Below are 57,257 nucleotides of genomic sequence, written 5' to 3' on the forward strand. Positions count from 1 at the left end.
CCTGGGGGCCGCCACCGCCACGCGGCGAGGTCGGGCGGGGTGCGCCGCCGCCGCGCGGTCCGCCCGCTCCGCCGGGGCGGGGGCCGGTGCCGCTGCCGCTCACATAACCGGCCCTCCCGGGAGCAGCGCCGCCCTTGACGCCGACCGCCTTGGTGCCCATGGCGCCCAGGGCCGCAACGCCCACCAGGGTGCCGCCGGCCGCGGTGAAACCGGAACCGCCGCTGCCGACGATCGCGACGGCCGGAGTGACCAGTCGCATGAGCGCGGGCAGCACGAACGCCACGCTGCACAGCAGCACGATGGCGACCAGCATGCGCTGGGCCTGCTCACCATCGGGCAGGCCGCCGGTCGGAGTGAGCGAGTCGACGTGACCCGCCGTGGTGAACGCGATCATGTAGACGATCGCCGCCACCGGTTTCCACAGCATGAACGCGATGATCCAGCCGATGAGCTTCTGATAGGACTGCTTACCGATATTCATGCCGGAGGCCGCCGCCGCCAGCGGCAGCACGCCTGCCGCGATCACCAGCAGCCCTTGCCGCACGATGGCGAGCACGATCTGCGCGAGCGCGCCGAGCAGGCCGACGATCGCGATGATCAGCACCAGCCCCGGCGAAAATGCCTGCAACTTACTGGTTTTCACCATCAGCTCGGCGAGATCCTTGGCGTTGCCGTTGGTCGAGTCGTCGATGATCCATTCGGCGAAGCGGTCGGACGCCTGTGTGCCCGCGACGATCACCGCGCCGAGCATCCAGGAGCTGAACACGACGCGAGTGAACATCCGGAACGATTCGGCCGCTTCGTTCATCGCGGCCCCGCGTCTGGCTTCGGCCAATCGCGCGCCGGACAGGATGACCGACGCGATCAACAGCAGGATCTGCGCTTGGTAGGTGTAGTCGTTGATCTTGGTGAACAGCGAGCCGGAATCGCTGGCCGCCTCGTTGGGCACTTTCATCCAGAAGGTCAGAGCCAGGATGATGGCCTCGCCGAGACCGTTCATCAGCGAATCGACCACCTTGCCGAAGGTCGAATCCCAGGCCTTGTCCTTCACCGCCGTCGCCGCCTGGCCGGGATGCGAGGCGGCATTACCCGCCTTGCAGGCGGCGGACGCGGCGTCGCCGAGGCTGAAGCCGGGGAGTCCGACGCCGTCGAGAGTGTCGTGGATTTCGTTGCACGTATTGTCGAAGCCGTACGTCTGGCCGTAGGCCACGGTCGGAGTCGCGATCATCACTGTGAAGATGACCGCGAGGATTGTGACTAGCCGCCTCACCATTGTGTCCACCCATCGATCGAACCGATCGTCTCGAGCGGCTGCGCGTCGCCCGCGGACGACTTCAGTCTCCAGCCACCGTCACGCCATACCACGTTGAGTCTCATGGCGACCCAACTTCGCCCGCCGTGCAGAAAATCACGGGTCTTGCGAGCGACACGAACAACAGCGAAATCGTCACCATAGCTTTCGATTCGAAAAGCGTCGGACGCGTACAGCAGTGGCTTGGCACTCTCCGGCAAGACGTCGGGCACTTTGCCCTCGGCGATCTTGCGCCCCCTGTCGGCAAGTTCCTCGGGGGTGAGGATCACCAATCGCTGCCACAGCGTGTGGTCGGTGGGTCGTGCCACGGTCCGCCAGTAGATCTGTTCGGCGGCCAACGCGGCACCCTGCGGGGTCTTGGCGAATCCCGACGGTACGCCGTTGTCGATGTGTGCCGGTCCATCGGTCGTCGAGAAGGGAATGATGGGTCCGCCGTACACCTGCTGCCAACCACCAGGCTGGTTCGTCCCGCCCGGCGCGCCGGTCCGCCACTCCGGATCGGCCGGCGTCCGTTGCGTACCCGACTGTGGAAGAGCCTGTCCGGCAGGATCTTTCGAGATATCGAAACGATGACCGAAGGAGTCCTTATCGGAACCGATGAATGACGACTCGGCAGCAGGCCTGCCAGACGGACTCTCCGAGGTCGTCGTCTGCACGACCCGGTCTTGCGGCGTGTCGTCCTGAACAACGACCACAGTGACAACTGCGGCTACCGCCACCGCTAGTACCGCGCCTGCGCCGAGTACAGCCAGCGGCATGCGCTCAGGAGACCTTCTACGGCTCACCACTTCGTCCACCCCTGCAAGGACTCGATGTACTCGGTCTGGGCATTGTTGGTGGTTGCGGGCTTCAGCCGCCAGTCACTCGCGTCCCACACCATGACCAGCCGCGTCGCCGCCCACAGCTGTTTGCCGTCCACCACCGGGCCCCTGGTAGCCAGCCGGACGATGGCCAGATCGTCGGCGTAGTCGTCCACCTTGAACGCGTCCGAGGCGACGAAGTAGCGGGTCACCTTCTCCGGCTGCTGCTCGGGCAGGCGGTCGTCGGCCAGCGCCTTGTCGTAGGCGGCGATCTGCTGGGCGGAGACACGGACCTGGCGCACATACAGGTCACGGTCGGCGGGACGGGCATTGAGCCGGTAGGTGATCTGCGCCGCGGCCAGCACCGCGCCCTGCGGGGTGTGCGAGTAGCCGACGGCCAGGTCGTCCTCGATCCGCGTCGGCCCGTCCGAGGTGGAGAACGGGACGGAGGCGCCGAAGACCCGTTGCCAGCCGTGCGGCTCGGTGGTGCCCTCCGGCGCCGCGGTCAGCCAGTCCGGGTCGGTGGGCTTGCGCTGCCGGGAGGGGTCTTGCGGAAGCGGTTGTCCGGCAGCGTTGTTCGGTATGTCCACGCGCCTGCCGAGGATGTCCACCTCGGGGCTCGCGAAGCCGGTGCCGCCCGAGCCCTCGGTGACGGCGGGGGCGCCGCCTACCGGCTCCTCGTCGCGGCTGACGAAGACGAAGATGCCGACGACCACGATGAGTGCCAGCACGGCCGCGGAGGCGATGATCCCGAAAGAGACACGGTCGCGCGCGTACGACTCCCTGTCGCTCACGTCGGTGCCTCCAGTTTCACGATGTCGGTAGGTAATGCGTCGATCGAATCGAGCGGTCTCGCGGTCGAGTCCGGATCCGGCAGCCGTAATCTCCAGTCGTCGCCGAACCACTCGACCGCCGTGTGGTGCACCGCCTTCGACCGGTCGGAGTATTCGGTGTACACGTCGACGGTCGAACGCCATTCGGTGTAACCGGTGATCTTGTAGCCGAGCAAACGTGGCGCGAACTCCGGGGCCGCCGGGCCGGTGACCGACAACTGCACCCGGTTGATCGCCCACTCGTCCTTGGCTGCCCCCGGAACCACTTCTCCGGCAGCTATTTTCGCCCACTGCGTATCGGCCGCCACCGCGAGGCGCACCGAGTGGGTCAGCGCGGCGACGGCCGCACCGCGCGGCGAGCGCTCGAAACCGGTCGCCACGCCGTCGGCCGTGGACCGGGGTCCCTGGTCGGTCTGCGGCAGCGGCACACCTTGGAACGGCTGCCACCGCACGTTGGTGGGCGCGGCCGAGAGGTCCGGCTCCACCGAGTCCGCACCACCGCCGCAGCCGACCGCCGCGAACAGCAGCGCGGCGCCGACGACTCCGGCCGCGGGGCGGCGGATGTCGCGCCGCCACACCGTGGAGTCCGCCGGTCGCAGTACTGTCGAAGTCATTCCCGAGTCGTCCCCGTCCCGCTCCGCCGGCTCACGCGGGCAGGAACGCCAGGGCGATCCCCGACGCCGTGCTCGCCACCACGGCACCCAGCAGGCTCATCAGCACGCCGTGCGAGGCATCGTTCATGGCCAGGTCGCTGCGGAAGACCAGCCACAGCTTCCCCGCGGACACGATCATCCAGGCCAGGCACACCAGCAGGACGAACCACAGCAGCCAGTTCAGCAGTTGCATCAGCGGCGCCAGGACATCGGCGGGCATCTGCTTGTAGGCCAGCAGCTCCGCCGCGGACATGCGTACGGTACCCATCGTCGGCCTCAGGTACCGATGACGGCGTTCATGATGGTGCCCGCGCTGGTGGCGACCACGCCGCCGATCATCGCGCCCGCCACCATCTTCGGCGACTCCAGGCCACCGCCGGTCCACTTCTCCCAGGCGAATTTGCCACCCGCGTAGACGATGCCGCAGATGCCGGACAGCAGGACGAACCAGGTGAGATAGCGCACCAGCTGCAGGATCTTCTCCGAGCCCGGCGGCGCCTCGGGCGTCGGATTACCGACTTGCGCGAGGACGGTGCCGTACGTGTCCTGCACGGCGAGGAGGAGCGTGCTCATCGGGTGCCTTTCTCGAATAGTGGGTGGTTGTCGCCGATTCGATGCGAACGTTCACTCATCGGGCGGCTTTCGGAGATCCGGTGACCGGCGGTCGTAGCCGGCCTCCTCCAGTGCCGTCCGAGCGGCCGCCACGATGTCGGCGCCGAGCTCTCGGACATCGAGCGGGACTTCCTCCAGCAGATCGAGCTTGCGTTTCCTGGATGGCATCGGATCACCGGGCGACCACACCGGCAGCTGCTCGGGTTCGACCAGCGTCCATTCCTCGTACCACGGCACCTGCCACACCTGTCCGGCCAACGAGGCGACCACGTCGCGGTAGCGCCGGATCTCCGGAGCCATCCGGCCGGGCCGGGCGGCGACGGTGATCAGGCCGAGCACGTCGGAGGGACCGGCGAAACCCGAAAGATGTTGGCGCAGTAGGTCGTGCGCGCGGGACAGACCGGCGATGGTCTCTCGTGCGACGAGGACGACGAACGGACTTTCGCGGTCGAAGACGCCGGGCCAGCGGCGGCCCGAATCCGCCGCGGGCGCAAGCACATGCGCGAGGGTACTGGCTCCGGCTCCACCGTGCACACCCAGCAGCCAGACCAGCGGCGCCCGGCCGACACCCGGCACGGGACGGTCCCAGACGGCGGCGCGGCGGGACTCCGGCGGAGCGATCACACCGGCGGGCGCTGGGTCGGGCTGACGCGGAAAAATCATGGCGGCGGTCATGATGCCACCCCGGCGAGCAGCCGCCCATACGCCCGGCGCGTCTCGGCGGCCAACGAGGCGTGCCGCACGAGTTCACCACGGGCCAGATGCGGATCGTAGGGAATCTCCCTGATATCCCGAACCCAGCCGGACAGGTGTTCACGCAAATGATCGGCTACCCGGGAATCGTCGCCGGGGTACTGATGTGAGACGACGATCGTGGTGTCGCCGACGACGCCGCCGCCGTGCCCTTCCCCGGTCTCGCCGAACTGGTCGTCGAGCCATTCCAGGGCGACTCGCAGCCGGTTGGCCGCGTCGTTGCGGGCCGGAATGGCAAGCACCAGAGCCACATCCGCGTCATCGAGCAGGGGAAGCAGTTGCCGGGCGGCAATCGGATGTCCCCCGTCGTAGACGCCGGTGTATCCGGCCTCGCGCACCGCGCGGGCGACCGTGAGATAGGTCGCACGCCTGCGCAGTGGCGCGGCGTCGCGCCAGAGCAGCCCGATGCCCGAAGTCGCCCGTGACAGGCACTCCTTCAGGGGCGCGGGCTCGTCGTCACCGCGTCCGTACAGCCAGGACTGCAAACTGATCGGGTGCAGGTGCTCGTCCGCGCCGCGCAGCGCGAGATCGCTGCCCGACGAGGTGGCGTCCACCGCGACCGTCGGCGTGCCGCCCGAACCGAGCTCACCCGCCAAACCCAACGCCGTCGTGGTGGTACCCGCACCACCGCAGCCGCCGACCACCAGGATCGGCCGCTGCACCGGATGATCCGCTTCCGAGCCGTCGCCCTTGCCGCGCCGCAACCGCACCACCGGAGCCTTGGAACGCACCGGCCGGCTCGACGCCGCGCCCTCCCCGGGCGCCTCGTCGAGCCAGCGGCTCCAGTCCTCTCCCATCGCCTCTGCTCTCCTCTATCCGGCCGCGATACCCGTGATCAGGGTGCGACCGTCGATCACCGCGGTGGTGACCGTCTGCCTGCTGTACGTGGCGGGCGCGCCGCCGGGCCGGTATTCGGTGACCTCCACCGAATACCGGTTTTCTCCGACCGTCACGATCCGCACGCAATGCGTCGTGCCCACCGGGACGGAATCGATCCCCCGCTGGATGATCGGCGCCGGCTGGACGTTGGCGTCCGGCGCGACGGCCGCGCGAGCTCGTTCGCCGGAGCGTTCCACGTAATACGCGTACTGGAACGACAGCACCGCGTCCGGCCCGGAGCCCGTGCCGCCCGCCTCCGCGCTGCGCACGATCGCGTCGGTGCGCTCCGTCGGGCAGGCGCCGACCGCGCGAGGGTTACCGACCGCCTGGGCGCCCCCGACGGTGAGCTGCACCGACGCGGAAACATGCGAGTCCCTCGGCTGCGCGGCGCGGTCGGCGGCAGAGCGCAGCAGGAGCAGCACACCCACGGCCACGACGGCGATGACGAGCACCGCCACGATCACCAGGATCAGCAGCCGGGCCCGGCGTACGGCCGGGTGGGCGCGGGCGGCCTGCCGTAGCGCGCGCGACTCCGCGGGACGCGGGCGCTCGACCGGGTCGTGCTCGTCGTCGGCCCACGGGAACGGCACGGGGTCGGTGTGCCGCGGCGCGACATAGTCGTCGTCGGGGCCGGGGGCATGGCCGCTCACCACCCAATCCGACCAGCCGCCGGTGAACTCGCTGCGCTGGGCGGGCAGATCCGACGGAACCTCCTCGGGCCTGCGCTGCCACGGCTCGTCGTCGCCGCGGAGGTGGTCAGGGAGGTGGTCGGGGTAGCGCGAAGGCCTGTCGTCGTCCGCGGGGATGATGGTGTTCGCCTCATCCGGCTCGCTCTTCTCCGGCGCACCGGTATCCGGCTCCAGAGCGCCGTACCAGCGGGAAAGCTGTTTGTACGACTTCAACATTCCCCCATTCCCGCAGAGCAGGGCACGCAGTATCGCATCGTCGGACCCTCTCGGCGATCAGTTCGTGGAGAACGGGTAGGTGTTGGGTGTGCCGGTTCGGTCGGTGGGCGGAATCGATGTCACGCCGCTGGATGAGGCGCCATCGGCTCCTGTCCCGAACGGAAATTGTCCCGTACCGGACGAACTCGGCGTGGGAGACGCGCCGGAGCCGTCCCCGAAGAATCCGGTCGGCTGTTTCTCCAGCACGGGCCGGGGCTCGGCCTTGCCGCCGAAGGCATCGGCGATGTCGCGAGCGATCGCCGCGAACCAACCGGCGACGAATTGGGTGGGAGCCTCACCGTTCGCCGCGACGACGGCGCTGTTGTAGCCGGTGTGGCGCTGCACGGTGTCCCAGTAGCGCACCCACGTGGTCGTGTTCAGCAACTCGCTGTTGTCGGTGATGTTCTGCACCACCGCGTCGAAGGCCTGGGTGATCAGCCGGACGCCGGTGGTGGGCGGAATCAGCTGGGGGACGGCGCCGAGCAAGCGGGCGCCGAGTGACAACAAGGCGGCGGGCGGATTCGCCAGGCCGGCGGTGGCCAGCTCGGAGATGTTCGCCGGATTGATCACCGTCCGGACCACCGCGATCACGGAGTTCAAGCCGATCATGCCGACCTTCAGCAGCGCCTGCAGCGCGCCGGGCAGATTCAGCGGCGTGCGCGGATCCGAGGCGTCGGCGAGACGCTGCGAGATCGACTTCTCGGGCGAGATCGACAGGGTGGCCAGCGAATTGCCCGCGATGTCCGCGTTCACCACTTGGGTCGCGGTCTTGATCGAGGTGAACGCCAGCGCTTGCGCGATCGACACCAGCGAGGCGATCGGGTCGCCGCCGCTGAGTTTGGACTGGCCTGCCACATTGGCGACCGCCTTCAGGATGGGCGCGCCGTCCGGGGCGTCGCAGGCGAGATCACCCGCCGCGCAGAAACTCGCCACCCGGCCGGTGAGTGCGCCGAAGTTCGCGGCCTTGTCCCGCTCCGGTCCGATGCCGCCGCCGGTCGCAGGCGCCTGTGGCAGCGCGGCGATGGATGCCAGCCGGTCACCCGTGGTGCCCGGCGCCGGGTCCGGCGTCGCCTTGCCGGGCGCGCCGGGAAACAGCGGCGCACCGGGATTGCGGGTCGGGTCGGCGAACAACGCTACGGCAGCGACCTTCTCGGCGGGCAGCACACCGCGGCCCTGGCCGACCTCCTGCGCGAACATCGAGGCGACGTGCGCGCCCTGCGAATATCCGACCACCGCGAAGCGGCTGCCGGGGCAGGCATCGGCGACGGTTTCGGCCATGCCGCGCAGACGGGCGAGGCCGCCGGCCACCGATTCCGAGTAAGGCGCCGCACCACCGGCTGTCGCGCCGCCGAAACCGGATTCGTAGGGCACGTAAGCGCGATCGACCAGGCCGGTATCGGGAGCTTTCGCCATCATCGGCCGGAAGACCGTGGAGAGCATGCCGGTGTCGGTGGTGGGCGCCGCGTCCGGGGAGGACTCACCGGTGCCCTGAATTCCCAAGGCGTACAACGCGGGACAGGTCGTGAGCCGAATCTTCGTGGAGGGACCGGGATCCGACGGCTCCGCTGTGGCGACACCGGCGGTCGCCACAGCCACGGCGAGTGCTACCAGCATCCCCGAGAGTCTTGCCGTGTATCCAGTCATAGCGATCCGCAATCAAGTCGTCTGCCGCAGCTACCTCAACGCCATGAAACGCCATAGACGGTAACAGATTCCGGCTATTACTGCCGCATCCACGGAAAACTTCCACGACACACCGACATGAACGCGACACACCGCGGCGCGTTCAGGAAATCTGTCCGACAACTTTCCGGCAGACCCGCCTGGGTTGACAAGCCCCGGAAACGGAAGCTCGGGCGAATCGAAACGCCTTGCGGGATCAGGAGATCAACGGCTTACAGACCCAGGCGTGGGCGCGCTCACGCCGCGGAGGTGACGCGGTAGACGTCGTAGACGCCCTCCACGTTGCGCACCACGTTGAGCAAGTGCCCCAGATGTTTCGGATCGCCCATCTCGAAGGTGAACTTGCTGATCGCCACCCGGTCGCCGTGCGTGGCCACGGAGGCGGACAGGATGTTGACCTTCTCGTCGGCCAGCACCTTGGTCACGTCGGACAGCAGCCGCGTGCGATCGAGCGCTTCGATCTGGATCGCGACCAGGAACACCGAGGACGGCGACGGCGCCCAGGACACGTCGATGATCCGCTCGGCCTGCTCACGCAACGAACCGGCGTTCGTGCAGTCGGTACGGTGCACGCTCACCGCGCCGCCACGGGTCACGAAGCCCATGATCTCGTCACCGGGCACCGGGGTGCAGCACTTGGCCAGCTTGGCGACCGTGCCCGGGGCGCCGGGGATCAGCACGCCCGCGTCGCCGGTGACCCGCTGCCTGCTCGGCGTGGTCGACGGGGTGGAGCGCTCGGCCAGCTCGTTCTCCACGTCGCCGATGCCGCCGAGCTGCGCCATCAGCCGCTGCACCACGTGGTGCGCGGAGACCTGGTGCTCGCCGACCGCGGTGTAGAGCGTGGAGATGTCGGTGTAGTGCAGTTCGTGAGCGACGGCCGTCATCGCGTCGACGCTCATCAACCGCTGCAGCGGCAGCCCGACGCGGCGGACCTCCTTGGAGATCTGCTCCTTGCCGCTCTCCAGCGCCTCCTCGCGCCGCTCCTTGGCGAACCATTGGCGGATCTTCGCCTTGGCGCGCGGCGACACCACGAAGTTCTGCCAGTCGCGGCTGGGCCCGGCGTTCTGCGCCTTGGAGGTGAATACCTCGACGACCTCGCCGTTCTCCAGCTGGCGCTCCAGCGCGACCAGGCGCCCGTTCACCCGGGCGCCGATGCAGCGGTGGCCCACCTCGGTGTGCACGGCGTAGGCGAAGTCGACCGGCGTCGACTTCTGCGGCAGCGTGATCACATCGCCCTTCGGCGTGAACACGAAGATCTCCGGCGATTTCAGGTCGAAGCGCAGCGACTCCAGGAATTCGGCCGGGTCGGCCGCTTCCCGTTGCCAGTCCAGCAGCTGGCGCATCCACGCCATGTCGTCGACCTCGGCGGTGTCGTTGGAGTGTTTGCCGCGGGTCTCCTTGTAGCGCCAGTGCGCGGCGATGCCGAACTCCGCGGTGCGGTGCATGTCCTGGGTGCGGATCTGCACCTCCAAGGGCTTGCCGTCCGGGCCGACAACGGTGGTGTGCAGCGACTGGTAGACGCCATAGCGCGGCTGGGCGATGTAGTCCTTGAACCGGCCCGCCATGGGCTGCCACAGCGAGTGCACCACGCCGACGGCCGCGTAGCAGTCGCGCACCTCGTCGCACAGGATGCGGATGCCGACCAGGTCGTGGATGTCGTCGAAGTCCTTCCCCTTGACGATCATCTTCTGGTAGATCGACCAGTAGTGCTTCGGGCGGCCCTCGACGATCGCGTTGATCCTGGAGGCGGCCAGCGTGTTGACGATCTCGGCCCGCACCTTCGCCAGGTAGGTGTCGCGCGAGGGGGCGCGGTCGGCGACGAGCCGGACGATTTCGTCGTATTTCTTCGGGTGCAGGATCGCGAAGGCCAGGTCCTCCAGCTCCCACTTCACCGTCGCCATACCGAGGCGGTGGGCGAGCGGAGCGATGACCTCCAGCGTCTCCTTGGCCTTCTTCGCCTGCTTCTCCGGCGGCAGGAACCGCATGGTCCGCATGTTGTGCAGCCGGTCGGCCACTTTGATGACCAGCACGCGCGGGTCGCGGGCCATCGCGATGATCATCTTGCGGATGGTCTCCGCCTCGGCGGCGGCGCCCAGATTGACCTTGTCCAGCTTGGTGACGCCATCGACGAGGTGTGCGACCTCGGAGCCGAAGTCCTGAGTGAGCTGTTCGAGGCTGTAGCCGGTGTCCTCCACCGTGTCGTGCAGCAGCGCCGCCACCAGCGTGGTGGTGTCCATGCCGAGTTCGGCGAGGATGTTGGCCACGGCGAGCGGGTGGGTGATGTAAGGGTCACCCGATTTGCGGAACTGATGCTTGTGCCGCTCGTCGGCCACGTCGAACGCGCGCTGCAGCAGCGTCAGGTTCGCTTTCGGGTACAGCTCGCGGTGGACGGTGGCCAACGGCTCGAGCACCGGCTTGACCGCCGCGATGCCGCGCTGCCCGGTCATGCGCCTGGCCAGGCGCGCACGCACCCGGCGCGAGGCCGAGGACGGCACGGCGGAGGAGGCGCCGGGCTGACGTGGAGGCGTCGCGTTCGCCGGCGTCGGCGGCTTCGCGGCCTGCGCGGCGTCGGTGGCGCCCGCACCGTTCGGCCGCGGGCCCGACGTCGATTGCTCGACCTTCGCCTCGCCCAGATGCTGAGTCATGCCACCACCTCTCCGCGCCTCGATCGGACCACCCTATCCGACCGGTGCAACCTCCCGGACCACCAACTTTAGTCCGGGCGGAGCACCCACGTCCGCTCCGCTGACGAAGGTTGCGCCCGGGGGTGTCGGGACGAGGAAGGGAGGCGGTCTCCAGGGCACCGGGCGCCGGCCACGAATCGGACGACCGCAGTCCATTCACCCCGGTAGCCAACCCGTGACCGACCGCCGTTCGATACGCCATAAAGAACGCGATAACCAGGGCATTCGCTGCAATCGAAGCGCGGTTGCGACGACTCGGGAAGCAGAGCCGGCCCCGACCGGTGATCGAGGGGGAATCGCGAATTCTGCGAGCGAGTCCGCGTCAGCGAATCGCGGCGGGCCGGGATCCGGACAACGGAGTACGGGCGGATCCTGGCTCCGGACGCAGGGAGTGACCGTCGATTTCGGCGGCGGGAGCGACATCGAGGATGTCGAGCACCGTCGGGGTGATGTCGACCAGGGTCGCTCGAGTGCTGGTGGCGCCGGCCCGGAAGTCCGGGCCGCGAGCGATGACGAAGTTGGTCGTCTCGTCCGGCGACTGACCGCCGTGGCCGCCCTTGGGCGTGTGGCCGTGGTCGGCGGTGACGAGCACGGTCCACCGTTCGGCGGGATGGGCGGCGGTGCGGGCGTCCACGGCGGCGATGATGCGACCGACCAGGGCGTCGATACGCGTGACGGCGTCCAGATAGGCCCGTGCAGCGCCGCCGGCGTCGTGACCGGCGTGATCCACCTGGTCCAGATGGGTGAACAGCAGGTCGGGCGCGAATTTGACGATCGCGGCGGCCACGGCTTCGGCGGTGGCGGCGTCGGTGCGGGACTCGTCCGGATCGTCCGGCACGGGCGCGGTGGAGACGACGACGTCAGCGCGCGGGCTGCCGCTGCCGGTCATGGTGGCGATCTGGTCCCAGGTGGCGATGGATTGCGTCTTCAGCGCCGGCCGCGCCCGTTCGAGCCGGGTGAAGACCGACGGGTAGCGCGTGAACGGTTCGGCGGTGAACTGGTTGTTCGTGATGCCGCGCTTGCGATCCCATACGCCGGTCAGCACACTGGCCCACGACGGGCCCGAGATGGTGATGTGCGGGGCGATCGACGAACGGCTCAGCAAACCTTCGCCGCTCAGCCGCAGCAGATTCGGCGCCTTCGCCTGCTCGATCTTCTCGTACATCAGACCGTCCAAGCCGATCACGACCACCTTGGCCGCAGGCGTCTCGCCCAGCGCGACGCCTGCCGCCGCGGACAGCGGCAGGAACACGGCCGCCGCGGCGGCAACGACTTTCGACAGCAGTCGCGCTCGGCTCATACCGCGACCATGCGGGACCGTCCGGCACGCGCGATAGCCCGCCGCGGCACTGTTCATGGACGTTTCACCGGGGGCCACACTGCTTGTCGCCCCACTGAACAGGCCTTGAACACGGAATAGCGGGAAGCTATATCCCAACTTCACGAAGAGTCGCGGCCAGGTGAACGCGGAGTTTCCGGCCCGCGCTCCCGCAGACCGCGATCCGCGGCTTGACACGCCTTCGACGATATGGCCGACTGGCCCTCGTGACCGCAGCGCGCACCGCCGGGTGCATTCGCGTCGCGGCCGTCGCCGACCTGCACATGCGCGCGGCGGTGGCCGGACGCTTCCGTCCCGACTTCCGTCACCTGTCCGCGGACGCCGACATCCTGCTGCTGGCAGGCGATCTCACCGATGGCGGCACCCGAGCGGAAACGGATCTGCTGTGCGCCGAACTCGACGGCCTTCGCGTCCCTGTGGTCGCCGTGCTCGGCAACCACGATCACGATCACCGATCGGGCTACCTGATCGCGGCACGGCTCACCGCACTGGGCATCCACGTGCTGGACGGCACCGCGATCACGCTCGAGGTCAGGGACACCCGTCTGGGGATCGCCGGGGTCATGGGTGGCAGCGGCGGCTTTCCCGGCCATCCCGGCACCCCGGACGAGGGGTCCGCCGAACACCGCGTCCGCATGCGACGCGGTCCGCTCGACGCCCTCCGCCTGCGCCAGGCACTCGACCTCCTCGACTGCGAAACCCGCATCGCTCTCATGCATTTCGCTCCGGTCGTCGACACATTGGCCGGTGAGCCGCCCAAGATCTATCCCGGACTCGGCTGCCATGATCTGGCCGAATCGGTGGACGCGGGCGGGGCGACGCTCGCCGTGCACGGACATGCCCATGGCGGAACGGAATTCGGGCGCACCCGAGGCGGTGTGCCGGTGCGCAATGTGTCCTACCCCGTGCTGGGCCGCAGTTACGCCGTCTACGAGATCGTCCCGGGCTCAGAGCGCCCGGAGGACCGCGGTCGCGTACCGTCCCGGCCATGACCGTCGCCCGTTCGCTGCTGCTGTTCGCCCTCGCGGCGCTCGCCGAGATCGGCGGCGCCTGGCTGGTGTGGCAGGGCTGGCGCGAACAGCGGGGCGTCGTCTGGATCGCCGCGGGCGTCCTGGCCCTCGGCGCCTACGGTTTCGTCGCCACCTTCCAGCCCGACCCGAACTTCGGCCGCATCCTCGCCGCCTACGGCGGTGTCTTCGTCGCCGGGTCGCTGGCCTGGGGCGTGCTGGTGGACAAGTTCCGCCCCGATCGCTGGGACTACCTCGGCGCGGCGATCTGCCTCGCCGGCGTCGCGGTCATCATGTACGCGCCGCGTCGCTGACCCCGGGGCACTGCCCTTACAACCGTTTCGGCAGGAACCCTCGCCATGCCGATTCGAGGCCGAAACGCCGCGGGCGACGCGGCGGGCGCTTTCACTCCGGCGCGCCGAAAGCCCACACCGCCGCCGGCCGGCCGGTCGCTTTGACGCGACGTCGTTCGGTGGTGCGCGCCAGGCCAGGGATGGCCGCCAGCGTGCGGTTCAGGTTCGCGGCGTCGGGCCGGGCTCCGGACAGCGTGGTGGCGGCCGCCACGGCCCTGGTCGCGGGAAATTCCGCGCCGAGCAGGGCTCGGGTGAACGTCAGGTCCTTCCACAGCAACCGCGTCAAGACATCGCGGGCCTCCACGACGATGCGATTGTGGTCGAACGCCAGCTGCGGCACCTCGTCGAACCCGGTCCAGCGCGCCGGTCCTTCGTGCGGCCCCACCACCGCCCACATCGCGATCGACAACGTCGGACCGCGCGGGTCACGGTTCGGTTCGTCGAAAGTCACCAACTGCCCCACCGCGCCGATGGCTGCCTCCGGGACGCCCAGTTTGGTGTGCACCGCTCGCCGCGCCGCGATCGCGAGCCGCTCCCCCCGGCCGAGCAGCACACCGGGCAAGGCGGGTTGTCCCGCGAACGGCTCCATCGCGCGGGGTGCGATCCCGAACCGGACGCCGCCGTCCTCGTCCCAGAACCGCAACGCCACGACATCCACCGACACAACGGACTGTTCCACGGCCATTCATCCTGCCCGACCGGCCGCGCGTCCGTCCGGCGGTGTGCCCTGGAAGATGCGGCGGGCAATCACGCCGCGGCGGCATACGCCGTGCGTGCGCGATGGCGGCGGCCGGGGCCGTGGGCGGTCAGGACGACCGGCACGCCGAGTGTCCGGGCCAGCCACGGCACGGGATCGTCCGGCATTTCGCTGAGAACGGGCTCGGCGCGCATCAGCAGCCGGGTCAGCGCGCGCTGGTGATCCAGGTCCTGCCCGCGCCCTGCGGGCACCGCGTCGCGAGAGACTCCGTCCACGATGTATTTCGTTGCGGCGTATCGCCTTCCGGGTAGGTCGAGGTGATTGACCGCGAGGCCGTCGATGCCGCCCGAGACCTCGATGGCGTAACGCAGCAACACGGTGTCCAAGTGGCCGAGGCGGAAATCGCCTTGATATCGACCTGCCTCATTGTGCGGCTCGGGAAAGTCCAAGCAGGGGTCCTCGGTGGGAAGCGGGCCCGCGCCGTGGCGGGTCTGATAGGTGCGGGTGACGCCGAGTACGTAACCCGACTCGCCGATCTCGGCGAGCATCGCACGCGCATTGCGCGGCTCGACGGTCGACCAGGTGGTGTGCGGATGGAACCCGCGCCACTCGTCCAGCAGAACGCCCTGCGCCCCTTCGAACACCAGCGTGCCCCGCCGCGCGAACCGAGCCAGTTCCTCGTCGCCGACGATCGCTACCGCCGCGGCGAACTCCCGGTACATCTCCACCAGGTCGTCTATCGGTTCGTACCGGTGTCCACTCGGCGCGATGAGCGGCCCGTAGTGTTCCGCCAGCGCGCGCAGCTTGCGCCGCAGCACCAGGGGACGCAGGCAATCCGCCACAGTAGGAGCCGGGTGAACGAGCGCGTATCCCGCGGTCTCGCCGATCCCCCGGCCGCACGAACCGTGCCGCGCGGAACCCCGCGCATCCTCGCGAGCACGGTTGGCGGCGACGTGGATCGGCGTGGTGAGCAATGCCCGCCCGTCGATCCGGATCGACGACAGCGGGTCGCGCACGCCCAGTGCGGCCAGCGCGCGCGCCTCGGCAGCCAGCGCGATCGGCTCGACCAGCATGTGCCGCGACAGCAGCGTCGGCACGCCCGCGAAAGTCCCGGACCCGAACTGCGCGAAGGTGTGGTGGCGTCCCTCGGCGATCACGTTGTGCGCAGCCTGCGCTCCCCCGTTGAACCGGACCACGGCGGCGACATCGAGTTCCTGCTCGGGGGCGCACAGCCAGTCGACCGTCGCGCCCTTACCCGCGTCCCCGAATCCGAGATCCACGACGATGATGTGCGCCCCGAACATCATGTGTCCTTCCGGTCAGCCGCGGCACGCGGCAAGGCCCGCGCACTGTCGGTCCCGAGCGCCTTACCGACCGACGCGGCCTCGGCCACCGATCCGACGTCCCGCAAGTCCGCCAGCCCGGCGGCCAGGTCGACGCGTTCTTCCGCCAATCCGATGGTCAGCGCGATGAGTTCGCACACCGCGGCAGGGTCGTCCAGGCGCAGGAAGTTCTGGCCGAGCAACCCGCGCCAGTGCTCGGCGATCTCCGGGTCGTGGAAGTAGCTCGACTGGTTGGGCAGGATGTAGTGCACGTGCCACCGTTCGGCGAGCTCACGGTAGATCGATTCCACCGAGATGTCCTGTCGCGCATTGTCACCGATGATCGCGCGGATGTGCCGAGAGGCCAGCCGCGGCTTGTTCAGTTCGTCACCGATCAGGAACAGGTAGCCCTTCTTGCGTCGCTTCTCCCACGCGTCGGTCGCGGTGTGCGTCGCCAGGAAATAGGCGGCCAGTTCATAGCTCTCGGACTTCTGCCCACCGCCTCCGCCTTCCAGGAAGACGGCACGCAATTGCTCGTCCATCCGATTGTCGGATTCGAATTGGCCGATCTGTAGTGGCACGCGGTCGGTGTCCGCGTCGCCGATCGCGCCGAACAGGATCTGCGGATCCTCCGCATAGCCCTTGCGCCGGAGCAGACCGTGGAGTGTGCCCAGCTTCTCCTGCATGATGCGCGGGACCCGGCCCATTGATCCGGTCACGTCGAATAGCACCGCGATGGGCAGCGAGTGGCCGTGCTCGGCCGAATCCCGGCACTCGCGCACCGCCACCCCGAGCGGATCAAGCATCGGATGCACCCGCCAGTTCGCGTGCGGCTCGGCCCGCATCTCGGCGGTGTAGCCGAAGTCATCGAGACCCCGAGCGGCGCGGAAAGTTTTGGCCGCGTGATAGGCGGAGTCGTCCCAGTGTCCGTATCCCATAAGATCACACCCTCTCTGTGTTTTAGTCTATATGACTAAAACTTGGCCGGTCAAGGATCGCCCCATCGGCGTACGACGGGGCGATCCGGCCCGGAACGGGCTGCCCGCACTCGAGCCCGAGGACATCACCTCCGACCCGGAGAGACTCGAATCAGTCCGTGGCGTCCCCGGCTTCGAGCCGTCCGCCGATCAGCATCGTTCCCGGCCCTTGCCGTCCGCCGGGGCCGGAAAGCCACCGAACATTTCCCGCGGTGAGCGCTCGTCACACTCCCTGCCGAATTGATCTCGCCGCTGTCCGGGCGGCTGGTCTTCCGCGGCCGAGACGACCTGCGCGTACTGCGCACGGCGGCCTACGGCAGCCTTGCCGGCCTGGCTGGACGGAGGAGATCGGCGACGGCGCACGGCGCGTCCTACTGGCCGGCGCCACGATCGGACCGTTCCGGCTGACCGATGCGCTGGTGATCGGGCTCGACGAGCAGGGCCGCATCCGCACGTTGCAGCCACACCTGCGTCCGTGGCTGACGCTCACCTATCTCGCGGTACGACTGGCACCCCGCCTGCTCGCACACCCGTCCGTCCTGCTACGAGCGGCCCGAGCCGCGTGAATTCCGGTCAGCGCCGCGACCTGGCCGGCGTCCGCCGGACGTGGCACGACTGGGACGAGACAGCCGAGATCGTCCAGGACGGACACCGCTCGGTCGCCGAGGCCACTCTCGGCGATGGACCAGCGGAGCAACAGTCACCTATGTCTCCGCCAAGCCCTCCTCCGTGAGTTCGAGGCGCCGGGTCACCCCGATGTCGTCGAGGAAGCGCGAGTCGTGACTCACCACGATCAGCGCGCCCTCGAAGCCGGCCAGCGCCTGGGTCAGGTGTTCGAGACTGGGCAGGTCGAGGTTGTTGGTCGGCTCGTCCAGCAGCAGCAACCGCGGCGCCGGATCCGCCAGCAGCAGCATCGCCAGCGCCGCACGCAACCGTTCACCGCCCGACAGCGCCGCGGCGGCGACGTCGGCGTCCGCGCCGCGGAACAGGAAGCGAGCCAACTGGGCCCGGATCCGCTCCGCGGAGGCGTGCGGCGCCGTCGAGGCGACGTTCTCGAACACCGATCGCCGCTCGTCGAACACGTCCAGCCGCTGCGGCAGCATCCGCCACGGCACCTTCGGTCCCTCTTGCGCGATGCGCCGCAGCAACGTCGTCTTGCCGACGCCGTTACGGCCGGTCAGCGCGATCCGCTCGGGACCGGACACCCGCAACGTCACCGTCGGCCCGCACGCCAGCTCGACCTGGTCCAACTCGATGACGTCCTGGCCGGGATACAACCGGGTGCCGGGCAGCTCCACCCGGATCTCCCGGTCGTCGCGTAACAGCTCCTTGGCCTGCTCGAGCTGATCCTTGGCGGTGTCGAGCTTCTCGATGTGGTTGTTGCGCAACTTGCCCGCCGACACCTGCGCCTGCCGTTTGCGTTCGCCCATCACGATTTTCGGCTCGCGCTTCTGGTCCCACATCTTCTGCCCGTACCGCTGTCTGCGGTCCAGTTTGACGCGCGCCTCGACGAGTTCGCGTGCCTGCCTGCGGACATCGCTGCGCGCGTCCCGGATCGCGGCACGCGCCGCGTCCTGCTCGTCGGCGATGATCCGCTCGTACTCGCTGAAATTCCCACCGAACAACCGGAGTTCGCCGTGCCGCAGCTCGGCGATGGACGCCATCCGCTCCAGCAGCTCCCGATCGTGACTGACCGTGAGCACCGTGCCGGAGAATTGGCCGATCACCTCGTAGAGCCGTGCGCGCGCCACCCGGTCCAGGTTGTTCGTCGGTTCGTCCAGCAGCAGCACGTCCGGCTCGGCGAGCAACTCGGCGACCAGCCCGAGCAGCACCGTCTCGCCACCGGAGAGGGTGTCGAGCGTGCGGTCGAGCTGGTGCACCGAATCGGCGACGTAGTGCAGTCCGAGCCGGGCCAGCAACGCCACCGCGCGCTCCTCGACGTCCCAGTGATGCCCGACCAGGTCGAAGTCGGCTTCACCGCCTTCGCCTGATTCGATGCGATGCAATGCTTTTCGGACTTCCGCGATGCCGAGCACCGCATCGACCCGCTGCCCGGCGCTCAGACCGAGATCCTGGCGCAGATACCCGAGATGACCGGTGACCGTGACGGAGCCGCGAGCGGGCTTCAACTCCCCCGCGATCAACCGCAGCAGCGTGGACTTGCCCGCCCCGTTTCCGCCGACGAGGCCGATGTGCCCCGGACCGAGTACGGCGTCGAGCCCCTCGAACACGGGGGTGCCGTCCGGCCAGCCGAAAGTGAGATCGGAAAAAGACAGATTGGTCATACCAGCTCCCAGAGGTTGCGACGAACACGGCGCGCGATGGCGGGCCGCACGAGTGGCTACCTCAAATGAGCAACGGCAGACTCCGATCAACGGGGATAAGACCTGTACAGGTTAAACACAATCGCGGCACATTCGCCAGTGCGATTCGGATCACACATCCGTGTCAGGACGACGCTCCGATGGCGGCGGCCACGGTCGCGGGCAGCGGATAGGGTCGCTCCTCGGGAATGGCCCGAGCCGCCGCCTCCAGCTTCCCCGCGGCCACCATGGTCCGCAGCTGCCGAACGTCCCCGGTGACATCGCGGATTCCGGTGATCCAGCGGTCGAGGTAATGGTCCACCGCGATATCGCCCAAGCCCACTTGCAGGGAGCGGTAGGACAGCGGCCGAAGCGCGAGATCACGCTCCGGGTCCCACTGGAGGCGTACCGGACTCGCCCGCAACCGCTCGGCCCAGACTTCGCGGTCGGGGAACAGTGTCCGCTCGTAGTGGCTGAGGCAGGCATGCGCCAGTGCCCACTCGAATCCGGAACGGGTGATCGTGATCGCCAGGACACGTTCCTGGCCGGGCTTGCTCGCCCACCCGCAGCGATAGATCATCCACAGGAACGAGGGCTTGATCCAGGTCATCCGCTCCCGCCGGAACGGGGCGACGAAAGTTCCTGCGGCAACGGCCGGTTCGGCGATCTCCGCGGAGTATGCCAGGTAGACGACGATCGTGTGCTCGTCATAGACCGCTCGGATCCGCCGCGGCGGCTCATCAGGTCGCATGCCGCGATCCTGGCAGCCGCCGCGGTCCCCCCGCAACAGGTTTCGGCGGGGCTCCTCCCGCACGCCGAGCGGGTCCCTGTGGACTCAGAGCTGAACGATCGACGTCAGGGGGTAGTCGCCCTGACGTGCGCGTCCGCCGAGGAACCCGAGTTCCAGCACCACCGCGGCGGCGGCCACCTCGGCGCCCGCCTGCTTGAACAGTTCGGCGGCAGCGGCGAGGGTGCCGCCGGTGGCGAGGACGTCGTCCAGCAACAGGACGCGACGGCCCGACAGGTCGATGCCGTCCGCGGGAATCTCCAACGCGGCGGTGCCGTATTCGAGGCTGTACTCCCGGCTGATCACCGGCGGCGGCAGCTTGCCCGCCTTGCGAATGGCGAGCACGCCGGTACCGAGCGACGCGGCGACACCGGCTCCGAGCAGGAAGCCGCGGGCATCGACGCCGGCTACCAGGTCGGCGTCGGGGGCGCAGGCGGCCAGGCAGTCGACCACCGCGCGGAAACCCTCGGCGTCGGCGAACACCGGGGTGAGATCCGCGAAACGGACACCGGGTGTGGGGAAGTCGTCGTGCCAACGGGTCAAACGGTCGACCACCTCAGCGGCTTTGGTGGTCCGTTCGGCGGCTACGCCCTCGGATTCGATTGCCGCGTGCTTGCTCATCGACACCTCTCCATGATCACATCACCCAACACCGTCGATCACCGCTCGAGCACCCACCGGTCCATGTTCCAGCCGGATCCGGCTTGGGTGGGGGCGGCGATCCCATTGCGCAACCCCTTGCCGAAGGCGATCGTGCGCGGAGTCGCGAACAAGGGGATGCTCGGTAGCTCCGCCCACAGCAGGTTCTCCGCCTCGGTGAGCAGATTCAGCTGTACGGCCGAATTGTCGTCGGCCCCGAGCTGATCGGTGATCGCATCGTAACGGCCGTTGCCGAATCGTCCGAAATTGAGCCCGCTACCGGTGCGCAACGCGCTGGTCGCGGCCACTCCCGCCAGCGAACCCGCCGGACCGGGCGCCGCCGCGGTGCTGCCGAGGACGGCGTCGACCTTGCCCTCGGTGAGCCGGGCGGGGGTGAAGTCGGGTGCACCGGCGTCCACCACGGTGATGCCCGCCGGTTTGCAGGCCTCCGCGATGAGGGCGACGGTCTGCGCACGCCGATCGTCCGGAGCCACGTAGCCGATCCGCACGGTGGGGTTCGGCGCACCGGAGGCCGCGACCGCCCTGGTCGCGTTCGTCACGTCGCCACCGGAGTAGTTCTTCGACGCGCCGATCACGGCCGGATAGAACAGGGAATCCTGCTGCACGACATGGGCGTTCAGCGGGCCGGAGCCGAGCCCGGTCTTCGGCGCGTCCGGCGCCTTGCCGAGCTTGTCGAACAGCGTCTGGCGCGGCAGGCACAACGCGAAGGCCCGGCGCGCCTCGACCGAGGCGAACACGCCCCCGGTCGCGAGCACCAGCTGCTCGACGCCCCGGCCGGGCAGGGTCTGCACCGAGAAGCCGTTCAGATTCAGGTCTTTCACCGACTGCGCGCCGATGTCGAGCACACCGACGGCATTGTCGCCGACCTTCTTCTTCAGATCGAAGGTTTTGGGCCATACCACGATCCGGCCGGTCGCCGGTTTGTTGCCCCACCACCGTTCGTTGGCCACCAGCACCAAGCCGTCCTCGCTGCCGAAGGACTCGATGCGGTAGGGCCCCGACGAAGGGAAGCGCGACAAGTCCAGCCGGCCGTCGGGCGGAATGGTCCAGCCGGTGTTCCAGAACTCCGCGATCCTGCCGAGGGCGTTCGGGTCGCCGGTCTGCAACGCCGACACGACATTGGGCACGTTCGCCACCCGGGCCGCGATGTGCGCCGGCATCAGCTCACCCGCAGTGAACAGGGTGCGCCACGGCAGATAACGCCGCCCGGGCCGGAAGACCACCGTGGCATCCCGTGAGCCGGGCTGGCAGTCGACCCGCTCGATGGCGTCGTAGCCGCTGGTGCTCGCGGCGTCGAAGAGGGGAACCGGACCCCGGTCCCCCGGCTTGGTGTACCGCCCGCTGCGAGCGGCCCAGGCCAGCACCAAGTCGTCGCAGGAGGTCGGCACACCGTCGGAGTACACGCCGTCGGGGTTGAGGCGGTATTGGATGGTCTGCGACTCGCCGGGCACCTCCTTGGCGGTGCCGAAGTCGGTGTCGGCGACCTGCTGGCCGTCGGGACCGGTGTAGAAGAAGCCGGTCAGCACCCGGGAGAACACCGCGGGGGACCCGGAACTCGCCCCCAGCGTGCTGCCGCCGTTATAGGTGGCGATGGTGGCATCTGTCGCGTAGCCGATGGAGGGCACCTGATTCTTGCTGGAGCAGCCGACCATCAGCCCGGCGGCCAGCGTGCCCGCAGCAAGCGCTCCGATCAGTCGTACCGCACTGCGTGGCTGTCGCATGAAACCCCTTGCCTGGTGTCAGTTCCGCCTCTTGTGCCGTTTACCGCTCGGGCGCGCGCCGGGCCGCGGCGTCTGCCCGGCCGCACGCTGCCTGCGCGGCGTCTCGTCGAAATCCCGGCCCGCCGCCACGCCCGCCCGGCGCTCGGCCGCGGCGCCCGCTCGGGCGCTCGCCGCACCGGCCCGCTTGGCCAGGACCTTCTTGGTGTGCGCCGCCACGGGCCCCCAGCGTTCCTTGATCGAGACCAGCAGCGGGGTCGCGAAGAAGATCGAGGAGTACGTGCCGACCAGCAGACCGACCAGCTGCACCAGCGCCAGGTCCTTGAGCGTGCCCACGCCCAGCATCCAGACCGCGATCACCATCAAACCGACGATCGGCAGGATGCCGATCAGGGCGGTGTTGATGGAGCGCATCAGCGTCTGGTTCACCGCGAGGTTGGCCTGCTCGCCGTAGGTGCGGCGGGTCAGGTGCAGGATACCGTGCGTGTTCTCTTCGACCTTGTCGAACACGACGACGGAGTCGTAGAGGGAGAAGCCGAGAATGGTCAGGATGCCGATCACCGTGGCCGGGGTGACCTCTAAACCGACGAGCGAGTACACGCCTGCGGTGACGGTGACGTCGAAGGCCAGCGCCGCCAGCGCCGCGATGGCCATGTGCGTCTCGAAGCGGACCGCGATGTAGACCGCGACGAGGACGAGGAACACCGCGAGCGCGATGAGCGCCTTGCGGGTGATCTGGCTGCCCCAGGTCTCGCTGACGTCGGACGTGCTGATCGCGGCCCGGCTCGGGTTGCCGGTCTTGTCCTTCGGCTGGAATTGCGTGAACAGCGCATTGTTCAGCGCCTCCACCTGCTTCTGGTCCAGCGCCTCGGAACGGATCAGCATGGTGGCCGACCCGCCGGTGCCGACCGTCTGCACCGAGACCGGGTCGGTGCCGATGGCGCCGCGGTAGACGTCCTCCACCGCGCTGGTGGTCGCGTCCCCCGCCGGGAACTGGATGCGCGAACCGCCCTCGAAGTCGATGCCGAAATTGAACCCGCGGAAGATGATGCTGCCCAGTGAGACGAGCACGATCACGGCGGTGATCAGGTACCACATCCGGCGCTTGCCGATGACGTCGATGGCGCCGGTGCCGGTGTAGAGGCGGTTGAAGAAGCCGTGCTCGGGCGCCCGCGGCGCACCGACCGCCGGGAACACGTCGGTGATCTCGGCCGCGCTCGTCTTGTCGAGCGAGGGGGTGGTGTGGCTGTTGGTCATCGCGTCCTCACGCCTTCCCGAGGGCGGCCTCGGCCGCCTTCCGCTCACGGGCGATCTGCTGGATCGCGCCGAGGCCGTTCACCGACGGCTTGGACCAGAACGCCGTGCGCGAAGCGAGCAGCACCAGCGGTGAGGTGACCAGGAACACCACGACGACGTCGAGAATCGTGGTGAGACCGAGGGTGAACGCGAAGCCCTTCACCTGGCCGACGGCCAGGATGTAGAGCACGGCCGCGGCGATGAAGCTGACCGCGTTGCCGGACAGGATGGTCCGGCGGGCGCGCTGCCAGCCCCGCGGAGCCGCGGAACGGAAGCTGCGCCCCTCACGCATCTCGTCCTTGATGCGTTCGAAGAACACCACGAACGAGTCGGCGGTCATACCGATACCGATGATCAGGCCCGCGATACCGGCGAGGTCCAGTGTGAAGCCGATCCAGCGTCCGAGCAGCACCATGATGCCGTAGACCGCGAAGCCGGAGGCCACCAGCGACAGACCGGTGACGAAGCCGAGCATCCGGTAGTAGGTGAGGCAGTACAGCAACACCACGACCAGGCCGACCGCACCGGCGAGCAGACCCGCCTTCAGCGAGGACAGGCCGAGCGTCGCCGAGACCGTCTCGGCCTCGGAGGTCTGGAACGACAGCGGCAGCGAGCCGTACTTCAGCGTGTTCGCCAATTCCTTCGCCGACGTGGCGGTGAAGTTGCCCGAGATCTGGGTGCGGCCGCCCTGCTGCGGGCCCTGCTGCACGACCGGCGCGCTGACCACCTTGGAGTCGAGCACGAAGGCGACCCGCTTGTAGACGTACTCGCCGGTGAGCGCGGCCCACGCGTCACTGCCGCCGGACTTGAAGTCCAGGTAGACCTCGTGCCTGGCCTGTTGCTGGTTCAGTCCCGAGGTGGCGTCCTTGATCTCCTGGCCATCGATGCGGCTCTTGTCCAGCAGGAAGACCTCGGTACCGTCGGTCGAGCAGGTCACCAGCGGAAGAGCCGGGTCGTCGTTGCCCGCGAGCGGATCGGCCTTGCCGCAGTCCAGGGCGGCCAGGGCGGCCTGTTGCACGGACGCGTCGGTGCTCTGGCGCACCGCCTTGGCCGCCTGGATCTCCTTGGTGGCCTCTTCGGTGGGCGTCAGGGAGGGATCTGCGGGCGGCTGCGTCGGCTGCTGGGCCGGGAACACGCGCTGCTGCGGAGCGGGCGCGCTCTGCTCCGTTTCCGGCGTGGCGGGCTGCGTCGTCTCCGGCGTCGTGGGCTGCGCCGCGGGGGCGGGCTGCGTGGCCGGCGCGGTCTGCGGGGTCGCGCCGCGTCCCGCGGCGGGCACGGCCTGCAACACGGGACGGATGTAGAGCTTGGCGGTGGTCGCCAGCGCGCGCGCCTGCTGCCCGTCGTCGCCGGGCACGGTGATCACGATGTTGTCGCCGTCGATGACGACCTCGGATCCGCCGACACCGAGCCCGTTGACCCGGTTCTCGATGATGTCCTGAGCCTTCTTGAGGCTGTCCTGGCTGGGCTTGCTGCCGTCCGGCGTGCGCGCCGACAGCGTGACACGGGTGCCGCCCTGCAGGTCGATACCGAGCTTGGGTGTCGGGGACTTGTCACCGGTGAAGAACACCAGCGCATAGATCACGGCCAGCAGCGCGGCATAGACACCGAGCAGCCGCAGCGGGTGCGCCGATCCCTGGGAAGGTGGCACAGTACGTCATCTCCTAGGCGGGAAGTCGAGGATGGAACATGCGGACGTGCACCAGCTACGCCGGGTGCGCGGACGGACGGCCGCGGCGACATCCGGCGAGCCGGGGCACTACCGGAACGATCAGTCCTTGGTCAGGCGGGTCTCGGTCTGCTCGGCGGATTCCTCGACGGCGTCGGTGGTGTCCGAGCCGGTGGCCTCCGAGCCGGTCTCCTCGGTGTTCACCTGGTCGTCGGTGCGCACCTCACGGATGGCCTGGCGCAGCCACGTGGTGACCACGTCCTCGGCGATCTCGAGGTCGACCGTGGTGTCGTCGAGTTCGACCACGGTGCCGTACAGACCCGACGTGGTGACGACCTGATCGCCGATCTTCAGGCTGTCCTGCATGTGGGCGACCTTCTCGGCTTCCCGCTTCTGACGGCGGACACCGAGGAACATCGGCACGAGCAGGGCTACCAGTAGCAGCGGAAACAGCAGTTCCATCGTCGAAGTCAGTCCCTAGTGTCGTGGGTGGGATGGACAAGTACCCACACAGTCTGCCAGTTCGCTGCCCGAGTGCCACACCCGCACGCCCGCTGGGCAGCTACAACTTCCCCATCGCACACCGGCTCGCCCGCCGCGACACGCTTCGGCGGGCGAGGTGCGGCGGCACTGTCAGGCGGTCTTGCCGTAGACGTAGTCCTCCAGCGGGAAGCCGACCGCTTCGCGATGGGCGTTCAGCGTGCTGGTCGGCCGGAGCAGGGCTGCCTCGCCGTGCTGGTTGAAGTAGTAGCTGCGCGCGGTGGCGCAGTCGCCGCCGTAGAAGACCGAGGAGCCCAGCTTGTCGGTCACCCGGTCCAGGAACTCCGCGTTGGCCCGCTCGGTGACCTCGAAGGTGGTCTCCCCCCGGCGACGCAACTCGCCGAACAATCTGCCCATATGCTTCATCTGGGCTTCGATGGTGGTGAAGTAGGACAGACCGCTGTAGGAGTACGGGCTGTTGAGGCTGAGGAAGTTGGGGAACTTCGGCACCGTGATCCCCTCGTAGGCTTGGAACCGGTTGTCCCGCCAGAACTTTCCGAGGTTCACCCCATCGCGGCCGATGATCTCGATGGCCGGGAAGTTCACGTCCCACAGATTGAAGCCGGTGGCCAGGATCAGCGTGTCGATCTCGGTCTTGCGCCCGTCCGCGGTGACGATGCCGTCCGGTTCGACGTGGTCGATCGAGTTCGTCTCCAGACGCACGTGCGGCTGGTTGAACGTGGTGAAGTAGTGGTTGGAGAAGGTCGGCCGCTTGCACCCGAAGTCGTAGTGCGGGGTCAGCTGCCTGCGTGTTTCCTTGTCGCGCACGGACGCCCGCAGATGCGCTTTGGCGAGCGCTCCGGCCCCCTTGTTCAGCAGCCGGGCCTGTTTGAAGTGCAGCACCCCGACCACCATCAGCGCCTCCAGCAGGCTGGTGTTGACCAGCCGCGCGGCCTTCTGCGTGGCGGGAACCCGTTCGAACAGCTTGCGCACCGGAGTGGGAATCGCGGTGTCGATTTTCGGGACCACCCAGATCGGGGTGCGCTGGAATACCGTGAGCGCCTGTGCTTTCTTGGCGACTTCGGGCACCAGCTGAACGGCAGTGGCGCCGGTGCCGATGATCGCGGCCCTGCGGCCGGTGAGGTCGAAGTCGTCCTCCCACGCGGTGGTGTGGATGATCTTGCCCGCGAACGAATCGATACCGGGGAACGGTGGCGTGTAGGGCTGGGACAGGAATCCGGTCGCGGTCAGCAGGTACCGGCCGGTGACGGTGTCGCCGCCCGCGATCGAGACCACCCAGTGCTGCCGCTCGTCGTCCCAGCGCGCGCCGTCGACGACGGTGCCGAAGCGCATGCGGCGGCGCAGGCCGTACTTGTCCGCGACGTGCCCGGCGTACTTCTTCAGCTCCTCGCCCGGCGCGAACAGCCGCGACCAGTGCGGATTCGGTTCGAAGGAATACGAGTAGGTGACCGAGGCGATGTCGACCGCCAGACCCGGATAGTGGTTCACGTGCCACGTACCGCCGAGATCGTCCTCGCGTTCGAGGATGACGTAATTGCTCAGGCCGAGCCGATCGAGCTGAATGCCCGCTCCCATGCCCCCGAACCCCGCACCGACTACGACCGCGTCGTATTGAGGCGCCACACCGAACCTCCTGCTAGCTGAACCGCATATCACGGAATGACACATCATTCCGTTTGTGATGACTGTATCATCGGGAAGGTGACGAAGCCATCCACGCGTGCCGAGCGACGGAAAGCCGAACTGCGCCAGGAGATCATCGACACCGCGTTCGCCTGTTTCGCAGAGAAGGGCTATCACGCCACCGGCATCGCCGACATCGCGGGACAGCTGGGCATCGGTCACGGCACCTTCTACCGCTACTTCAGCAACAAGCGCGACATCATCGACCACGTCATCGACGACCTGGCCGCGCGCATCATCGCCGCCCTCGGCACCGAGAACGCCCCGGACGCCGCCGCCGACCTCGACGAATACCGCGCCCAGATCGATCGCATCGGCGTGGCGCTCACCGAGATCCTGCTGGCCGACCGGCGGGTGGCGCAGCTGCTGCTGTTCCATGCCACCGGCATCGACGACGAGCTCACCCAGCGGCTGTACGGACTGCTCGACACCGCCGACGCGCTGACCGCGGGCTACCTCGACCACGGCGTCGAACAGGGCTACCTGCGCGCCGACCTGGACACCTCGAATACCGCGCGGGCGGTGACCGGCATGCTGATCGGCGGCATCGTCTACTCGCTGCGCGAACCGGACGAGGCCGCCATCACCGCACTCAACCAGGCGATCCGCCGCCTCCTCGTAGACGGCGTCCGTAAGGACTGAGCAACTCGGCAACCCCCCTGACGCCGCCACCGGCGCTAGGGTGAGGCGCACTGATCCGACGCTTTCGCCAGGGGGACGGCCCTTGTTCGCAAAAGGCCAGGGAAACGCGAAGTTTCCCTTCCGAGCGGTCCGGCGCTCCGAGCCTGACAGAATGTCGCCCGTGACTCCCGAGGACGTGCGCCGCACCCGTTTCGCGACTCCCACGCTCGGGTATCGCGGCTACCACGCCGACGAGGTGGACGCCTTCCTGGAACTCGTCGCCGCGGCCTTGGCCGGACGGGGCGTGCTCGCCGCCGACGATCTACGGCACGTCAGCTTCGGCGCGCCCCGGCTCGGCCAGCGCGGTTACCGCGCCGATCAGGTCGACGAATATCTCGACCAGCTGCGTGTCGAACTGGAGTTCCGTCAGCGCGGCGTCCGGCCGGTGCCGGCCGCGCACGGCAACGGCCATGCCATGCTCACCCCCGACGACGTGCAACGCATGCGATTCAGCCCGGCCGCGGTGGGCAGGCGCGGATACAACGAGGAAGAGGTCGGCGCGTTCCTCGATCTGGTCGCCGCGACCCTCGTGCACGGCGGACCCGGCAGTCTCACCCTCGCCGATGTCGAGGCCGTCCGATTCACCGAGGCGCGCGTCGGCTCTCGCGGGTATCAACGGGACGAGGTCGACGCCTTCCTCGACTTGGTCGCCGCCGCACTGCGCCGCCGCCACTGACCCGACCGCCCGGGCCCCGCTCACTCGAAGAGGTCGAGCGTGGGGTGCGGCTCGCGCCCGCGCACCTCGATGGAGCCGAACACCAGGTCCGGCGGCGGGACGAGACCGAGATGCTCCCAAGCGGCGGCGGTGGCGACCCGGCCGCGCGGTGTACGCGCGACCATGCCCGCGCGAACCAGGAACGGTTCACACACCTCTTCCACGGTCGCAGCTTCCTCGCCGACCGCTACGGCCAGGGTGGACACGCCCACCGGGCCGCCGCCGAAACTGCGGATCAGCGCGCCGAGGACGGCACGGTCGAGGCGATCGAGACCGAGTCCGTCGACGTCGTAGACCTCAAGCGCGGCCTGGGCGATAGGGCGGGTGATCCGGCCGTCGGCACGGACCTCCGCGTAGTCGCGGACGCGGCGCAGCAAGCGGTTGGCGATGCGGGGCGTGCCGCGCGAGCGGCCCGCGATCTCGGCCGCAGCCTCCTCCTCGATGACGACACCGAGGATCTGCGCCGACCTCTGCAGGATGCGCAGCAGCTCGCCGGGCTCGTAGAAGTCCATGTGCCCGGTGAAACCGAACCGGTCGCGCAGCGGACCGGTCAGCGCTCCGGACCTCGTGGTGGCGCCGACCAGGGTGAACGGCGCGATGTCCAGGGGAATGGAGGTCGCACCCGGCCCCTTGCCGACCACCACGTCGACCCGGAAGTCCTCCATCGCCAGGTAGAGCATCTCCTCGGCGGGACGCGCCATCCGGTGGATCTCGTCGATGAACAACACGTCGCCCTCGACCAGGTTGCTGAGCATGGCGGCGAGGTCGCCCGCCCGCTCCAGAGCGGGACCCGAGGTGATCCGCAGCGCGGTGCCGAGCTCCACGGCGATGATCATCGCCATGCTGGTCTTGCCCAGACCCGGCGGACCGGACAGCAATACGTGGTCCGGTGTGCCGCCACGCTGTTTGGCTCCGCGCAACACCAGCGCGAGCTGTTCGCGCACTCGGGGCTGACCGATGAAATCGTCCAGCGATTTGGGGCGCAGGCTCGCCTCGATCTCCCCGTCGGACTTCAGATAGCTTGCGCTGAGCTGGGATTCGGTGGCGTCGTCTTCGTGGTCCATGACGCGTTACCGATTCTTGCCGAGCAATCCGAGCGCGGCCCGCAGAGCGGCCGAGGTGTCGGCGGCGGGCTGGTCGGCCAGCACGGCGTCGACCGCCTGCTCGGCCTGTTTCGCGGCGAAACCGAGTCCGACGAGCGCCTCGGCGACCTGATCTCGCACGGGCGTGACCACCGCGGCGGTCGGCGATCCGGGCGGACCGGAGGGGACCGGAACAAGATTCACCTTGTCCCGCAGTTCCACCACCATGCGTTCGGCGCCGCGCTTGCCGATGCCGGGGACCCGGGTCAGCGCCGCCACATTGCTTTCGGCCAGCGCTTTGCGCAACGCCTCGGGCTCGAGCACGGCCAGCACCGCCATGGCGAGGCGGGGCCCGACGCCGGAGACCGTTTGCAGCAGGCCGAACAGGTCGCGAGCCTCGGTGTCGGCGAAACCGTAGAGGGTCATCGAGTCCTCGCGGACGATCATCGCGGTGTAGAGCCGGGTTTCCTCGCCGCGGACGAGCCCGGCCAGGGTGGAGGGGGTGGCGTTGAGCCGGTAGCCGACGCCGGCCGCCTCGATCACCGCGTGGTCGAGGGCGATTTCCAGCACTTCACCGCGTACCGACGCGATCACCCGTGCACCGCCTTCCGTTGTTCGGCCAGCCGTTCGATGTACCGGCGCTGCGCCGCGGCCGCCTTGGCCTCCGCCGCCGCCATCCGCTCCAGCAGCGGCGCCCGCCAACAATGGCAGATCGCCAGCGCCAGCGCATCCGCCGCGTCCGCCGGTTTCGGTGCGGTCGGCAGCCCGAGTATCCGGGTGACCATGGCGGTGACCTGCTTCTTGTCCGCGGCGCCGTTGCCGGTGACCGCGGCCTTCACCTCACTGGGTGTGTGGAACGCGACCGGGATCCCGCGGCGCGCGGCGGCCAGCGCGATCACCCCGCCCGCCTGCGCGGTGCCCATGGCGGTACGGACATTGTGCTGGGCGAAAACGCGTTCGATGGCGACGGCCCCCGGCTTGTGGGTGTCCATCCAGCGTTCGGCGGCGTCGGCGACCGCCAACAGGCGGTGGGCCAGCTCCATATCGGCGGGAGTGCGGACCACCTCGACACCCACGGCGTTCACCTTGCGCCCCGACCCGCCGTCGACGATGCTGAGGCCGCATCGGGTGAGTCCGGGGTCGACGCCCATCACCCGCACGACGACCCCTCTCAGACGCGAACAACTGTTCGAGAGTGTAGCGGAGGCTTGGTCTTTCACCGCCCAGCGACACGGCCCGGCTATCCGCCGCCCGTCGCTCCCTGCGCCGCGCCCGGCAGGCCCAGCAACTCGGGGTGACTCGCGCGCACCGCCCATTGCCGCGCTGGATCGGTGACCAAGCGCCGCGCCGCGAGATCGAGCAAGCCGCTGACATTGGTCACCGTCGCGGCCACCACACCGTCGGCGCGGGTCAAGACGTGCTCGACCCGATAGGTCTTGCCCGTCCCCCACTCCCACGCGCACGACACCTCCACGGTGTCGCCACCGCGGAGTTCGCGCTGGAAGCGCAGCACGGTTTCCAGGTTGACCGGCCCCAGGCCGGACGCGATCAACTCGTCGACCGAGACGCCCGCCGCCTGGACGCAGGCGAAACGCGCGTGATCGGCGAACTGGTGATAGGCCGCGCCGGTGACATGCAATTGCGGATCCAGGTCGGACACCCTGACCTCGATGCGGGTACTGAACGACACGCGCCGCACTATGCCAGTGGGCACCGACAAACCCGGCGCACCGAGATGAACCGCGAGCTCATACCGTCGAGATCCCGCGCTACCTGCGGCACAACGGCCGACAGCCCGATCCGCTCCTCGGCGGCGGTCCGCCACTCGGCACCGGCGACAAGAACCGGCAGCGTATCCGAGGACGGGCTCAGAGCCCGAAGACCCGCCTCGCGAACACACCGTGCGCACGTTCGTCGAAGAGGACGAACCGCGCTTGCGTCACCGCCGTCGGCGTCGCGCGCACCGTGTCCACCGCGATCCGGGCGCCGTCTTCCATCGGCCAGCCGAAGACGCCGGTGGAGATCGCCGGGAACGCGACCGTCCGCGCTCCCATTTCGTCCGCGACGCGCAGCGATTCTCGATAACACGAGGCCAGCAGAGCCGAACGGTCCTCCGTGGCCGACCACACGGGACCGACCGTGTGGATCACCCAGCGCGCGGGCAGGCGACCGGCCGTGGTGGCGACCGCGGCCCCGGTCGGCAGCCCCGAGCCGTAGCGGGACGCACGCAGCCTTCGGCACTCCGCCAGGATCTCCGGGCCACCGCGCCGGTGGATCGCGCCGTCGACTCCTCCGCCGCCGAGCAGCGACGAATTCGCCGCGTTCACCACCGCGTCGACCTCCTGCTCGGTGATGTCGCCGCGTACCAGCACCAGTTCGACCATGCTCGCATTCTGCCTCGCGCACCGCAGGCGGAGGACGACTCCGAAGGCCGGGCACACAGGACCGCTGGAGCCGGTTACCAGCTTGCCTCGAGGAATGGCTTCGACAATGCCGGACGTGCCAGTACTCGCCGCTCCCCCGACTCCGGCGCCACCGCAGCTCGCTCCGGCGCCGAACCCGCAGCACGCGTTCCATCACGGGATCTCGCTGCTGCACGGCTGGTTGCCGTTGACCGTCGAACTGCTCGCCGCGGCGTTACTGCTGATCGCGATCGCTCGGCGCACCAAGCGGTGGTGGTCGATCCAGGTGCCCGCCTGCACAGCGGTCGGCGTAGCGGCCGCTCTGGCCGCGGCGTGGTACGTCGCCGACGAGGGCTTGGCCTCCGACCCCGCGCCCACCCGGTTGTGGCTGTGGGTCGGCGGCACGGCCGCGGCGGCCGCCATCGCGATCGCCGGCTGGCCGGGGGCGCACTGGTGGCGGCGCGCTGTCGCGGTCCTCGCCATCCCGTCGACGCTGGTCAGCGCCGGAATTGTGATGAACCAGTGGGTCGGCTATTACCCCACCGTGCAGGCCGCGTGGGGCGCGGTCACCGCGGGCGCGCTGCCGCATCAGATCGACCTCTCGGCGCTACCGGCCCTGCGGAACACCCCCGTCGCCGACGGAGCCCTGGTACCGGTGCGCATTCCGGACGCGGGCAGCGGATTTCCGCACCGCACCGAGTACGTGTACCTGCCGCCCGCGTGGTTCACCGGGCCGACCCCGCCCGCCCTGCCGGTGGTGATGATGATCGGCGGCGAGTTCAACACTCCGGCGGACTGGCTCCGCAGCGGCCAGATCATGCCGACAGTGGACGGATTCACCAAGGCGAACGGCGGCCTCGCCCCGATCCTCGTCTTCGTCGACTCCAGCGGCAGCTTCAACAACGACACCGAATGCGTCGACGGACCGCGCGGCGACGCCGCGGCGCACCTGACCGAGGACGTGCCCACCTACCTCGAAGCGCGGTTCGGCGCGTCCGCGGATCCGGCGCGCTGGGCGGTGGTGGGCTGGTCCATGGGCGGCACCTGCGCGGTGGATCTGGCGGTCATGCACCCCGAGTTGCTGCGCACCTTCGTCGACATCGCCGGCGATCTCGGCCCCTCGTCCGGCACCAAGGAGCAGAGCATCGCTCGTCTGTTCGGCGGCGACGCCGACGCGTGGGCCGCGTTCGACCCGCTGACCGTCATGGCCCGGCACGGTCCCTACAACGGCGTCGCGGGCTTGTTCGACGACCTGCTCCCCGCACAGCGTTCCGGCGGCGGGAACCGGCGCACCCCGGCGACCGACGACGACCACGCGGGCCTCGGCGGTCGGGACGAGGTGCCCGACACCGGTGAGACCGGCGCCGCCGGCACGCTCTGTGCCGCGGGACGCGCGGTCGGCATCGAGTGCACCGTCTACACCACCGAGGGCGGACACACATGGCAGTTCGCCGCGGCCGCGTTCGCTTCGTCGTTGCCGTGGGTGGTCGGGCGCGTGGGTCTGCCCGTTCCGGCCGGGAACTGAGCTCTCGGCGTCGGGCTCAACCGGCCGCCACGGCGGCGCGCGCACGGAAAGTGCGCCGATAGGCCTGCGGTGACACGCCGATCGCCTCGGCCAGGTGCTGGCGCAGCGAGGTGCCCGTGGCGAAGCCGACCTCGCCCGCGATCCGATCGATGGTCAGGTCGGTCGTCTCCAGCAGGTGCCTGGCACGGAAGACGCGCTGCTGGATCAACCACCGCCCCGGGCTCATCCCGACTTCGTCGCGGAAGCGCCGGGCGAAGGTGCGCTTGCTCATCCGGGCCCGGACGGCCAGTTCGTCGACGGCGAGCGGCAGGTGCAGGTTCTCCAACGCCCACTGTCTGGCCGCTGCGGTCCCGGCCGAGGTGGCGGGCGGCACCGGCTGCTCGATGTACTGCGCCTGGCCCCCGTCGCGCCACGGCGGGACGACGCAGCGGCGCGCGACCGCGTTCGCCACCGCACTGCCGTGATCGCGCCGCACCAGATGCAGGCACACGTCGAGCCCCGCCGCCGCGCCCGCCGAGGTGAGAACGTTTCCGTCGTCCACGTAGAGCACGTCGGGATCGAGGCGCACGCGCGGGAAGGTGCGCCGGAACACTCCGGCCTGATTCCAGTGCGTGGTGGCCGGGCGACCGTCGAGCAGTCCCGCGGCCGCGGCCACGAACGCGCCGGTGCAGATCGCGACGATTCTGGCTCCCGGCCGGATCTGCGCGAACGCGTCGAGCACCGGTTGCGGCAACGTGCCGGTGAGAGCCGTCGTGATATCGCAGGCGGGCAGCACGACCGTGTCGGCGTTCCGCAGGGCCGTGCTGTCGTGTGCCACGGCGATGTCGAAATCCGCGGCGCTGCGCACCGGACGACCGTCGATCGAGCAGGTGACCACGTCGTATCTGCCCGCGGCGCTACCGAACACCCGATTCGGGATACCGAGTTCGAAGGGGTAGACCCCATCCAATGCCAGCACCACCACGCGGTGCGTAGCCGCCGAGTCCACCATGGCACGATCATATCGAAGAATGGCAATCGTGCCATTTTCCTCGCCCGCAACTCCCGGCAGGCTGACAGCCGTGAACGACATCGACAGCCCCGCGACCATGCGCGCGATCAGCCAGCAGACCCTCGGCGGTCCCGAGGTACTCACCGAAGTGCGGCTTCCGCAACCGGTTCCGGGTCCCGGTCAGATCCTGATCCGGGTGCACGCCGCCGGACTCAACCCGACCGATTGGCGCCACCGCGCAACCGCGGGACTGTTCCTGCCCGAGCCGCCGTTCGTCCTCGGCTGGGACGTCTCCGGTGAAGTCGCGGCCACCGGCATCGGCGTCACCCTGTTCCGCCCCGGCGACGAGGTGTTCGGCATGCTCCCGTATCCGCACGGTCACGGCTCCTGCGCCGAATACGTCGCGGGCCCGGCCCGCGCCTTCGCCCGCAAACCGGCCGCGCTCGACCACACCCAGGCGGCGGCGATCCCGCTCGCCGCGCTCACCGCCTGGCAGGCGCTCGTCGACACCGCCCACCTGGAAGCCGGGCAACGCGTGCTGATCCACGCGGCCGCGGGCGGCGTCGGCCACTTCGCGGTACAGATCGCGAAGGCGCGCGGGGCCCACGTCATCGGCACGGCCAGTGCGCCCAACCACGCGTTCTTGCGCGGGATCGGCGCCGACGAGGTGATCGACTACCGCACGACCGACGTCGCAGAGGCGGTCCGCGATGTCGACGTGGTGCTGGACTCGATCGACGACGACAACAGCATCCGGTCCCTGCGCACGCTGCGCCCCGGCGGGCTCCTGGTCACGCTACGGGCGTTCGGCGCGGCCGACCTCGCGAGCGAGGCGGAGGCCCTGGGCGTCCGCGCGATCCGGCTGCTGGTGGAACACGATCACGCCGGCATGCTCGCCCTCGCCGGTCTGGTCGAATCCGGCGCGCTGCGCCCGGCGGTCGCCGGAACGTTCCCGCTGTCGAAGGCAGGCGAAGCGCACGCAGCGGGCGATACGGGGCGAACCGTCGGCAAATTGGTACTCACTGTGCCCTGAAATGTGCCACGATCAGGCCGTTCACGCTTCTACCATCCGAGGATGAGCATTGGTGCAAAAGCTGTCCTCGAAGGCGGGCCGCAAGATCTGCCCGCGCGCATCGTCCCGATCACCCCGCCCGGAGTGGAATTGAAGGTGCCGTATCACGGCGGATACGAGCACTTCAAGGTCACCCAGCGGGAACAGGACACCCCGGAGGGGCGGCTGCGCGTGTACGAATGGTGCGATCGCACGAAGATCGCGGAGTGAGCCGGCCTGGCGCACTCGGGGGCGGCGACCCGCCCCCGGTCGCGCGATTCTGACCGAGTTCGACTCACATCTCGGACAAAAGCGTAACCAACTGGTTACGCTTTTGTCCTGGACGAAGTAGCCGGCGCGATCGCCGGGCACTTCGCGATCAGCCGCCCCGCCGTGAGCCGGCATCTGCGGGTACTGCGCGAAAGCGGGCTGGTCCGCGACGAACTCGTCGGCCGGGAACGCTTCTACGTGCTCGACGTCGGCCAGCTCGCGGCGCTCACCGAGTGGCTCGCGCGATTCCAGCCACCGGCCACCTGGGCCCACCACCTCGACGCACTCGAGACCGAGGTCTACCGAACCAGACGAGAGCGCCGTTCCGGCAGCCCGGACACGATCCAGAGCACTGCCTGAGCGGTACAACCCGGAGGCGGTTGCCCACCGTCATGGGAGTACTACTTGGACATGCTCGGGGCGGCCCGTGCACAGACCGACCGCCCCGATTTCGCCCACTACTATCCCGCCATGCAGGAGTACTACGCGCGCCTGGTCGACTAGTCGTCGAGCTGAGCGAGCACCTCGTCCGGGATGTCGACGTTGGTGTAGACGTTCTGCACGTCGTCACTGTCCTCGAGCGCGTCCACGAGTTTGATCACCTTGCGGGCGCCGTCGGCGTCCACCGCGACCGACACCGAGGGCTGGAAACCCGACTCGGCGGAGTCGTAGTCGATCCCGGCGCTCTGCAACGCGGTGCGCACCGCGATCAGATCCCCCGGCTCGCTGATGATTTCGAACGACTCACCGAGATCGTTCACCTCCTCGGCGCCCGCGTCGAGCACCGCCAGCAACACATCGTCTTCGGACAGGCCGTTCTTCTCCAGGGTGACGACGCCCTTGCGATGGAACAGGTAGGCCACCGAGCCCGGGTCGGCCATGTTGCCGCCGTTGCGCGTCATCGCGACCCGCACCTCGCCCGCGGCCCGGTTGCGGTTGTCGGTGAGGCATTCGATCAGCACGGCGACACCGTTGGGTCCGTAGCCCTCGTACATGATCGTCTGCCAGTCGGCGCCGCCGGCTTCCTCGCCGCCGCCGCGCTTGCGAGCCCGCTCGATGTTGTCGTTGGGGACCGACGACTTCTTCGCCTTCTGGATGGCGTCGTACAGCGTCGGGTTGCCATCCGGGTCACCGCCACCGGTCCGGGCCGCCACCTCGATGTTCTTGATCAACTTCGCGAACAGCTTGCCGCGCTTGGCGTCGATCGCAGCCTTCTTGTGCTTGGTGGTGGCCCATTTGGAGTGGCCGCTCATTCCCTACTTCCTTCAGGTCGGAGGCACGTCTGGTGGTGTGTACGGTACCGGCACGGCCGGGCGGACAACTTCCCCAGCCTACTCGGGCGGCCGCTACGGCCGTGCGCAGCGGCCCGATCTACGCGCCTGCGAGCCCCGCTGGACTTCGCCGGCCGCACCCTCACGCCGAGCGGACCATCTCCACGAACATCCGGTGCACCCGCAGATCGCCGGTCACTTCGGGGTGGAAAGACGTGGCCAGCACGTTGCCCTGCCGCACCGCGACGATCCGGCCCGCCGCGGGGCCGTGCGGCACCGTGGCCAGAACGTCGACGCCCTCGCCCGCCCGCTCGACCCACGGCGCCCGGATGAACACCGCCCGGACCGGGCCGTCGGTCAGTCCGGCGAACGACAGGTCGGTTTCGAACGAGTCGACCTGGCGGCCGAACGCGTTGCGCCGCACCGTCATATCGATACCGGACAGATTTTTGGCATCCGGGCGGGTGTCGAGCACCTCGGAGGCCAGCAGGATCATGCCCGCGCAGGAACCGAACGCGGGCATGCCCTCGCGCAGCCGCGCGCGCAGCGGCTCCAGCAATTCGAAGGCCTCCAGCAACTTGCTGATCGCGGTCGACTCGCCGCCGGGCAGCACGAGCGCGTCCACGGCCGCGAGTTCCGGCTCGCGCCGGACCAGCACGGGCTCGGCGCCGCAGCGGGCGAGCGCGGCCACGTGCTCCCGGACGTCGCCTTGCAGCGCGAGCACGCCGATGGTGGGACGGGACTGCGCCTGTCCGGTGTCGGCGGCGGGTGCGGCGACCGAGGTAGCGTTCACGCCGGAAAGCTTACGAGCCCTGCTGATGTGGGCCCGCTCACGGTCACCTGCCGCGCGTGCCCCGTCTGCGCCGGGATCAGTCCTCGCGCATCGTCCGGATGAGGCCTTCCTGCACCACGGCGGCGACCAGCTTGCCGTCCCGGGTGAAGATCTTGCCGCCGGTCAGACCCCGGCCGAACCCGGCGGACGGTGAGGACTGGTCGTAGAGCAGCCACTCGTCGGCGCGGAAGGGCCGCAGGAACCACATGGCGTGATCGAGCGAGGCGTTCTGGGTCGGCTCGTCGGGATGGATGACCTTCGAGGAACCCAGCAGGGTCATGTCGCTCATGTAGGCCAGGGTGCAGACGTGCACCAGCGGATCGTCGGGCAGCAGATGCCGGTAGCGGAACCACACCTGCTGCTGGGAGACCACGCCGTCGCGGCGGGACACGTTCTCCTGCGGGACCATGCGGATGTCCCAGTGCTCCCATTCGCGCATCGCCCACAGCCGTTCGGGCGTCATCGTGGTGCTCGCGTCGGGCAGATCTTCCGGCATCGGGACGTCGGGCATGTCGTCCTGGTGTTCCGGTCCCTGGTCACCGACGTGAAACGACGCCGACATGGTGAAGATCGCGGCGCCGTCCTGGATGCCGGTGACCCGCCGGGTGCAGAACGACCGGCCGTCGCGGATGCGCTCGACCTGGTAGACCGTCGGCTCCTGCGGATTGCCCGGACGCAGGAAGTAACCGTGCAGCGAGTGCACCTGGAATCGCGGTTCCACCGTTCGCACCGCGGACACGAGCGCCTGGCCGGCAACCTGGCCGCCGAACGTGCGCGGGAGCTGGGTCTTGGTGGACGCGCCACGGAAGATGTCCCGCTCCAGCCGCTCTATCTCCAGCGCCTCTTCGATTGTCGCCATGCGGTGAGATTATCCCGGCCGCTCACGGCTTCGCCGGTCGGCCGCCGGTGAACGCCCGGCAACGCTCCCGCCCCCCGGCCGCCGCGATTTTGCTGAGATGGACGGGTGCCACGCTTCCTGCCCATCACACCCGACAGCCTCGTCGAGCAGGTGACCCGTCCCGTCCTGACCGCGACCTCGCACACGGTGATCGCCGTCGACGGTGCGGACGCCGCCGAGCCGGTGGCACTCGCCCACCGGATCATCGAGGCGCTGCGCGACGCGGGCCGGTCGGCCGATGTGGTCTCCCTGCACGATTACGTGCGACCCGCGTCCCTGCGCATGGAGTTCGGCCGCACCGACGAGATGTCCTATCGCACCGCGTGGTTCGACTATGCCGCGCTGCGCCGCGAAGTGATCGACGCGCTCCGCGGGCACGGCCGGTGGCTACCCGCCCTCTGGGACGAAGCCGCCGACCGCTCCGCGCGCGCCGCGATCCGGACGGCGCCACCCGCGACCACCCTCGTCGTCGCGGGTCCCATGCTCGCGGGCCGCCACCTCGACGCCGACGTGACCCTTCGACTGGACCTGTCCGAAGCCGCGCTTCTCCGCCGCACCCCGCCCGAGGCGCAGTGGACCATCCCCGCCCTCCTGCGCCACGACGCCGAGAACCCCTTCACACCAACGTTCTTCGTCCGCTGGGATCACCCTGAGCGACCAGCGCTTCGAGCCGTGGAGGACCAGCCGGAGTAGGCCCGGGCCGTCTTCGCCGGTTCCCCCCGATACCCGATGAGCGACCGGGGGGATGGACATAGCTGGATGCGCATAGGCGCGTATCCGCATGTGGCTTATCGGCCACCGGTCACACCAGCCGATGCCCCCCATCCACGTGCAGAACGGTGCCGGTGATGAAGGGATTCCGCATCACGCCGAGCATCGCCTGCGCGATATCGGACGGACGCCCGATGCGACCGACGGGCAGGCGGGCGGCGAGCTGCTGGTGACGTTCGGTCTTCGCGGGCCCGGCGATGGTGTCCCAGATCGGGGTGTCGACCCACCCGGGTGAGACCACGTTGACCCGGACCGGGCCGAGCTCGAGGGCCAGGGCGTAGGCCAGCGAGGCGAGCGCGCCGTTGACGGCGGCCACCATGGCGCCGCCCACTGCGGGCCGATAGGCCGCGACGCCGGAGGTGAAGGTCACCGAACCGCCGGCCACCACCTGGGCGTGCTTGGCCAGCAGCGCGGGGCCGATCAGCTTGGACGCCCACAAGTTCTGGACCAGCTCGGGGTCGAACCCGGCCAGCGGCTGATAGGCGCCGGTGACGTCGGCCGCGGTGGTGACGACGTGATCGACCGGTTCCTGTTCGGCGAACAAACGCTCCAGGTCCGCCTCGCGCGTGATGTCCGCGACCACCGAGCGCACCGTGCCCGGCCCCTCGGACAGGGTGCGCTTCGCGGCAGCCAGCCGTTCGGCGGAACGACCGGCGATGGTGACCTCCGCGCCGTCGGCGACCAGTGCGGCCGCCAGCGCCAATCCCATGCCGGAGCTGCCGCCGACGACGACGGCACGTTCGGGTGTTGTCCTGCTTGCTGTCATGGCTCCAGCCGACCATCGCCGCGGCCGAGTGTCCATGTCGCGCTGCCGAATACGTCTTAGCCCGGGCCTAACATCGCAGGCCCGGGCGCCGATCCGGGCCGCACGGGGCGACACACTTCATCACCTTGCGCGGCAGGCCGTTCCCGACCATCAGGGGATGCAGGCCGGGGATTGCTGATTCAGGTTGGCCAGCGCCTGGCACGCCCACGTCTTCTGGACTTTCCACTTGCCGCCGTCCAGCACGAACGGTACGTCGACCAGGTTCTCCTGCCCGTTGATGACGAACTTGGCCTGTGCGGTGACACTGTCACCGAAGGCGGTCACTCCGGTGACCACCGCCGTGGCGTTCGCCTGCCGGAACGCTTCGGCCAAACGGTTGGGCAGGCCGGGGTCGGCTTCGATGCCCTGCACGGAGTCGAGCTTCTGCTCGTTCGGCACCGCGGGGTCGAGCGCTTTCTGCAACAGGGCGTTGAGCTCGTCGACGGTGGGCGGGGCGGGTGTGGCGGCCGTCGCCGAGGCGCCGGCTGTCGTGCGCGTGGCCTTGGGCGAGTCGCTCTTGTCGTCGCTGCCGCAGGCGGCGAGGCTCACGGCGGCCACGAGGGCCAGTCCCGCTGCTGCGATGCGTCCGGTCTTGAGAAGCTTCAACTGTTCGTCCTTTGCGTTCGGATCGATCCGACGGTGAGAGGGCGCGAAATGGCCTGGAAGGCCATCGAATGGCGAAGCTACTGAGCGTGATTGTGGAAACCATGAGACGACCTTGCGGCCGCCGTAAGAGTTGAACCTAGCACCGGAAGCGGGCCGCGCGGTCTATTCCGCCGACAGTTCACCCGTCAGCGCGGCGATCAGCGCCGCGACGGCGGGATCGCGCACCGCCGCGCGCCAGGCGACCGCGTACGTCACCCACAGTGGCGCGCCGCGCAGCGGCCGCCAGACCAGACCGGCCAGTCCGTCCACGCGCGACGAACCGAGCCCGATCACGTCGGGCCGCGACGGCAGCACCGCGAGCATCTGCGCATGCCCTATGGCACTGTCGCTCAGCCGCACCTCTGCGCCGTGTTCGGCGAGCGCGCGCAACAGCGAATCATGCAGCCGCGGAGCGGATTCGCGCGCGAACAAGATCAGCTCGTGACCGCTGAGCTCGGCCGGGTCGAGCAGCGCCGCGCCCGCCAGCGGATGCCGCTCGGACATCACCACGCCCAGTTCCTCGCGAGCCACCGCGCGCTGCGCGAAGCGTTCGGGCAGCTCCACCGGGGTGCGCAGGAGCGCGAGATCGACTTCGTCGTCATCGAGGAAGCGCACCTGATCGGCGGTGGTCCCACCGGTGAGTACCAGCCGGGCGCCCGGCAACGCGGCGGTGAGCAGGCTGCCGATGCGGGTTGGCAGCCAGGGCGGGACGCCGTTCAACAGCCCGAGACGCAGTACCGGAGCGCCTGCCGCGGCGGCGCGCCTGGTCTGCCGGACAGCTTCGTCCATCGCGCGCAGCGCGTCCTTGCCGGAACGCAGCAGCGCCGCTCCCGCGGCCGTCAGCTCCACTCGCGGCTCCCGGACCAGCAGTGGACCGCCCAGCTCCCGCTCCAGCACCTTGATCTGCTGGCTGAGCGTGGGCGTCGAGATGAACAATCGCTCCGCGGCCCGGCGGAAGTGCAACTCCTCCGCCAGGACCACGAAGTACCGCAGCTGCCGCAACTCCACGCGGCAGACGCTACCGGCCGGGGATCACCAGCCGCGCTCGGCCAAGCGGTGCGGCTGAGCGATCTCCTCGACGTTGATACCGACCATGGCCTCGCCGAGACCGCGCGACACCTTGGCCAGCACATCCGGATCGTCGTAGAAGGTGGTGGCCTTGACGATGGCGGCGGCGCGCTGGGCCGGGTTGCCGGACTTGAAGATGCCCGACCCCACGAACACGCCCTCGGCGCCGAGCTGCATCATCATCGCGGCGTCGGCGGGGGTGGCGATGCCGCCCGCGGTGAACAGCACGACCGGCAGCTTGCCCGTCTCGGCGATCTCGCGGACCAGCTCGTAGGGGGCCTGCAACTCCTTGGCCGCGACGAACAGCTCGTCCTCGGGCAGCGACGACAGCCTGCGGATCTCCTGCCGGATCTTGCGCATGTGCGTCGTCGCGTTGGACACGTCGCCGGTGCCTGCCTCGCCCTTGGATCGAATCATGGCCGCGCCCTCGGTGATCCGGCGCAGCGCCTCACCGAGGTTGGTGGCGCCGCAGACGAACGGCACGGTGAAGTTCCACTTGTCGATGTGGTTGGCGTAGTCGGCGGGGGTGAGCACCTCGGACTCGTCGATGTAGTCGACACCGAGGCTCTGCAGGATCTGTGCCTCCACGAAGTGGCCGATCCGGGCCTTCGCCATGACCGGAATGGACACCGCCGAGATGATGCCCTCGATCATGTCCGGATCGCTCATCCGGGACACGCCGCCCTGGGCACGGATGTCGGCGGGCACCCGCTCCAGCGCCATCACCGCGACCGCGCCGGCGTCCTCGGCGATCTTGGCCTGCTCCGGCGTGACGACATCCATGATCACCCCGCCCTTGAGCATCTCGGCCATGCCGCGCTTCACGCGGGCGGTACCGACGGTCTGGGTGGTCTCGGGGGTGGTCACGGCAAACTCCTCCAGGCATACGCGCCAAATCGATCACTCGGGTCGAACGCCACGATTCTAGGTGGCCGCATAAGGCCACTTGATAGCCAGTTGGAGTGCACTGGCCTGGTGTGATCTCGGTTATGGCGCCCTGGGTCGGGAGGCCGCGGCGGGGGCGCGGTCCCGGCGGCGTACTGGACTGCCCGGCACGCGCCGGGCGCCGGATCACAGCGGACCGACCACCAGCAACGTTGCCCAGTACTCCGCCGCCGCGGGACCGATCAGCGGCAAAAGGAAATCGAACAGCAGGTACGACATGAACCAACTACCTCCACAACCGAGCAGGAACGCCCCGCCGTCAGCGGGACCACGACACCGAGATGGCACGCGTCCCTGTCAGCAGTACCCTCCGGCGCCCCGAATCATCGCGACGGTATCACGATCGTGAAACACATCACACCCGTTCCGCCGCCGGTCAGCGAATGGAGCGGACCTCCGGATCGGCGGTCCCCGAAGCCGCCTCGGCCGCTTCGGCGAGCAACTCGTCCAGGTGATATGGGTAGACCGTCTCGCCGGAGCGGTCCAGCGCGGCGATGTCGGCCGCGGTGCACCATCGATGTCCGGTGATGGAGCGGCGTTCGATCAGGGTCTGATTCGCCGCGTGCGGTTCGAAACCCCGCCCTCGCAGCGCGAAGAACAATTCCTCGGAGCGGATCAGCTCACCGTCGAACGGGAAGACCGCGACGCGCCGCCAGATCGGGCCGCGCAGGTCGGCCGGATCCGCGCGGTACCCGGTCTCCTCGTACAGTTCCCGTACCGCGGCCGTGCGCAGGCTCTCCCCCGGCTCCACGCCGCCGCCGACGGTGAACCAGAACGACACCTCCGGCGTCTTCGGGTCGTTGCCCCGCATCAGCAGGGTCCGGTCGTTCTCGTCGAACAGCACGACCCGCGCGGTGGTGCGGATGGTGTCGACCGCCAGCCCCGTGGACGCGGCGGGAGTGGCGCGCTCGGTGATCTCGAAGTAGGACGGCAGCGGCGCGGTACCGCCGAGGTGCAGGATGCGGACCGGGCGGCGCGTGCGCAGCGCCAGCGTGTCGCGCACGGCGTCGTTGTGGAAGCGCCGGGCGATGAGCACCCGGGCCTCGGCGTCGGCCAGTTCGGCGACCAACTGCGGGCGCAGCGTGCCGATGTCCACTGCCGACAGCGCGGAGGACAGCCGGTTCTCCACGGTCTCGCGTTCGGCGCGACCGGCGCGCTCGGCCCGGTCCGCGAGTGCCGACAGCTGTCTGGCCTGTTCCGTCATGGCCGGATCGGACACCGGGCCCGCGATCGCCATCGCGACCGACCGGGCCACCACCGCCCGCCGGGCCAGCGCCGCGTCGAGCGCCTGCCAGGACTGGTCGGAGCGCACGTGCAGCCGGTCGAGCCGGTTGGCGGTGGAGTACGCCCACAGACCGATCGCCACGACGACCGCGGCGATCAGCGCGAGGACCAGCACGGTCGTCGCGGAGAAGGTGATCATCCGGCGGCCCGCACTCTCGTGTCGCCGACGGTCACCGTCTCGTAGACGCGCAGGATCTGTTCGGCCACCACCGGCCAGTCGTATTCGCCGACCACCTGTGTCGCGGTGTGCACCAGAGATTCTCTGCGCACCTCGTCGGTGAGCACGCTGTGCAGCGCGGCCGCCAGGGCCGCCGAATCACCGACCGGCACCAGCATCCCTGCCGTGCCGTCCCGCAGCACGCGGCGGAAGGCGTCGAGCTCGCTGGCCACGACCGCCGTGCCCGCCGCCATCGCCTCGATCAGGATGATGCCGAAACTCTCCCCGCCCAGGTTGGGCGCGACATACACGTCGGCGCTCCGCATCGCCGAAGCCTTCTCCTCGTCGGACACCTGGCCGAGGAAGCGCAGGTGCCCCGACAGCTCGCCCGCTTCGCGGCGCAGCCGGTCCTCGTCGCCGCGGCCGACGATCAGGATCTCGACCTCGGGATGCCTGCGCACCAGCTCGGGCAGCGCGCCGAGCAGCACGTCCATGCCCTTGCGCGGCTCGTCGTAGCGTCCCAGGAACAGCACCGTCCCCCCGGGACGCGGATAGCCCGGCAGCATCGGCGCGCGGGCGAACGCCGGGACGTCGACGCCATTGGGAATCTCCACCGCGTCCGAGCCCAGCGCCTCGACCTGCCAGCGGCGCGCCAGCTCGGACACCGCGATGCGGCCGGCGATCTTCTCGTGATACGGCCGCAGAACGCCCTGGAAAGTGCTCAGCACCAAGGATTTCGTCGTCGAGGTATGGAACGTCGCGACGATCGGGCCCTCGGCGATCTTCAGCGCGAGCATGGACAGACTCGGCGCGTTCGGTTCGTGGATGTGCAGCACATCGAAGTCGTTGCCGTCGATCCAGCGGCGGATCCTGGCATAGGCCATGGGCCCGAACGACAGCCGGGCCACCGACCCGTTGTAGGGGATCGCCACCGCGCGCCCCGCCGACACCACGAATTCCGGCAGCGGCGTGCCCTCGGACGCGGGGGCCAGGACGCTCACCCTGTGCCCGCGTTCGAGGAATACCCGCGCCAGTTCGACCACATGCGCCTGCACCCCGCCGGGGACGTCGAACGAATAGGGGCAGACCATGCCGATCTTCATGGCGACACGTCTCCCTGCTCGACCTCGAGGCTCGCCTGCGCGGTGGCGATCTTGGCGCGCCGCTGGGGCGAGAGATCGCTCTCCCACAATGGTTGCAGCATGTGCCAATCCGCGGGATGCTCGGCGATATTCGCCGCGAAACAATCAGCCAGCGCCTGGGTGGCCGCGGCCACGCCGCCGGAAACATTCACCGGCGGTTCGACTTTCAGTCCCCAGTCCTCGCGGCCATCGGCGTCGGTCTCGAACCAGGCGTGCACCGGCAGCAGCGCCGCGCCGGTCTCGATGGCCAGTTTCGCCGCGCCCGCGGGCATCCAGGTGCGCTCACCGAAGAACCGGACGGGAACGCCCTTGCCGGTGAGATCGCGTTCACCCATCAGGCACACGATCTTGTTCTGCCGCAGCCGCTCCGCCAGCCGGCCGAACGGTGGTTGCTCGCCACCGGTCAGCGGGAACACCTCGAAGCCGAGGCTCTCCCGGAAGGCGACGAACCGCTCGAACAGCGATTCCGGTTTCAGCCGCTCGGCCACCGTGGTGAGGCCCCCGTAGTGCTGCACCAGCCAGACGCCCGCCATGTCCCAGTTGCCGGAGTGCGGCAGCACGAAGACCACGCCCCGCCCGTCGGCGAGCGCGGCATCCAGGTGTTGCAGCCCGTCGACGTAATAGTCGATCGCGGCATGGTCCATCGTGGGCAGCCGGAAGGCCTCGCGCCAGTACCGCGCGTAGGACCGCGTACTGGCACGGATCAGGTCGTCCGGCACGTCCGCCGGAAGCACGCCGAGCACGCGCGCCAGGTTGCGCCGCAATTGGTTCGGCGCGCCGCCCGCGTGGAATTCCCGGTCGGCCCGCCGGGCGACACGGTCGGCGCCCCATTCGAACAGTCGCCGGGCCGTAGGCTCCGGCAGCGCACGCACCAGCCGCCATCCCGCCGCGTAACCGGCGGCGCCGATCTGCTCCCCGATAGTCATCCGCACTCCCGCGCCGCGAATCCGCAATCCGTCGTCCCCTCTGTCCGGACGCCACCGCGCATCGGTCGGCGCCCTGTCCCGGGTGAGATCACGACGGAAGTCCTGTGGTGCCCGCTGTTCCGGCGCTCGGGCTCTGCGGCCGGCCGGCCGGGATCACGGTGCGCGCCCCCGGTGAGTTGCGCACGGCCAGCACCCGCTGACCGACGGTGACGATGCTGAGCACCGCGAGGATCCACATGGCGACGTGCACGGCGTAGGTGAGCCACTCGATGCCCCAGTAACCGCCGATCCCGGTGAATCCGGCACCCACCAGCACGATGATCAGCCGGTCCGGTCGCTCGATGATGCCGCCGTCCGCGGACAGCCCGCTGGCCTCGGCGCGCGCCTTGGCATAGGAGATCACCTGCGAGGTCACCAGGACGACGAGCGTCGCGGCGAACAGCGGCCGGTGCTGCTCATGGAAGACCGCCCACCAGGCCAGCCCGGCGAAGATGGCGCCGTCGGCCAGCCGGTCGCAGGTGGCGTCCAGCACGGCGCCGTATTTCGTGCCGCCGCCGCGCGCCCTGGCCATGGCCCCGTCCAGCATGTCGAACATGACGAACAACCAGATCACCATGGTTCCCCAGAACAGGTGTCCGGTCGGGAAGAGCGTGACCGCCGCGACGATGGAGGCGGTCGTGCCGATCAGCGTCATGGCGTCGGGTGTGAGTCCCGTGGCGACCAGCGCCCGGCCCAGCGGAGCCGTCGCCTTGGCGAACGTCTCGCGGCCGAAGAAGCTCAGCACGGCCGCTCCGCCCGGTCGCTCATCTACGCCTCCTTCCAGGCCGCCGACAGCAGCGCCCTGGTCTCCCGCAGCAGCTGCGGCATCACCTTCGCCCCGCCGATGACGGTGATGAAGTTCGCGTCGCCACCCCAGCGCGGCACGATGTGCTGGTGCAGGTGGTCGGCCAGCGACCCACCGGCCACCCCGCCGAGATTGAGCCCGACGTTGAAACCGTGCGGCCGGGACACCTTCTTCATCACCCGGATCGCCTGCTGGGTGAAGGTCATCAGTTCGGCGCTCTCCGCCTCGGTGAGGTCCTCCAGGTTCGCCACTTTGCGGTACGGCACCACCATCATGTGGCCCGGGTTGTACGGGTACAGGTTGAGCACGGCGTACACCAGCTCGCCCCGGGCGACGACCAATCCGTCCTCGTCGGACATCTTGGGGATGTCGGTGAAGGGATGGCCGGTCGAATCCTTGGGACCGGTCGCCGCCTCCGCGATGTAGGACATGCGATAGGGCGTCCACAGCCGCAGCAGCCGGTCCGGTTCTCCGGCGCCGGTGTCCACGATGCTGCCCGGCTCGGCCGAGGTCGCGGTCCCCTCCAGATCCGCGAGCCCGTCCGGCACCGTACGCTCGCTCATACCCCACCCTTGTTCGCGGAACGGATCTGGAAACCCTCGGCCGTCGGCGACGCGTTCTCCCGATGGGCGATCCACGCGACGATGGTGGCCACCGCGTCGTCGACCGGCACGCCGTTGACCTGGGTGCCGTCGCGGAAGCGGAAGCTCACGGCGCCGGCGCTCACGTCGCGCTCACCGGCGAGCAGCATGAACGGCACCTTCTGGGCGGTGTTGTTGAAGATCTTCTTCTGCATCCGGTCGTCGCTGCGATCCACCTGCGCGCGCACGCCCTCGTCCTGCAGCCGTTCGATCACCCGATCCAGGTGCGGAGCGAAGGTTTCCGCCACCGGGATGCCCACGACCTGCACCGGCGACAACCAGGCCGGGAACGCGCCCGCGTAGTGCTCGGTGAGCACACCGAAGAAGCGCTCGATCGAGCCGAACAGGGCGCGGTGGATCATGACCGGCCGCTGCTTGGTGCCGTCGGAGGCGGTGTACTCCAGGTCGAAGCGCTCGGGCAGGTTGAAGTCCAGCTGGATGGTCGACATCTGCCAGGTTCGGCCCAGCGCGTCCTTGGCCTGCACGGAGATCTTCGGACCGTAGAAGGCGGCGCCGCCGGGATCGGGCACCAGCTCCAGGCCGGAGGCCGAGGCGACCTTCGACAGGGTCTCGGTGGCCTCCTCCCAGATCTCGTCGGAGCCGACGAACTTCTTCGGGTCCTTGGTGGACAGCTCGAGGTAGAAGTCGTCGAGGCCGTAGTCCTTCAGCAGATCCAGCACGAACCGCAGCGTGTCGGTCAGTTCGCTGTGCATCTGCTCTTTGGTGCAGTAGATGTGCGCGTCGTCCTGCGTCATGCCGCGCACCCGGGTCAGGCCGTGCACCACGCCGGACTTCTCGTACCGATAGACCGAGCCGAACTCGAACAGCCGCAGCGGCAGCTCTCGGTACGATCGGCCGCGGGCACGGAAGATCAGGTTGTGCATCGGGCAGTTCATCGGCTTGACGTAGTAGTCCTGACCGGGCTTGCGGACGGTGCCGTCGTCGTTCAGCTCGGCGTCCAGGTGCATCGCCGGGAACATGCCGTCGCGGTACCAGTCCAGGTGGCCGGAGACCTCGAACAGATGCCCCTTGGTGATATGCGGGGTGTTGACGAACTCGTAGCCCGCCGCGACGTGCCTGCGGCGCGAGTACTCCTCGAGTTCCTTGCGGATGATGCCGCCCTTGGGGTGGAACACCGGAAGACCGGAACCGAGTTCGTCGGGGAAGCTGAACAGGTCCAGCTCGAGCCCGAGCTTGCGGTGGTCGCGGCGCTCGGCTTCGGCGAGCAGGTGCAGGTGCTCGTCGAGCGCCTCCTGCGATTCCCACGCGGTGCCGTAGACACGCTGCAGGTCCTCGCGGCTCTGGTCGCCGCGCCAGTAGGCGGCCGAACTGCGGGTCAGTTTGAAGGCAGGAATGAACTTGGTGGTGGGGATGTGCGGACCGCGGCACAGATCGCCCCAGATCTTCTCGCCGGTACGCGGATCCAAGTTGTCGTAGATGGTCAGCTCTTTGCCGCCGACCTCCATGACCTCCGGGTCGTCGATGCCGGACTTGTCGCTGATCAGCTCCAGTTTGAACGGCTCACCGGCCAGCTCGGCCCTGGCCTCGTCGACCTCGACCACCCGGCGGGAGAACCGCTGCGCGCCCTTGACGATCTTCTTCATCCGGGATTCCAGCTTCGCCAGATCCTCCGGAGTGAACGGCCGCTCGACGCGGAAGTCGTAGTAGAACCCGTCCTTGATGTAGGGACCGATGCCCAGCTTCGCCCCGGGGAACTCCTGCTGCACCGCCTGGGCGAGGACGTGCGCGGCGGAGTGCCGGATGACGTTGCGGCCGTCGGGAGTATTCGCCGCGACCGGCTCCACGTCGACGTCCGCGTCCGGGGTCCACGACAGGTCCTTGAGTTCGCCGTCCACCCGGACGACGACGACAGTGTCCGGCCCTTTCGTGGGCAGTCCCGCCTCGCGCACCGCGGCGCCCGCCGTCGTCCCGGCCGGCACCCGGACGAGGGCGGCTGGGCTGATGGCGGCTGAGGTGGTCACGGCTGCGCTCTCCTTGGCGTTCGTGGGTGCGGGCGGGGTCCCGCCCGATGGTGGCCGATCGCATGTTCGTCCGGCGCGACCATGCTACTGTCCCGCCGCGCAGGCCCGCCCCTCCGGGTTTTCGGCCGTACGAGTCGGGCGGCACGGGATTTGCGTTCCGGTCGCCGCCGGGTGGCCCTTGCTCCGGGCGCGCTCGGCGGGTCGCGGCGGAGGCGGAAAGATCTGCTCACACCCCGCCGGTGGTCAGCTCTCGGCGGCGAGGCCGGCGAGCAGGGCGATTCGTTCGGCGGCCGGGCGTTTCGGGCAGCTGGTGCACATCTCGCAGCCGGGGACTTCGAACACCAGGCAGCAGGAGATCCGCCGTACGAATGTGCGTCCGCCGATCTCGACGAAGCGCGGAACCGATAGTTTGCCGCCGATCTCGGCGGCCAGCCGCGCCCCCGCGTCGGCGGAACCCGCGTCGAGCGCGCGGTTGCCGATCGCGTCGGCGACGATCGCCCACAAGGCTGGGACGCCGGCACCCGACACCCGGGCGACCGGTGGGATGACGGTCGCGAGCGTCCCGTGCAGGGCCGCCGCGCCGCCGGCCGGGTCGCCGGCCGGCGGCATGCGCACGCGCTCGATGCCGCCGTCGGGGCGAATCTCGCAATCCAGTCGTTCCAGTGCGGCTTCGGGGGCGTCCTCGTCGTGTGCGTACGCCCGCGCGATCTGCTCCACCAGAGCGGAGGCGACCATGCACCACCACAGCGTGCCCGCGATGCGCGGCGATGTGGTCCCCCAGGAATGGCCCATCTCCGCGATACGTGCGCGCAGCCATTCCGGTTGGGTGAGCATGCGCCCCGGAACGGTGGTCACCGTTGCAGGGGGCTGCGCAGCCATTCCCATTCGACTCCGATCCAACTACCCACGAGCCCGAAGGTTCCCAATATCCACAACGTCGCCACGACCAACCCGGCGGTGCCGACCGCGCCGGCCACCTGCACGGCCCGCCCCTGCCGGGAGTACCAGTCCATCAATTGCCGGTATCGGTCCCGCAACCAGCCCAACGTCCTACGCGCCCAGGCGAATTCCGTGGCGAGGATACCGAGCCCGGCGAACACGATCGCCCAGCCCGGGCCGGGATAGGGGATCGCGAGCACCCCGACGGCGAGCACGGCCACACCGACGACGGCGACCACGATCCGGTAGCCGAGATACAGCGTAGGTCGTCGTTCGAGCCCGGTTCGGAAGGCGCGCCAGCGGCTCGGCCGGTCGTCGGTGCTCGTTTCCAGGTCTGCGGTCACGTTTCCCAGGGTACGAGCAGTCCGGCGTACCGAAATTCGTCCGAAGACGGCGATCCCGCCCGGGCACGCCGCCCGGGCGGGATCACTCGTCCGGCCTCGATCACACGAGTTCGGGAGCGGCCTGATGGCCCGCGTCATCGATGTGCGCGATCCCGTTCTCGGTCACCTCGACCACCCGGGCACTGGCGATGTCGAAGAACAGGCCCGACACCGTGACGCCGCGCTCGGCCACCGCCTTGCGCACCGCCGGATGCCCGTGCAGGATCTCGAGCTGCACCGCGACGTTCACCATGGCCAGCTGATCGACCTCGCCGAAACCGGCCTCCCGCGCGGCAGCCGCGACCGGATGGCCCGCGCGGAATCGCTCCAGACTCGGTCGTGCATGCGCGAGCCAAGCGTCCACACCGGGCACCTCGGCGCCGGTGTGCAGCGCCGTCATCGCACCGCAGGAGGAATGCCCGCAGACCACGATCGAGCGGACGTTCAGCTGTTCGAGCGCGAACACCAGTGCGGCTTCCACCGACGCGTCGCCCTCGGCGGGCGCGAGGTTGCCCACGTTGCGGACGGTGAACAGGTCGCCGGGTCCGCTGTTGGTGATGATGTTCGGCACGATCCGGGAGTCCGAGCAGGTCAGGAAGAACGAATCCGGGTCTTGCGTGTCGCGCAGCTCGCCCAGGTGCGGCCGGACGACGTGCGCGTGGCTGCGGTGGTAGGCAGCGACGCCCGCCGCGACCGGATTGGCGTGCCGCTCGTCGCGCCGCCAGGGGCCGAGGATGTCGTCCCAGACCGACCGCGCGAAGCTGCGCGCGGGCGGCTGCGCCCCCGCGTGGGCCATCCTGGCCCCGCCGATCTCTACGAAATCGACACTGCCTCCGTTGTTCACCTGCTGACGGGCGAACTCCTCGATGGCCTCGAACGCCGCGTGATCCAGGAAGTCGACGGTCATCTCCACCGTGACGTCGGCCCCCGGGGGGATCATCGCGAACTGCGCCGACAACTTCGGCAGTGCGAGGAAGGTGGCCGAGCCGTCGATGGTCACCAGCCAGCGCTGCGTACCGGCAACCTGTTCGGCCTTGATCGCCACCCGGACCACCCGCCACAGCAGCAGGCCGAAGGCCAGGCCCAGACCGATCAGCACGCCCTCCAGCAGGTTCAGGAACACCACCCCGAGCACCGTCACGGCGTAGACCAGCAGGTCACCGGTGCGCCGGGCCAGTTTGATGTGGGCCAGTTTGACCAGCTGGGTGCCGATCACGATGAGCAGACCGGCCAGCGCGGCCTTCGGGATCTGCTCCACCACGGAGACCAGCGCCACGGAGAACACCAGCACCCAGACACCGTGCAGCACCGCGGAGGCGCGGCTGTGCGCGCCCGCCTGCACGTTGGTGGCGCTACGCACGATGACGCCGGTGACCGGCAGGCCACCGAGCAGGCCCGACAGCACGTTCGCCGAGCCCTGGCCGATGAGTTCCCGATCGAAGTCGGTCCGCTTGCGCGAGTGCATCTTGTCCACGGCCACCGCCGACAGCAGGCTCTCCACGCTGGCGATCAGGGCGATGGTGAGGATGGCCAGGACCAGGCCCGACCAGTCGCCGCGCGGCAGCGCGGGCAGACCGATGGCGTCGAACAGCGAGCCGTTGAGCACGATGCGCTCGGCATCGAGCGGCAGCACCAGCGACAACACCGTGCCGACGAGCACCGCGACCAGCGGACCCGGCACGACGCGCACCCGGGCGGGCAGGTACTTCCAGCCGAGCATGATCGCGATCACCACCGCGCCGATCAGCGCGCCGCCGCCGTGCAGGGACACCAGCTGACCGGGCAGTTCCACGATGTTGCGCCAAGCCGAGCTGTGCGAGGAACCGCCCAGCAGCACATGGATCTGCTGCAGCGCGATCGTGATGCCGATGCCGGCCAGCATCGCGTGCACCACCACGGGCGCCACGGCGAGCGCCGCCCTGGCCACGCGGCTGAGCCCGAGCAGAATCTGCAGTACACCGGCCGCGAAGACGATGAAACATGTCGTGCGCCAGCCGAACTGGTTGATCGTCTCGGCTACCACCACGGTGAGGCCCGCGGCCGGGCCGCTCACCTGGAGGACCGATCCGCCGAGGGTACCGACGACGATGCCGCCGATCACGGCGGCGATGAGCCCTGCGGCGACGGGGGCTCCGGAGGCGATCGCGATACCGAGCGAAAGTGGTAGCGCGACAAGGAAAACCACGATCGACGAGGGCAGGTCGTGGCGGAGGATTTCGGTGAAACGGTCGGACAATGGTCCGGAACTGCGGCCCGAGCCCGGTGGTGCGGGCACTGACGGTGGCGGGGCTAAATCGTGATCGATAGCCATGACTCTCCTTCGCCGACTCGGCTGATTCGCCGAGGTCGGTTGACGATCAACATGTCCAGCAGGGCACAAGACCGCGAACCGGCATCTCGCGGTGAAGCAGTCCCGACACAGCGATGAGTCGAGATGTAAACGAGTACAAGTCTATTGGTAAAGACTTAGCAAAGCCTGAGAAGTTCGCCGATTGTGTGTCATTCCCCACTGTCTCGTTGTCGTCATCACCGTGACCCGGAACACAACGCCCAGGTCAGACGGTTTCCGCGGTGATCACGCGGCCCTCGTCGCCGAACTCCGCGATGCCGTCGACCATGACCTCGATCACCCGCGCCGTGGCGAGATCGAAGAACAACCCCGACACCGCCACGCCCCGCTCCTCGATCCCCCGGCGCACGACCGGGTGTGCGTGCAGCGTCTCCAGCTGCACCGCGACGTTCACCATGCCCAGCTGGTCCACCGCGCCGAAACCCGCTACGGCTGCCGCGGCGGCCACCGGATGCCCCAGCCGGTAGCGCTCCAGGCTCGGCCGTGCGTGCGCCAGCCAATCGCCGAGTCCCTCCCCCGCCCGCACCTCGCGGTGCAGCGCCTCCATCGCCCCGCAACCGGAATGGCCGCACACCACGACCGCGCGCACATCCAGCCGCTCCAGCGCGTAGATCAGGGCCGCCTCCACCGAGACGTCCCCGCCGCGCGCGGGGACCAGATTGCCCACGTTACGAACGGTGAAGAGGTCGCCCGGTCCGCTGTTGGTGATGACGTTCGGCACGATCCGCGCGTCCGCGCAGGTGAGGAAGAACGAGTCTGCGTCGTGCCGGTGGCGCAGCTTGTCCAGATGCGGGCGCAGCACGTGGGCGTGGCCGCGGTGGTAGGCCGCGATACCGGCCGCGATGCGGTCCTCCCGATTGCCCGAGCGCCGCCACGGGCCGATGACCTGGTCGATGACCTGCCGGAAATGTCCGCGTTCGGGCGGCCCGGCCAAGGCGGTGGCCATCCGCGCGCTGCCGAGTTCGGCGAAGTGCACCGTAGCGCCGGCCGATTCGCGCTCGCGAGCCCATTCGGTGAGGAACTCGTGCGTCGCGTGGTCGAGGAAGTCGACGGTCATCTCGACGGTCACGTCGGCGTCGGCGGGAACCTTCGCCAGTTCCGCGGTCAGTTTCGGCAAGGCCAGGAACGTGCATGTGCCATCGATGGTGACCAGCCATCGGCGCGAGCCCGGAACCGGTGCCGCGACGATCGTCACGCGCACCACCCGCCACAGCAGTAGCGCGAAGGCCAGCACCAGGCCGAGCACCATGCCCTGCAACAGATTCAGGAACACCACACCCAGGACCGTCGCCAGGTATACGTACATTTCGCCGGCCCGCCTGGCCAGCCGGATGTGCGCCAGTTTGATCAGCTGCACGCCGACGAAGATGAGCAGTCCGGCCAGGGCGGCGGTCGGGATCTGCCGCACCAGCCCGGCCAGCGCGACGGCGAACAGCAGGATCCAGATTCCGTGCAGCACGGTCGCCGCCCGGCTGCGGGCGCCGGCGTTCGCGTTCGTGATGCTGCGCACGATGACCGCCGCGATGGGCAGACCACCGAGCAGGCCGGACACCACGTTGGCCGATCCCTGGCCGATCAGTTCCCGGTCGAAGTCGGTGCGGTGGCCCGGCCGCATCTTGTCCACCGCGACGGCCGACAACAGGCTCTCGATGCTCGCGATGAGGGCGATCGTCACCATGGTCGTCACGATCGCGGTCGCGCCGCCGGAGGGGATGGCGGGCAGGCCGAGCGCGTCCACCAACGATCCGTTCAGCACGATGCGCTCGACATGCGCGGGCAGGACGAGCGCCAGCAGCGTGGCGGTGACCACCGCGACGAGGGGGCCGGGGACCCCGCGCACCCATGGCGGCGCGAAGCGCCAGGCGACCAGGATGCCGATCACGACGAGTCCGACCACCAGATCGCCCGTGCGCACCGACATCAGCTGGCGCGGTAGGGCGACCAGCGCCGCGAACGACGAACTCAGCGAATTCCCGCCCAGCAGTACATGGACCTGCTGCAGCGCGATCACCACTCCGATGCCCGCCAGCATGCCGTGCACGACCACCGGGGCGATGGCCAACGCGGCTCGGGCGACCCGGCTCAGCCCGAAGAGGATCTGCAGCACGCCCGCGCCGATGGTGATGAAACAGGTTGCGGCCCAACCGAACTGATGCACACTCTCGGCGACCACCACGGTGAGGCTCGCGGTGGGCCCGCTGACCTGGATCGCGGAGCCGCCGAGCAGTCCGGCCACCACACCGCCGACGACGGCGGCGATCAGGCCCGCGGCGACCGGAGCACCGGCGGCCACCGCCACGCCGAGCGAAAGGGGTAGGGCGACCAGGAAGACCACGATCGAAGCGGGCAGATCGGCACGGCCGATGGCGGTCAGGCGATCGAGCGCGTCGGCGTGCGGCGACGTCCGTGGTGCGGAATCGGTGTCGGGGGACATATTCTCTCCTTCGCCGAGGTGGATGGCCCCGGTTCATCGGTCAAACATGTTCTTGGCATCGAAAGCGAGCGGCGGGCGAAGCTCGAGCCGGTCGGTCCGTCGGCGGAAGCACGGTCCTGCGGCAGCCGGTCGACACGATAGTAAAGACTTCGCAAAGCGCGTGGAAAGGTTTCCGGTCCCGATGACGACAACCGCTACCATAATGTGACCCAGGTCACAGCGCAAGATCCGAGTAGCGGACCTCAGCCATTCGAGTAGGTGAAGTCGAAGACTGCCGACGGCGTAGAGAAGAAAGAAGACCGGGCGGCAATGGCACCGGTCTCGCGTGAAGTAAGTGGTCCCAGCTGGGATCGAACCAGCGACCTTCCGCGTGTGAGGCGGACGCTCTCCCGCTGAGCTATGAGACCTTACGGGGTGCCGGCGGCTGGGATGCCCTCCGGACGAGACGAAACATTAGCACGCGCCACCGGCGGTTCACCAAATCGCCATCCGGGCAGGGACGGTTCAGCCGCCGCCCTCCGCAGGGCGGCGGTCCCACCGACCAGACTTCGAGAAAGGTCAGGCGCCGCCACCGTCGAGCGGGGCAGCCGACTCGGCGCCTCGACCCTCGGGATGGATGTCCGAACGCCTCCCCTCCCCCACGAACCCCACGGGCCACCGGTGTCACAGCACGCCACCTTTCGGATTTCCGCCGTTCTACCAGCGGATTTGTGCCTTTCGCCGAGCGTCCGCTAATGTTCTGTCTCGCACCACGGAGGCCG

Annotated in this window: 56 protein-coding genes and 1 tRNA gene; 10 read left to right on the forward strand and 47 right to left on the reverse strand. The window is 69.1% G+C overall.

Going from position 1 to position 57,257, the window contains the following annotated elements:
- From NNI01S_RS16280 to NNI01S_RS16335, 12 genes are all read right to left on the reverse strand, one after another.
- The coding region (locus NNI01S_RS16280; protein WP_245676203.1) for a conjugal transfer protein TraG N-terminal domain-containing protein at positions 1–1,228 on the reverse strand (1,228 nt) is incomplete at its 3' end.
- Between the two features lie 38 nt (positions 1,229–1,266).
- Positions 1,267–2,070: a DUF8175 domain-containg protein gene (locus NNI01S_RS34565; RefSeq protein ID WP_063917516.1), complete on the reverse strand. Its 804-nt coding sequence runs from the start codon at positions 2,068–2,070 to the stop codon at positions 1,267–1,269.
- 23 nt (positions 2,071–2,093) lie between these two features.
- Positions 2,094–2,906 (reverse strand): DUF8175 domain-containg protein, encoded by an 813-nt coding sequence (locus NNI01S_RS16290; RefSeq protein WP_063020970.1) that lies wholly within the window; start codon positions 2,904–2,906, stop codon positions 2,094–2,096.
- The gene (locus NNI01S_RS16295) at positions 2,903–3,559 is read right to left on the reverse strand and encodes a DUF8175 domain-containg protein (RefSeq protein ID WP_245676204.1); all 657 of its coding nucleotides are present in this window, start codon (positions 3,557–3,559) and stop codon (positions 2,903–2,905) included. Before NNI01S_RS16295 ends, NNI01S_RS16290 begins: the two co-directional genes overlap by 4 nt.
- Before the next feature lie 31 nt (positions 3,560–3,590).
- Positions 3,591–3,851, reverse strand: a complete 261-nt coding sequence (locus NNI01S_RS16300; protein WP_063917527.1) for a hypothetical protein — start codon at positions 3,849–3,851, stop codon at positions 3,591–3,593.
- 23 nt (positions 3,852–3,874) lie between these two features.
- Positions 3,875–4,171: a hypothetical protein gene (locus NNI01S_RS16305; RefSeq protein WP_039799032.1), complete on the reverse strand. Its 297-nt coding sequence runs from the start codon at positions 4,169–4,171 to the stop codon at positions 3,875–3,877.
- Positions 4,172–4,222: 51 nt separating this feature from the next.
- Entirely contained in the window at positions 4,223–4,885 is a 663-nt protein-coding gene (locus NNI01S_RS16310) for a DUF6668 family protein (protein WP_063020972.1), read from the reverse strand.
- Entirely contained in the window at positions 4,882–5,760 is an 879-nt protein-coding gene (locus tag NNI01S_RS16315; protein ID WP_063020973.1) for a MinD/ParA family ATP-binding protein, read from the reverse strand. Before NNI01S_RS16315 ends, NNI01S_RS16310 begins: the two co-directional genes overlap by 4 nt.
- A 15-nt stretch (positions 5,761–5,775) precedes the next feature.
- Positions 5,776–6,747: a DUF8176 domain-containing protein gene (locus NNI01S_RS16320; protein ID WP_063020974.1), complete on the reverse strand. Its 972-nt coding sequence runs from the start codon at positions 6,745–6,747 to the stop codon at positions 5,776–5,778.
- A 57-nt stretch (positions 6,748–6,804) separates the two neighbouring features.
- Complete coding sequence (locus tag NNI01S_RS16325) at positions 6,805–8,400, reverse strand: cutinase family protein (RefSeq protein ID WP_084488851.1); 1,596 nt, start codon at positions 8,398–8,400, stop codon at positions 6,805–6,807.
- A 305-nt stretch (positions 8,401–8,705) separates the two neighbouring features.
- The gene (locus tag NNI01S_RS16330; protein WP_063020976.1) at positions 8,706–11,114 is read right to left on the reverse strand and encodes a RelA/SpoT family protein; all 2,409 of its coding nucleotides are present in this window, start codon (positions 11,112–11,114) and stop codon (positions 8,706–8,708) included.
- A 361-nt stretch (positions 11,115–11,475) separates the two neighbouring features.
- Entirely contained in the window at positions 11,476–12,453 is a 978-nt protein-coding gene (locus NNI01S_RS16335; protein WP_084488853.1) for an alkaline phosphatase family protein, read from the reverse strand.
- A 245-nt stretch (positions 12,454–12,698) separates the two neighbouring features.
- Here NNI01S_RS16335 and NNI01S_RS16340 point away from each other — a divergent pair, with 245 nt between their 5' ends.
- Entirely contained in the window at positions 12,699–13,484 is a 786-nt protein-coding gene (locus NNI01S_RS16340; protein ID WP_245676206.1) for a metallophosphoesterase family protein, read from the forward strand.
- Positions 13,481–13,813, forward strand: a complete 333-nt coding sequence (locus tag NNI01S_RS16345; RefSeq protein WP_063020977.1) for a YnfA family protein — start codon at positions 13,481–13,483, stop codon at positions 13,811–13,813. Before NNI01S_RS16340 ends, NNI01S_RS16345 begins: the two co-directional genes overlap by 4 nt.
- A gap of 91 nt (positions 13,814–13,904) precedes the next feature.
- Here the strand turns inward: NNI01S_RS16345 and NNI01S_RS16350 are convergent, their stop codons facing one another.
- From NNI01S_RS16350 to NNI01S_RS16360, 3 genes are all read right to left on the reverse strand, one after another.
- On the reverse strand, positions 13,905–14,531 hold the full coding sequence (locus NNI01S_RS16350) for an NUDIX hydrolase (RefSeq protein ID WP_084488917.1): 627 nt from the start codon (positions 14,529–14,531) through the stop codon (positions 13,905–13,907).
- Between the two features lie 68 nt (positions 14,532–14,599).
- Entirely contained in the window at positions 14,600–15,853 is a 1,254-nt protein-coding gene (locus NNI01S_RS16355; protein WP_063020979.1) for an adenylosuccinate synthetase, read from the reverse strand.
- A complete protein-coding gene (locus NNI01S_RS16360; RefSeq protein WP_063020980.1) occupies positions 15,853–16,809 on the reverse strand; it encodes a hypothetical protein in 957 nt (318 codons plus the stop codon). The genes NNI01S_RS16355 and NNI01S_RS16360 overlap by 1 nt, the downstream gene beginning before the upstream one ends.
- A gap of 458 nt (positions 16,810–17,267) precedes the next feature.
- Here NNI01S_RS16360 and NNI01S_RS36005 point away from each other — a divergent pair, with 458 nt between their 5' ends.
- A complete protein-coding gene (locus NNI01S_RS36005; RefSeq protein WP_245676208.1) occupies positions 17,268–17,414 on the forward strand; it encodes a hypothetical protein in 147 nt (48 codons plus the stop codon).
- 138 nt (positions 17,415–17,552) lie between these two features.
- Here the strand turns inward: NNI01S_RS36005 and NNI01S_RS16370 are convergent, their stop codons facing one another.
- The 8 genes from NNI01S_RS16370 to NNI01S_RS16405 form a co-directional block, all read right to left on the reverse strand.
- Positions 17,553–19,133, reverse strand: coding sequence for an ABC-F family ATP-binding cassette domain-containing protein (locus NNI01S_RS16370; RefSeq protein WP_063020981.1), 1,581 nt, complete (start codon positions 19,131–19,133; stop codon positions 17,553–17,555).
- Between the two features lie 163 nt (positions 19,134–19,296).
- The gene (locus NNI01S_RS16375) at positions 19,297–19,902 is read right to left on the reverse strand and encodes a DUF4291 domain-containing protein (RefSeq protein WP_063021182.1); all 606 of its coding nucleotides are present in this window, start codon (positions 19,900–19,902) and stop codon (positions 19,297–19,299) included.
- Positions 19,903–19,986: 84 nt separating this feature from the next.
- Entirely contained in the window at positions 19,987–20,559 is a 573-nt protein-coding gene (locus tag NNI01S_RS16380; protein ID WP_063020982.1) for an adenine phosphoribosyltransferase, read from the reverse strand.
- A 38-nt stretch (positions 20,560–20,597) separates the two neighbouring features.
- Entirely contained in the window at positions 20,598–22,319 is a 1,722-nt protein-coding gene (locus tag NNI01S_RS16385; RefSeq protein WP_063020983.1) for an ABC transporter substrate-binding protein, read from the reverse strand.
- Between the two features lie 18 nt (positions 22,320–22,337).
- Positions 22,338–23,573: a protein translocase subunit SecF gene (gene secF / locus NNI01S_RS16390; protein WP_063020984.1), complete on the reverse strand. Its 1,236-nt coding sequence runs from the start codon at positions 23,571–23,573 to the stop codon at positions 22,338–22,340.
- Positions 23,574–23,580: 7 nt separating this feature from the next.
- Complete coding sequence (gene secD / locus NNI01S_RS16395; protein ID WP_063020985.1) at positions 23,581–25,260, reverse strand: protein translocase subunit SecD; 1,680 nt, start codon at positions 25,258–25,260, stop codon at positions 23,581–23,583.
- 120 nt (positions 25,261–25,380) lie between these two features.
- Positions 25,381–25,740, reverse strand: coding sequence for a preprotein translocase subunit YajC (yajC, locus tag NNI01S_RS16400; RefSeq protein WP_063020986.1), 360 nt, complete (start codon positions 25,738–25,740; stop codon positions 25,381–25,383).
- Between the two features lie 171 nt (positions 25,741–25,911).
- On the reverse strand, positions 25,912–27,402 hold the full coding sequence (locus NNI01S_RS16405; RefSeq protein WP_063020987.1) for a flavin-containing monooxygenase: 1,491 nt from the start codon (positions 27,400–27,402) through the stop codon (positions 25,912–25,914).
- Between the two features lie 36 nt (positions 27,403–27,438).
- Between NNI01S_RS16405 and NNI01S_RS16410 the strand changes: the two genes are divergently transcribed.
- Both NNI01S_RS16410 and NNI01S_RS36355 read left to right on the forward strand, forming a co-directional pair.
- Positions 27,439–28,104: a TetR/AcrR family transcriptional regulator gene (locus NNI01S_RS16410; protein ID WP_063020988.1), complete on the forward strand. Its 666-nt coding sequence runs from the start codon at positions 27,439–27,441 to the stop codon at positions 28,102–28,104.
- Between the two features lie 151 nt (positions 28,105–28,255).
- Positions 28,256–28,819 (forward strand): DivIVA domain-containing protein, encoded by a 564-nt coding sequence (locus NNI01S_RS36355; RefSeq protein ID WP_063020989.1) that lies wholly within the window; start codon positions 28,256–28,258, stop codon positions 28,817–28,819.
- A 20-nt stretch (positions 28,820–28,839) separates the two neighbouring features.
- Here NNI01S_RS36355 and ruvB read toward each other — a convergent pair whose 3' ends face one another.
- The 5 genes from ruvB to NNI01S_RS16440 form a co-directional block, all read right to left on the reverse strand.
- Positions 28,840–29,922 (reverse strand): Holliday junction branch migration DNA helicase RuvB, encoded by a 1,083-nt coding sequence (gene ruvB / locus NNI01S_RS16420; protein WP_063020990.1) that lies wholly within the window; start codon positions 29,920–29,922, stop codon positions 28,840–28,842.
- Between the two features lie 6 nt (positions 29,923–29,928).
- Positions 29,929–30,534: a Holliday junction branch migration protein RuvA gene (ruvA, locus tag NNI01S_RS16425; protein WP_063020991.1), complete on the reverse strand. Its 606-nt coding sequence runs from the start codon at positions 30,532–30,534 to the stop codon at positions 29,929–29,931.
- Entirely contained in the window at positions 30,531–31,100 is a 570-nt protein-coding gene (gene ruvC, locus NNI01S_RS16430; protein WP_063020992.1) for a crossover junction endodeoxyribonuclease RuvC, read from the reverse strand. Before ruvC ends, ruvA begins: the two co-directional genes overlap by 4 nt.
- 80 nt (positions 31,101–31,180) lie before the next feature.
- Positions 31,181–31,630, reverse strand: coding sequence for an acyl-CoA thioesterase (locus tag NNI01S_RS16435; protein WP_063021183.1), 450 nt, complete (start codon positions 31,628–31,630; stop codon positions 31,181–31,183).
- Positions 31,631–31,808: 178 nt separating this feature from the next.
- Complete coding sequence (locus NNI01S_RS16440; RefSeq protein ID WP_063020993.1) at positions 31,809–32,324, reverse strand: O-acetyl-ADP-ribose deacetylase; 516 nt, start codon at positions 32,322–32,324, stop codon at positions 31,809–31,811.
- A gap of 115 nt (positions 32,325–32,439) precedes the next feature.
- Here NNI01S_RS16440 and NNI01S_RS16445 point away from each other — a divergent pair, with 115 nt between their 5' ends.
- Complete coding sequence (locus tag NNI01S_RS16445) at positions 32,440–33,867, forward strand: alpha/beta hydrolase (RefSeq protein WP_245676212.1); 1,428 nt, start codon at positions 32,440–32,442, stop codon at positions 33,865–33,867.
- Positions 33,868–33,883: 16 nt separating this feature from the next.
- On the opposite strand, the gene NNI01S_RS16450 is transcribed toward NNI01S_RS16445, so the two are convergent.
- Positions 33,884–34,858, reverse strand: coding sequence for a GlxA family transcriptional regulator (locus NNI01S_RS16450; protein WP_084488857.1), 975 nt, complete (start codon positions 34,856–34,858; stop codon positions 33,884–33,886).
- Positions 34,859–34,928: 70 nt separating this feature from the next.
- On the opposite strand from NNI01S_RS16450, the gene NNI01S_RS16455 reads away from it, so the two are divergent.
- The 3 genes from NNI01S_RS16455 (at position 34,929) to NNI01S_RS16465 (ending at position 36,539) form a co-directional block, all read left to right on the forward strand.
- Positions 34,929–35,891: an NADP-dependent oxidoreductase gene (locus NNI01S_RS16455; RefSeq protein WP_435825004.1), complete on the forward strand. Its 963-nt coding sequence runs from the start codon at positions 34,929–34,931 to the stop codon at positions 35,889–35,891.
- 42 nt (positions 35,892–35,933) lie between these two features.
- Entirely contained in the window at positions 35,934–36,140 is a 207-nt protein-coding gene (locus tag NNI01S_RS16460) for a DUF5988 family protein (RefSeq protein WP_174554408.1), read from the forward strand.
- Between the two features lie 129 nt (positions 36,141–36,269).
- The gene (locus tag NNI01S_RS16465) at positions 36,270–36,539 is read left to right on the forward strand and encodes an ArsR/SmtB family transcription factor (RefSeq protein WP_281180648.1); all 270 of its coding nucleotides are present in this window, start codon (positions 36,270–36,272) and stop codon (positions 36,537–36,539) included.
- Positions 36,540–36,679: 140 nt separating this feature from the next.
- Here the strand turns inward: NNI01S_RS16465 and NNI01S_RS16470 are convergent, their stop codons facing one another.
- From NNI01S_RS16470 to NNI01S_RS16480, 3 genes are all read right to left on the reverse strand, one after another.
- Positions 36,680–37,432, reverse strand: coding sequence for a YebC/PmpR family DNA-binding transcriptional regulator (locus NNI01S_RS16470; protein ID WP_063020994.1), 753 nt, complete (start codon positions 37,430–37,432; stop codon positions 36,680–36,682).
- Positions 37,433–37,592: 160 nt separating this feature from the next.
- Positions 37,593–38,243 carry a pyridoxal 5'-phosphate synthase glutaminase subunit PdxT gene (gene pdxT, locus NNI01S_RS16475; protein WP_063020995.1) on the reverse strand — a complete coding sequence of 217 codons (651 nt, stop codon included), beginning with the start codon at positions 38,241–38,243 and terminating at the stop codon, positions 37,593–37,595.
- Between the two features lie 76 nt (positions 38,244–38,319).
- Positions 38,320–39,141: an acyl-CoA thioesterase gene (locus NNI01S_RS16480; RefSeq protein ID WP_063020996.1), complete on the reverse strand. Its 822-nt coding sequence runs from the start codon at positions 39,139–39,141 to the stop codon at positions 38,320–38,322.
- Positions 39,142–39,246: 105 nt separating this feature from the next.
- Here NNI01S_RS16480 and NNI01S_RS16485 point away from each other — a divergent pair, with 105 nt between their 5' ends.
- Positions 39,247–39,873 (forward strand): nucleoside/nucleotide kinase family protein, encoded by a 627-nt coding sequence (locus NNI01S_RS16485; RefSeq protein WP_063020997.1) that lies wholly within the window; start codon positions 39,247–39,249, stop codon positions 39,871–39,873.
- A gap of 109 nt (positions 39,874–39,982) precedes the next feature.
- Here NNI01S_RS16485 and NNI01S_RS16490 read toward each other — a convergent pair whose 3' ends face one another.
- The 15 genes from NNI01S_RS16490 to NNI01S_RS16560 all read right to left on the reverse strand — a co-directional run bounded on the left by NNI01S_RS16490 (position 39,983) and on the right by NNI01S_RS16560 (position 56,903).
- Positions 39,983–40,717: an SDR family oxidoreductase gene (locus NNI01S_RS16490; RefSeq protein ID WP_063020998.1), complete on the reverse strand. Its 735-nt coding sequence runs from the start codon at positions 40,715–40,717 to the stop codon at positions 39,983–39,985.
- 150 nt (positions 40,718–40,867) lie between these two features.
- Positions 40,868–41,362, reverse strand: a complete 495-nt coding sequence (locus NNI01S_RS16495) for a WKL family lipoprotein (RefSeq protein ID WP_063020999.1) — start codon at positions 41,360–41,362, stop codon at positions 40,868–40,870.
- A gap of 162 nt (positions 41,363–41,524) precedes the next feature.
- Complete coding sequence (locus tag NNI01S_RS16500; RefSeq protein WP_063021000.1) at positions 41,525–42,409, reverse strand: LysR family transcriptional regulator; 885 nt, start codon at positions 42,407–42,409, stop codon at positions 41,525–41,527.
- 24 nt (positions 42,410–42,433) lie between these two features.
- Positions 42,434–43,336 carry a pyridoxal 5'-phosphate synthase lyase subunit PdxS gene (gene pdxS, locus NNI01S_RS16505; protein ID WP_063021001.1) on the reverse strand — a complete coding sequence of 301 codons (903 nt, stop codon included), beginning with the start codon at positions 43,334–43,336 and terminating at the stop codon, positions 42,434–42,436.
- A gap of 454 nt (positions 43,337–43,790) precedes the next feature.
- Complete coding sequence (locus tag NNI01S_RS16510) at positions 43,791–44,834, reverse strand: NUDIX hydrolase (RefSeq protein ID WP_063021188.1); 1,044 nt, start codon at positions 44,832–44,834, stop codon at positions 43,791–43,793.
- A complete protein-coding gene (locus NNI01S_RS16515; RefSeq protein ID WP_063021002.1) occupies positions 44,834–45,958 on the reverse strand; it encodes a glycosyltransferase family 4 protein in 1,125 nt (374 codons plus the stop codon). Before NNI01S_RS16515 ends, NNI01S_RS16510 begins: the two co-directional genes overlap by 1 nt.
- Entirely contained in the window at positions 45,955–46,923 is a 969-nt protein-coding gene (locus NNI01S_RS16520; RefSeq protein ID WP_063021189.1) for a phosphatidylinositol mannoside acyltransferase, read from the reverse strand. The genes NNI01S_RS16515 and NNI01S_RS16520 overlap by 4 nt, the downstream gene beginning before the upstream one ends.
- A gap of 88 nt (positions 46,924–47,011) precedes the next feature.
- Complete coding sequence (pgsA, locus tag NNI01S_RS16525) at positions 47,012–47,707, reverse strand: phosphatidylinositol phosphate synthase (RefSeq protein ID WP_063021003.1); 696 nt, start codon at positions 47,705–47,707, stop codon at positions 47,012–47,014.
- Positions 47,708–47,730: 23 nt separating this feature from the next.
- Positions 47,731–48,330 carry an ATP adenylyltransferase gene (locus NNI01S_RS16530; protein ID WP_084488863.1) on the reverse strand — a complete coding sequence of 200 codons (600 nt, stop codon included), beginning with the start codon at positions 48,328–48,330 and terminating at the stop codon, positions 47,731–47,733.
- Positions 48,327–50,390: a threonine--tRNA ligase gene (gene thrS / locus NNI01S_RS16535; RefSeq protein WP_063021004.1), complete on the reverse strand. Its 2,064-nt coding sequence runs from the start codon at positions 50,388–50,390 to the stop codon at positions 48,327–48,329. Before thrS ends, NNI01S_RS16530 begins: the two co-directional genes overlap by 4 nt.
- A gap of 243 nt (positions 50,391–50,633) precedes the next feature.
- Positions 50,634–51,245: a (2Fe-2S)-binding protein gene (locus tag NNI01S_RS16540; RefSeq protein ID WP_245676215.1), complete on the reverse strand. Its 612-nt coding sequence runs from the start codon at positions 51,243–51,245 to the stop codon at positions 50,634–50,636.
- The gene (locus NNI01S_RS16545; RefSeq protein WP_063021006.1) at positions 51,242–51,673 is read right to left on the reverse strand and encodes a TIGR02611 family protein; all 432 of its coding nucleotides are present in this window, start codon (positions 51,671–51,673) and stop codon (positions 51,242–51,244) included. The genes NNI01S_RS16540 and NNI01S_RS16545 overlap by 4 nt, the downstream gene beginning before the upstream one ends.
- A 100-nt stretch (positions 51,674–51,773) precedes the next feature.
- Positions 51,774–54,023: a solute carrier family 23 protein gene (locus NNI01S_RS16550; protein WP_063021007.1), complete on the reverse strand. Its 2,250-nt coding sequence runs from the start codon at positions 54,021–54,023 to the stop codon at positions 51,774–51,776.
- Between the two features lie 244 nt (positions 54,024–54,267).
- Positions 54,268–56,496, reverse strand: a complete 2,229-nt coding sequence (locus tag NNI01S_RS16555) for a SulP family inorganic anion transporter (RefSeq protein WP_063021008.1) — start codon at positions 56,494–56,496, stop codon at positions 54,268–54,270.
- A gap of 335 nt (positions 56,497–56,831) precedes the next feature.
- Positions 56,832–56,903, reverse strand: a tRNA-Val gene (locus tag NNI01S_RS16560).
- Positions 56,904–57,257 lie beyond the last annotated feature (354 nt).

Origin of the sequence: Nocardia niwae NBRC 108934 = DSM 45340 (assembly GCF_001613465.1) — a bacterium.
Taxonomy (GTDB): domain Bacteria; phylum Actinomycetota; class Actinomycetes; order Mycobacteriales; family Mycobacteriaceae; genus Nocardia; species Nocardia niwae.

What these genes read in the sequence shown, in the direction of transcription:
- NNI01S_RS34565 (WP_063917516.1), bottom strand. Translation starts at nt 2,070, where the DNA reads ATGCCGCTGGCTGTACTCGGCGCAGGCGCGGTACTAGCGGTGGCGGTA.
- NNI01S_RS16295 (WP_245676204.1), bottom strand. Translation starts at nt 3,559, where the DNA reads ATGACTTCGACAGTACTGCGACCGGCGGACTCCACGGTGTGGCGGCGC.
- NNI01S_RS16300 (WP_063917527.1), bottom strand. Translation starts at nt 3,851, where the DNA reads ATGTCCGCGGCGGAGCTGCTGGCCTACAAGCAGATGCCCGCCGATGTC.
- NNI01S_RS16305 (WP_039799032.1), bottom strand. Translation starts at nt 4,171, where the DNA reads ATGAGCACGCTCCTCCTCGCCGTGCAGGACACGTACGGCACCGTCCTC.
- NNI01S_RS16310 (WP_063020972.1), bottom strand. Translation starts at nt 4,885, where the DNA reads ATGACCGCCGCCATGATTTTTCCGCGTCAGCCCGACCCAGCGCCCGCC.
- NNI01S_RS16315 (WP_063020973.1), bottom strand. Translation starts at nt 5,760, where the DNA reads ATGGGAGAGGACTGGAGCCGCTGGCTCGACGAGGCGCCCGGGGAGGGC.
- NNI01S_RS16320 (WP_063020974.1), bottom strand. Translation starts at nt 6,747, where the DNA reads ATGTTGAAGTCGTACAAACAGCTTTCCCGCTGGTACGGCGCTCTGGAG.
- NNI01S_RS16325 (WP_084488851.1), bottom strand. Translation starts at nt 8,400, where the DNA reads ATGCTGGTAGCACTCGCCGTGGCTGTGGCGACCGCCGGTGTCGCCACA.
- NNI01S_RS16330 (WP_063020976.1), bottom strand. Translation starts at nt 11,114, where the DNA reads ATGACTCAGCATCTGGGCGAGGCGAAGGTCGAGCAATCGACGTCGGGC.
- NNI01S_RS16335 (WP_084488853.1), bottom strand. Translation starts at nt 12,453, where the DNA reads ATGAGCCGAGCGCGACTGCTGTCGAAAGTCGTTGCCGCCGCGGCGGCC.
- NNI01S_RS16345 (WP_063020977.1), top strand. Translation starts at nt 13,481, where the DNA reads ATGACCGTCGCCCGTTCGCTGCTGCTGTTCGCCCTCGCGGCGCTCGCC.
- NNI01S_RS16355 (WP_063020979.1), bottom strand. Translation starts at nt 15,853, where the DNA reads ATGTTCGGGGCGCACATCATCGTCGTGGATCTCGGATTCGGGGACGCG.
- NNI01S_RS16360 (WP_063020980.1), bottom strand. Translation starts at nt 16,809, where the DNA reads ATGGGATACGGACACTGGGACGACTCCGCCTATCACGCGGCCAAAACT.
- NNI01S_RS16370 (WP_063020981.1), bottom strand. Translation starts at nt 19,133, where the DNA reads ATGACCAATCTGTCTTTTTCCGATCTCACTTTCGGCTGGCCGGACGGC.
- NNI01S_RS16375 (WP_063021182.1), bottom strand. Translation starts at nt 19,902, where the DNA reads ATGCGACCTGATGAGCCGCCGCGGCGGATCCGAGCGGTCTATGACGAG.
- NNI01S_RS16380 (WP_063020982.1), bottom strand. Translation starts at nt 20,559, where the DNA reads ATGAGCAAGCACGCGGCAATCGAATCCGAGGGCGTAGCCGCCGAACGG.
- NNI01S_RS16385 (WP_063020983.1), bottom strand. Translation starts at nt 22,319, where the DNA reads ATGCGACAGCCACGCAGTGCGGTACGACTGATCGGAGCGCTTGCTGCG.
- secF (WP_063020984.1), bottom strand. Translation starts at nt 23,573, where the DNA reads ATGACCAACAGCCACACCACCCCCTCGCTCGACAAGACGAGCGCGGCC.
- yajC (WP_063020986.1), bottom strand. Translation starts at nt 25,740, where the DNA reads ATGGAACTGCTGTTTCCGCTGCTACTGGTAGCCCTGCTCGTGCCGATG.
- NNI01S_RS16410 (WP_063020988.1), top strand. Translation starts at nt 27,439, where the DNA reads ATGACACATCATTCCGTTTGTGATGACTGTATCATCGGGAAGGTGACG.
- NNI01S_RS36355 (WP_063020989.1), top strand. Translation starts at nt 28,256, where the DNA reads ATGTCGCCCGTGACTCCCGAGGACGTGCGCCGCACCCGTTTCGCGACT.
- ruvB (WP_063020990.1), bottom strand. Translation starts at nt 29,922, where the DNA reads ATGGACCACGAAGACGACGCCACCGAATCCCAGCTCAGCGCAAGCTAT.
- NNI01S_RS16440 (WP_063020993.1), bottom strand. Translation starts at nt 32,324, where the DNA reads ATGGTCGAACTGGTGCTGGTACGCGGCGACATCACCGAGCAGGAGGTC.
- NNI01S_RS16450 (WP_084488857.1), bottom strand. Translation starts at nt 34,858, where the DNA reads ATGGTGGACTCGGCGGCTACGCACCGCGTGGTGGTGCTGGCATTGGAT.
- NNI01S_RS16460 (WP_174554408.1), top strand. Translation starts at nt 35,934, where the DNA reads ATGAGCATTGGTGCAAAAGCTGTCCTCGAAGGCGGGCCGCAAGATCTG.
- NNI01S_RS16470 (WP_063020994.1), bottom strand. Translation starts at nt 37,432, where the DNA reads ATGAGCGGCCACTCCAAATGGGCCACCACCAAGCACAAGAAGGCTGCG.
- NNI01S_RS16480 (WP_063020996.1), bottom strand. Translation starts at nt 39,141, where the DNA reads ATGGCGACAATCGAAGAGGCGCTGGAGATAGAGCGGCTGGAGCGGGAC.
- NNI01S_RS16490 (WP_063020998.1), bottom strand. Translation starts at nt 40,717, where the DNA reads ATGACAGCAAGCAGGACAACACCCGAACGTGCCGTCGTCGTCGGCGGC.
- NNI01S_RS16515 (WP_063021002.1), bottom strand. Translation starts at nt 45,958, where the DNA reads ATGAAGATCGGCATGGTCTGCCCCTATTCGTTCGACGTCCCCGGCGGG.
- NNI01S_RS16520 (WP_063021189.1), bottom strand. Translation starts at nt 46,923, where the DNA reads ATGACTATCGGGGAGCAGATCGGCGCCGCCGGTTACGCGGCGGGATGG.
- NNI01S_RS16530 (WP_084488863.1), bottom strand. Translation starts at nt 48,330, where the DNA reads ATGAGCGAGCGTACGGTGCCGGACGGGCTCGCGGATCTGGAGGGGACC.
- NNI01S_RS16550 (WP_063021007.1), bottom strand. Translation starts at nt 54,023, where the DNA reads ATGGCTATCGATCACGATTTAGCCCCGCCACCGTCAGTGCCCGCACCA.
- NNI01S_RS16555 (WP_063021008.1), bottom strand. Translation starts at nt 56,496, where the DNA reads ATGTCCCCCGACACCGATTCCGCACCACGGACGTCGCCGCACGCCGAC.